Origin of the sequence: Methyloceanibacter sp., from assembly GCF_041573655.1 — a bacterium.
GTDB lineage: Bacteria > Pseudomonadota > Alphaproteobacteria > Rhizobiales > Methyloligellaceae > Methyloceanibacter.
In genome coordinates, this window is sequence record NZ_JBFFQD010000004.1 from 1 (window position 1) to 54,785 (window position 54,785).

Annotated in this window: 53 protein-coding genes, 1 tRNA gene, 3 pseudogenes and 1 riboswitch (1 of these 58 running past the window's edge); of the genes and pseudogenes, 23 read left to right on the forward strand and 34 right to left on the reverse strand. The window is 63.4% G+C overall.

The window, feature by feature from the left end; translation table 11 throughout:
- A pseudogene (locus tag ABY454_RS01675) lies at positions 1-196 on the reverse strand (hypothetical protein); the annotation flags it as partial.
- A 217-nt stretch (positions 197-413) separates the two neighbouring features.
- Here ABY454_RS01675 and ABY454_RS01680 point away from each other — a divergent pair.
- Together ABY454_RS01680 and ABY454_RS01685 are read left to right on the forward strand one after the other, a co-directional pair.
- Complete coding sequence (locus ABY454_RS01680; RefSeq protein ID WP_372928437.1) at positions 414-695, forward strand: hypothetical protein; 282 nt, start codon at positions 414-416, stop codon at positions 693-695.
- A 535-nt stretch (positions 696-1,230) separates the two neighbouring features.
- A complete protein-coding gene (locus tag ABY454_RS01685; protein WP_372928438.1) occupies positions 1,231-1,446 on the forward strand; it encodes a hypothetical protein in 216 nt (71 codons plus the stop codon).
- A gap of 22 nt (positions 1,447-1,468) precedes the next feature.
- On the opposite strand, the gene ABY454_RS01690 is transcribed toward ABY454_RS01685, so the two are convergent.
- The 8 genes from ABY454_RS01690 to ABY454_RS01725 are packed head-to-tail and all read right to left on the reverse strand — an operon-like array spanning position 1,469 to position 9,529.
- On the reverse strand, positions 1,469-2,257 hold the full coding sequence (locus ABY454_RS01690) for a sulfite exporter TauE/SafE family protein (RefSeq protein ID WP_372928439.1): 789 nt from the start codon (positions 2,255-2,257) through the stop codon (positions 1,469-1,471).
- Positions 2,258-2,317: 60 nt separating this feature from the next.
- Entirely contained in the window at positions 2,318-3,808 is a 1,491-nt protein-coding gene (locus tag ABY454_RS01695; RefSeq protein WP_372928440.1) for a GTP-binding protein, read from the reverse strand.
- Positions 3,808-4,713, reverse strand: a complete 906-nt coding sequence (gene cysD / locus ABY454_RS01700) for a sulfate adenylyltransferase subunit CysD (RefSeq protein WP_372928441.1) — start codon at positions 4,711-4,713, stop codon at positions 3,808-3,810. Before cysD ends, ABY454_RS01695 begins: the two co-directional genes overlap by 1 nt.
- Positions 4,710-5,825 (reverse strand): phosphoadenylyl-sulfate reductase, encoded by a 1,116-nt coding sequence (locus tag ABY454_RS01705; protein ID WP_372928442.1) that lies wholly within the window; start codon positions 5,823-5,825, stop codon positions 4,710-4,712. The genes cysD and ABY454_RS01705 overlap by 4 nt, the downstream gene beginning before the upstream one ends.
- Positions 5,812-7,467, reverse strand: a complete 1,656-nt coding sequence (locus tag ABY454_RS01710) for a nitrite/sulfite reductase (protein ID WP_372928443.1) — start codon at positions 7,465-7,467, stop codon at positions 5,812-5,814. Before ABY454_RS01710 ends, ABY454_RS01705 begins: the two co-directional genes overlap by 14 nt.
- The gene (locus ABY454_RS01715; RefSeq protein WP_372928444.1) at positions 7,454-7,750 is read right to left on the reverse strand and encodes a DUF2849 domain-containing protein; all 297 of its coding nucleotides are present in this window, start codon (positions 7,748-7,750) and stop codon (positions 7,454-7,456) included. The genes ABY454_RS01710 and ABY454_RS01715 overlap by 14 nt, the downstream gene beginning before the upstream one ends.
- On the reverse strand, positions 7,743-9,173 hold the full coding sequence (gene cysG, locus ABY454_RS01720; protein WP_372928445.1) for a siroheme synthase CysG: 1,431 nt from the start codon (positions 9,171-9,173) through the stop codon (positions 7,743-7,745). Before cysG ends, ABY454_RS01715 begins: the two co-directional genes overlap by 8 nt.
- Positions 9,173-9,529 carry a 2Fe-2S iron-sulfur cluster-binding protein gene (locus tag ABY454_RS01725; RefSeq protein WP_372928446.1) on the reverse strand — a complete coding sequence of 119 codons (357 nt, stop codon included), beginning with the start codon at positions 9,527-9,529 and terminating at the stop codon, positions 9,173-9,175. Before ABY454_RS01725 ends, cysG begins: the two co-directional genes overlap by 1 nt.
- Positions 9,530-9,994: 465 nt before the next feature.
- Between ABY454_RS01725 and ABY454_RS01730 the strand changes: the two genes are divergently transcribed.
- The gene (locus tag ABY454_RS01730) at positions 9,995-10,480 is read left to right on the forward strand and encodes a hypothetical protein (RefSeq protein WP_372928447.1); all 486 of its coding nucleotides are present in this window, start codon (positions 9,995-9,997) and stop codon (positions 10,478-10,480) included.
- Positions 10,481-10,546: 66 nt separating this feature from the next.
- Here ABY454_RS01730 and mscL read toward each other — a convergent pair whose 3' ends face one another.
- Positions 10,547-10,966: a large conductance mechanosensitive channel protein MscL gene (gene mscL / locus ABY454_RS01735; protein WP_372928448.1), complete on the reverse strand. Its 420-nt coding sequence runs from the start codon at positions 10,964-10,966 to the stop codon at positions 10,547-10,549.
- A gap of 126 nt (positions 10,967-11,092) precedes the next feature.
- Here mscL and ABY454_RS01740 point away from each other — a divergent pair, with 126 nt between their 5' ends.
- Both ABY454_RS01740 and ABY454_RS01745 read left to right on the forward strand, forming a co-directional pair.
- A complete protein-coding gene (locus tag ABY454_RS01740; protein ID WP_372928449.1) occupies positions 11,093-11,374 on the forward strand; it encodes a DUF4212 domain-containing protein in 282 nt (93 codons plus the stop codon).
- Between the two features lie 3 nt (positions 11,375-11,377).
- Entirely contained in the window at positions 11,378-13,231 is a 1,854-nt protein-coding gene (locus ABY454_RS01745; protein WP_372928450.1) for a cation acetate symporter, read from the forward strand.
- Here the strand turns inward: ABY454_RS01745 and ABY454_RS01750 are convergent, their stop codons facing one another.
- Positions 13,232-13,669 (reverse strand): secondary thiamine-phosphate synthase enzyme YjbQ, encoded by a 438-nt coding sequence (locus ABY454_RS01750; RefSeq protein WP_372928451.1) that lies wholly within the window; start codon positions 13,667-13,669, stop codon positions 13,232-13,234. It abuts the gene before it with no gap.
- 174 nt (positions 13,670-13,843) lie between these two features.
- Between ABY454_RS01750 and ABY454_RS01755 the strand changes: the two genes are divergently transcribed.
- From ABY454_RS01755 to ABY454_RS01770, 4 genes are all read left to right on the forward strand, one after another.
- Positions 13,844-15,883, forward strand: coding sequence for a hypothetical protein (locus tag ABY454_RS01755; protein WP_372928452.1), 2,040 nt, complete (start codon positions 13,844-13,846; stop codon positions 15,881-15,883).
- Positions 15,798-16,691 carry a peptidoglycan-binding protein gene (locus tag ABY454_RS01760; protein ID WP_372928453.1) on the forward strand — a complete coding sequence of 298 codons (894 nt, stop codon included), beginning with the start codon at positions 15,798-15,800 and terminating at the stop codon, positions 16,689-16,691. The genes ABY454_RS01755 and ABY454_RS01760 overlap by 86 nt, the downstream gene beginning before the upstream one ends.
- A 137-nt stretch (positions 16,692-16,828) precedes the next feature.
- On the forward strand, positions 16,829-17,755 hold the full coding sequence (locus tag ABY454_RS01765; protein WP_372928454.1) for a sulfite exporter TauE/SafE family protein: 927 nt from the start codon (positions 16,829-16,831) through the stop codon (positions 17,753-17,755).
- A 2-nt stretch (positions 17,756-17,757) separates the two neighbouring features.
- Positions 17,758-18,564: a TIGR02186 family protein gene (locus ABY454_RS01770; protein ID WP_372928455.1), complete on the forward strand. Its 807-nt coding sequence runs from the start codon at positions 17,758-17,760 to the stop codon at positions 18,562-18,564.
- Positions 18,565-18,567: 3 nt separating this feature from the next.
- On the opposite strand, the gene pdeM is transcribed toward ABY454_RS01770, so the two are convergent.
- Complete coding sequence (gene pdeM, locus ABY454_RS01775) at positions 18,568-19,293, reverse strand: ligase-associated DNA damage response endonuclease PdeM (protein ID WP_372928456.1); 726 nt, start codon at positions 19,291-19,293, stop codon at positions 18,568-18,570.
- Positions 19,280-21,838, reverse strand: a pseudogene (locus ABY454_RS01780) (ligase-associated DNA damage response DEXH box helicase). The gene pdeM and the pseudogene ABY454_RS01780 overlap by 14 nt, the downstream one beginning before the upstream one ends.
- A 101-nt stretch (positions 21,839-21,939) precedes the next feature.
- Between ABY454_RS01780 and ABY454_RS01785 the strand changes: the two are divergent.
- A complete protein-coding gene (locus ABY454_RS01785) occupies positions 21,940-22,260 on the forward strand; it encodes a DUF6460 domain-containing protein (RefSeq protein WP_372928457.1) in 321 nt (106 codons plus the stop codon).
- Here the strand turns inward: ABY454_RS01785 and arsC are convergent.
- Complete coding sequence (gene arsC, locus ABY454_RS01790; protein ID WP_372928458.1) at positions 22,257-22,610, reverse strand: arsenate reductase (glutaredoxin); 354 nt, start codon at positions 22,608-22,610, stop codon at positions 22,257-22,259. The two genes, ABY454_RS01785 and arsC, sit on opposite strands and share 4 nt — an antisense overlap.
- An 88-nt stretch (positions 22,611-22,698) precedes the next feature.
- On the opposite strand from arsC, the gene ABY454_RS01795 reads away from it, so the two are divergent.
- Positions 22,699-23,217: a pentapeptide repeat-containing protein gene (locus tag ABY454_RS01795; RefSeq protein WP_372928459.1), complete on the forward strand. Its 519-nt coding sequence runs from the start codon at positions 22,699-22,701 to the stop codon at positions 23,215-23,217.
- A gap of 15 nt (positions 23,218-23,232) precedes the next feature.
- On the opposite strand, the gene ABY454_RS01800 is transcribed toward ABY454_RS01795, so the two are convergent.
- Complete coding sequence (locus tag ABY454_RS01800) at positions 23,233-24,321, reverse strand: quinone-dependent dihydroorotate dehydrogenase (protein WP_372928460.1); 1,089 nt, start codon at positions 24,319-24,321, stop codon at positions 23,233-23,235.
- Positions 24,318-24,683, reverse strand: a complete 366-nt coding sequence (locus ABY454_RS01805; RefSeq protein ID WP_372928461.1) for a DUF952 domain-containing protein — start codon at positions 24,681-24,683, stop codon at positions 24,318-24,320. The genes ABY454_RS01800 and ABY454_RS01805 overlap by 4 nt, the downstream gene beginning before the upstream one ends.
- A gap of 145 nt (positions 24,684-24,828) precedes the next feature.
- Here ABY454_RS01805 and ABY454_RS01810 point away from each other — a divergent pair, with 145 nt between their 5' ends.
- A complete protein-coding gene (locus ABY454_RS01810) occupies positions 24,829-25,464 on the forward strand; it encodes a helix-turn-helix transcriptional regulator (RefSeq protein ID WP_372928462.1) in 636 nt (211 codons plus the stop codon).
- Positions 25,465-25,517: 53 nt separating this feature from the next.
- Entirely contained in the window at positions 25,518-26,258 is a 741-nt protein-coding gene (locus ABY454_RS01815) for a thermonuclease family protein (protein ID WP_372928463.1), read from the forward strand.
- On the opposite strand, the gene ABY454_RS01820 is transcribed toward ABY454_RS01815, so the two are convergent.
- A complete protein-coding gene (locus ABY454_RS01820; protein ID WP_372928464.1) occupies positions 26,255-27,895 on the reverse strand; it encodes a lysine--tRNA ligase in 1,641 nt (546 codons plus the stop codon). The genes ABY454_RS01815 and ABY454_RS01820 overlap by 4 nt on opposite strands.
- 184 nt (positions 27,896-28,079) lie before the next feature.
- On the opposite strand from ABY454_RS01820, the gene ABY454_RS01825 reads away from it, so the two are divergent.
- Positions 28,080-28,493 carry a tellurite resistance TerB family protein gene (locus tag ABY454_RS01825; protein WP_372928465.1) on the forward strand — a complete coding sequence of 138 codons (414 nt, stop codon included), beginning with the start codon at positions 28,080-28,082 and terminating at the stop codon, positions 28,491-28,493.
- A 115-nt stretch (positions 28,494-28,608) separates the two neighbouring features.
- Entirely contained in the window at positions 28,609-28,884 is a 276-nt protein-coding gene (locus tag ABY454_RS01830; RefSeq protein ID WP_372928466.1) for a hypothetical protein, read from the forward strand.
- Between the two features lie 3 nt (positions 28,885-28,887).
- On the opposite strand, the gene ABY454_RS01835 is transcribed toward ABY454_RS01830, so the two are convergent.
- Positions 28,888-30,162: a hypothetical protein gene (locus tag ABY454_RS01835; protein ID WP_372928467.1), complete on the reverse strand. Its 1,275-nt coding sequence runs from the start codon at positions 30,160-30,162 to the stop codon at positions 28,888-28,890.
- Between the two features lie 402 nt (positions 30,163-30,564).
- Between ABY454_RS01835 and ABY454_RS01840 the strand changes: the two genes are divergently transcribed.
- The 3 genes from ABY454_RS01840 to ABY454_RS01850 all read left to right on the forward strand — a co-directional run bounded on the left by ABY454_RS01840 (position 30,565) and on the right by ABY454_RS01850 (position 33,414).
- Complete coding sequence (locus tag ABY454_RS01840; RefSeq protein WP_372928468.1) at positions 30,565-31,494, forward strand: LysR family transcriptional regulator; 930 nt, start codon at positions 30,565-30,567, stop codon at positions 31,492-31,494.
- Between the two features lie 139 nt (positions 31,495-31,633).
- Positions 31,634-32,407, forward strand: a complete 774-nt coding sequence (locus ABY454_RS01845; RefSeq protein ID WP_372928469.1) for an HdeD family acid-resistance protein — start codon at positions 31,634-31,636, stop codon at positions 32,405-32,407.
- A gap of 116 nt (positions 32,408-32,523) precedes the next feature.
- Complete coding sequence (locus ABY454_RS01850) at positions 32,524-33,414, forward strand: sterol desaturase family protein (RefSeq protein WP_372928470.1); 891 nt, start codon at positions 32,524-32,526, stop codon at positions 33,412-33,414.
- A gap of 26 nt (positions 33,415-33,440) precedes the next feature.
- On the opposite strand, the gene ABY454_RS01855 is transcribed toward ABY454_RS01850, so the two are convergent.
- From ABY454_RS01855 to ABY454_RS01865, 3 genes and pseudogenes are all read right to left on the reverse strand, one after another.
- On the reverse strand, positions 33,441-34,286 hold the full coding sequence (locus ABY454_RS01855) for a transporter substrate-binding domain-containing protein (RefSeq protein ID WP_372928471.1): 846 nt from the start codon (positions 34,284-34,286) through the stop codon (positions 33,441-33,443).
- A 164-nt stretch (positions 34,287-34,450) separates the two neighbouring features.
- Positions 34,451-34,799, reverse strand: a pseudogene (locus ABY454_RS01860) (transposase); the annotation flags it as partial.
- A 90-nt stretch (positions 34,800-34,889) separates the two neighbouring features.
- A tRNA-Gly gene (locus ABY454_RS01865) sits at positions 34,890-34,964 on the reverse strand.
- A gap of 127 nt (positions 34,965-35,091) precedes the next feature.
- Between ABY454_RS01865 and ABY454_RS01870 the strand changes: the two genes are divergently transcribed.
- Together ABY454_RS01870 and ABY454_RS01875 are read left to right on the forward strand one after the other, a co-directional pair.
- Positions 35,092-36,069 (forward strand): radical SAM protein, encoded by a 978-nt coding sequence (locus ABY454_RS01870; RefSeq protein ID WP_372928472.1) that lies wholly within the window; start codon positions 35,092-35,094, stop codon positions 36,067-36,069.
- 13 nt (positions 36,070-36,082) lie between these two features.
- Positions 36,083-36,844: a haloacid dehalogenase type II gene (locus ABY454_RS01875; protein WP_372928473.1), complete on the forward strand. Its 762-nt coding sequence runs from the start codon at positions 36,083-36,085 to the stop codon at positions 36,842-36,844.
- Here the strand turns inward: ABY454_RS01875 and ABY454_RS01880 are convergent.
- The 3 genes from ABY454_RS01880 to ABY454_RS01890 all read right to left on the reverse strand — a co-directional run bounded on the left by ABY454_RS01880 (position 36,827) and on the right by ABY454_RS01890 (position 40,156).
- Entirely contained in the window at positions 36,827-37,432 is a 606-nt protein-coding gene (locus ABY454_RS01880; protein ID WP_372928474.1) for a hypothetical protein, read from the reverse strand. The genes ABY454_RS01875 and ABY454_RS01880 overlap by 18 nt on opposite strands.
- Positions 37,433-37,538: 106 nt before the next feature.
- The gene (locus tag ABY454_RS01885) at positions 37,539-38,900 is read right to left on the reverse strand and encodes an alanine/glycine:cation symporter family protein (RefSeq protein ID WP_372928475.1); all 1,362 of its coding nucleotides are present in this window, start codon (positions 38,898-38,900) and stop codon (positions 37,539-37,541) included.
- 65 nt (positions 38,901-38,965) lie between these two features.
- Positions 38,966-40,156, reverse strand: coding sequence for a 2'-deoxycytidine 5'-triphosphate deaminase (locus tag ABY454_RS01890; RefSeq protein ID WP_372928476.1), 1,191 nt, complete (start codon positions 40,154-40,156; stop codon positions 38,966-38,968).
- A 119-nt stretch (positions 40,157-40,275) separates the two neighbouring features.
- A riboswitch (SAM riboswitch) is annotated at positions 40,276-40,353 on the forward strand.
- Positions 40,354-40,425: 72 nt separating this feature from the next.
- On the opposite strand from ABY454_RS01890, the gene metZ reads away from it, so the two are divergent.
- Positions 40,426-41,631 (forward strand): O-succinylhomoserine sulfhydrylase, encoded by a 1,206-nt coding sequence (gene metZ, locus ABY454_RS01895; RefSeq protein WP_372928477.1) that lies wholly within the window; start codon positions 40,426-40,428, stop codon positions 41,629-41,631.
- Between the two features lie 43 nt (positions 41,632-41,674).
- On the forward strand, positions 41,675-42,832 hold the full coding sequence (argE, locus tag ABY454_RS01900) for an acetylornithine deacetylase (RefSeq protein ID WP_372928478.1): 1,158 nt from the start codon (positions 41,675-41,677) through the stop codon (positions 42,830-42,832).
- Between the two features lie 2 nt (positions 42,833-42,834).
- Here argE and ABY454_RS01905 read toward each other — a convergent pair whose 3' ends face one another.
- From ABY454_RS01905 to ABY454_RS01915, 3 genes are read right to left on the reverse strand one after another with little or no spacing between them, the layout of a single operon-like run.
- Positions 42,835-43,779, reverse strand: coding sequence for an Hsp33 family molecular chaperone (locus ABY454_RS01905; RefSeq protein WP_372928479.1), 945 nt, complete (start codon positions 43,777-43,779; stop codon positions 42,835-42,837).
- On the reverse strand, positions 43,776-44,837 hold the full coding sequence (gene argF, locus ABY454_RS01910; RefSeq protein ID WP_372928480.1) for an ornithine carbamoyltransferase: 1,062 nt from the start codon (positions 44,835-44,837) through the stop codon (positions 43,776-43,778). Before argF ends, ABY454_RS01905 begins: the two co-directional genes overlap by 4 nt.
- Before the next feature lie 34 nt (positions 44,838-44,871).
- The gene (locus tag ABY454_RS01915) at positions 44,872-46,050 is read right to left on the reverse strand and encodes an aspartate aminotransferase family protein (protein ID WP_372928481.1); all 1,179 of its coding nucleotides are present in this window, start codon (positions 46,048-46,050) and stop codon (positions 44,872-44,874) included.
- A 385-nt stretch (positions 46,051-46,435) separates the two neighbouring features.
- Here ABY454_RS01915 and ABY454_RS01920 point away from each other — a divergent pair, with 385 nt between their 5' ends.
- A complete protein-coding gene (locus tag ABY454_RS01920; RefSeq protein WP_372928482.1) occupies positions 46,436-46,936 on the forward strand; it encodes a GcrA family cell cycle regulator in 501 nt (166 codons plus the stop codon).
- Between the two features lie 76 nt (positions 46,937-47,012).
- Here ABY454_RS01920 and phoB read toward each other — a convergent pair whose 3' ends face one another.
- The 7 genes from phoB to ABY454_RS01955 all read right to left on the reverse strand — a co-directional run.
- Positions 47,013-47,723, reverse strand: coding sequence for a phosphate regulon transcriptional regulator PhoB (gene phoB, locus ABY454_RS01925; RefSeq protein ID WP_372928483.1), 711 nt, complete (start codon positions 47,721-47,723; stop codon positions 47,013-47,015).
- A gap of 36 nt (positions 47,724-47,759) precedes the next feature.
- A complete protein-coding gene (gene phoU / locus ABY454_RS01930) occupies positions 47,760-48,491 on the reverse strand; it encodes a phosphate signaling complex protein PhoU (RefSeq protein ID WP_372928484.1) in 732 nt (243 codons plus the stop codon).
- A 25-nt stretch (positions 48,492-48,516) separates the two neighbouring features.
- Positions 48,517-49,263: a phosphate ABC transporter ATP-binding protein PstB gene (gene pstB, locus ABY454_RS01935; protein WP_372928520.1), complete on the reverse strand. Its 747-nt coding sequence runs from the start codon at positions 49,261-49,263 to the stop codon at positions 48,517-48,519.
- Between the two features lie 116 nt (positions 49,264-49,379).
- Positions 49,380-51,008, reverse strand: coding sequence for a phosphate ABC transporter permease PstA (gene pstA / locus ABY454_RS01940; RefSeq protein ID WP_372928485.1), 1,629 nt, complete (start codon positions 51,006-51,008; stop codon positions 49,380-49,382).
- Positions 51,001-52,380, reverse strand: a complete 1,380-nt coding sequence (gene pstC, locus ABY454_RS01945) for a phosphate ABC transporter permease subunit PstC (protein WP_372928486.1) — start codon at positions 52,378-52,380, stop codon at positions 51,001-51,003. The genes pstA and pstC overlap by 8 nt, the downstream gene beginning before the upstream one ends.
- Positions 52,381-52,534: 154 nt before the next feature.
- Positions 52,535-53,593, reverse strand: a complete 1,059-nt coding sequence (locus ABY454_RS01950) for a substrate-binding domain-containing protein (protein WP_372928487.1) — start codon at positions 53,591-53,593, stop codon at positions 52,535-52,537.
- 189 nt (positions 53,594-53,782) lie between these two features.
- Positions 53,783-54,785: the 3' portion of an ATP-binding protein gene (locus ABY454_RS01955; RefSeq protein ID WP_372928488.1), read on the reverse strand. The gene runs 356 nt beyond the window's last position; the window shows 1,003 of its 1,359 coding nt (coding positions 357-1,359); its start codon lies beyond the right edge, outside the window — the gene reads right to left on this strand; the stop codon is at positions 53,783-53,785.

Sequence of the window (54,785 nt, forward strand, 5' to 3'; positions counted from 1 at the left end):
GGTTACGGACCTCGACACCGCAGGCGTTCGGCGGGATATGGCCGCGGATGGCCGACGACGCGTTGGGCCGCTCGCGGATATTGAGCACATCATTCGCAGCCACACCGCGCACGCAGCGTTGGTCGCTCGCATCTCCGCCTTCATCTTCGCTGCGTAGATAGCGGCTGTGGACATAGCCGCCACGGCCATAGTCCACCCAGATCCAACTCCCGGAGCGGCGGCCCGTGACGACGCCGCATTCGCCGGGGCGGATGGAGCCGATGATATTAAAGCTGCCGCCCGGCCCACCGGCGCGGGGCGGGCCTTGTCAATTCTATGAGCAAAATGAGCTGACGCCAATTTTTGACGCAGCTCAGTGCCTTTGGCGCCCGCCGTGTGTTAGCCTCAGCTTCAGCCTGGAAAGGAGATGCGTGATGAACAATTCACTGCGTTTCATTGCAGGAGCTGCCACTCTTGTTCTGGTTGCGGCGGCGCCCTCGGCGGCGTCAGCGGGTGGCGGCGTCTACGTCGAGCCTGGATACGACTACGACAACTATTACTACGGCGATGATTACGGCTACGAATACGACGACTACTATCCCCAATACGGCTACCGCTACGCCTATCCACCGAGCTATTACGTCTACCGCGTGCCGCGACCGTACGCCCGGCGGCGTGCTCGGCGTGCTGCACGCCGTTACTGGCGCGGGTACTGAGCAATAGCTGGCGAATTGGGAGCCTCATCGGGACGCGTAGCGCACCCATGACCCCGCGCACGAAAAAGCCCGGCTGCCGAAGCAGGCCGGGCCACAGCACCGAAGTCGCCTAACGTTTGGGGGCTCTGCGGGGCCCCGATACTGCATGTCCATGAACGCGAGCCCACGCGAATCGGTTCCAGCGAACTGAGCGTGGCCCCCCGATCTTGGGAACGGAATGGCGGCAGGCGCGTTTGCCCTCCATGACACTCGTTCTCCTAGCTCTGGGATCCTTGGTCGCGGCCGCTCTGCTGTCCGGACTCTTCGACAGCATCAGCAACTAGCGCTTCCACAGGACCTCATGCGCGAAATGGGCCCCTCGCCTGACGAGGGCTCGCCCTATCGGCCATAATTGGCCAAAAATCGCCGTAAAAGCCGCCTCAACCATAGGCCGCGATTTTCACGAGCCCTCGCGATTCTGGCCACAATGCCATTGAAAGTTCTGTGGCAGAACCAATCTTCTAGGGACGGGGGACTACTCGTGGAGGACGGTGTGATGCCGAGCGATAAGTCCCAATACCGCGGCTATGAGATCCGCCTGCGGCAAGAATGGTCGAACTGGTGCGCGCATATCCATCCCACCCGTGACGACCTCCCCATGCTGGCTTTGTCTCCGTTGCGCACGCTCTCCCAGAGCCGCAAAGAGGCGCTTGCCGCCGCCAAGCACAATATCGATGAAGCCTTGGGCGATGTGAAACAGGACGTTGCCTAGCAGCCGATCGGACGGAAGCGCCCTATTTGGACAGAAGCGCGTAGGCCGCGTAGCACAAGGTCAGCGCCAGCAACGGCCTGAGCAACCACTCGGGCGCGACGCCGGCCAGGCGCGTGCCGAATAGAATTCCCGGTATCGAGCCGCAGAGCAGCGCAAGCAGGATCCAAGGATCGACATGGCCGAGGCCCAGATGGCCGGCACCCGCGACGAGCGTGAGTGGCACGGCGTGGGCAATGTCCGTCCCCACGATACGTTTGGCCGGTAGCCAGGGAAACAGCAGGGCCAGGACCACGACGCCGATGGCGCCGGCGCCGACGGAGGTCAGCGTAACGAGCGCGCCCAACGCCCCGCCGAACAGCACCGTGGCGAGCATGCGCGGCTTCTTGTCTCCGGACGTGGCGTCATGCCCCCGCATCATGATGGGATAGAGCACGATGGCGAGGCCGCTGACCGGCAGCGCGAAGGCGAGGCCGTAGCGAATCCATTGCGCCACGGCATCGGTGTCCATCTGCACATTGGCCATGATCGCGAGCACGATGATCGCCGCCGGGATACTGCCCAAGGCGAGCCGCATGACGATCGGCCAATCGACATTCTCGGCGACGTGATGGCGCCAGCCGCCGACTGTCTTCGTCACAGAAGCGTAGAGAAGGTCCGTGCCCACGGCGACCGCAGGCGGCACGCCAAAGGTGGAGATGAGAAGCGGCGTCATCAACGCGCCACCGCCCACTCCCGTCAGACCGACCAAAAAACCGACACCAAAGCCAGCGCCAGCCAAGGGCAGCAGGGCCGCCGCCCAGCTGAGGTCCATTATCAACGAAGGCCTCCCCCTACGCTAACAGCGCGTCCGTACCCATTCGGGCTACCATTCTTAGCGGTCCGTCTCGATTAGAACCGGAACCCCGGCCGAGCGTAGCAGAATTGCCACCTCCTGGGCACGCCGCTCGAACTCGGCCCTGTCCACTTCGGACTGGCCAAGATCAGCGCACAAACCGGCCAATCTTGCCCGGTCCAGAACGAGAACGTTCTCGCCGACGGCGGATGCCCCAGTCTGCACCCAGGTAATCACCCCACCCGCCACGGTGGCGCCGTCGATGGCGTTGATCAGCACGAAATTACCGGTCAACGGCAAGTCGCGGAAGAGATCGAGGGCGGTTGCGCGGCCCAGCAGAATCCGGCAATCGGCGATGTCGTTGACACCGCAATCATGCGCTTGGGCGGATGCCAGCGTCTCGAAGTCGATCAGCGCCGAAACGCTCATCGACGTCACGGGCGTCAGGTCCGTTGCCGTGCGCAACAGATAGCCCGCCTCCGGATCGAACGATTTTTCCGACAACCAGACCAGCCGCGCTTCGATGACGTCGGCATTCACCGGGCGGCGTTGGACCTCGGACAGCACGGCGCCGCGTGAGATGTCGATATCGGTGTCGAGGACCAGCGTGACAGCGTCGCCCTTCTTGGCGCTCTCCAGGTCTCCGTCCATGGTGGAGATGCGGGTCAAGTTCGCGCTGAGTCCACTGCGCGCATCGACGACGCGGTCGCCGACCTTGATCTCGCCAGAGGTTACCGTGCCGGCATAACCACGGAAATCGTCCGATGCCCGCAGCACGAGCTGCACCGGCATGCGGAACGGCGCATCGACGCTTTCCGTCTTCGGGTCGACGCCCTCCAGATATTCCAGAAGCGTGGGACCGCTGTGCCAGGGCATTTCGGCCGCGCTGGCCACCACATTGGCACCCGTGAGCGCAGCGACAGGGATCGTGGTGATCTCGGTGAAGGAGAAATTCGCCGCCAGGCTCATGAAGTCGTTCTCGATGGCCCGGTAGCGCTCCTCGGACCAATCGATCTGATCCATCTTGTTGACGGCGACAATCACCTTCTTGATGCCGACAAGATTGCAGATGGCGGCGTGGCGGCGCGTTTGACGCTTCACGCCATGACGCGCATCGACCAACAGGATCGCCACATCGGCGTGACTGGCACCGGTCGCCATGTTGCGCGTGTATTGCTCGTGGCCGGGCGAGTCGATGATGACGAAGCGGCGGCGTTCGGTCTCGAAGTAACGCCAGGCGATGTCGATGGTGATGCCCTGCTCGCGCTCGGCCTGAAGACCGTCAAGCAGAAGCGAGAAATCGATGGACTCGCCGTTCACCGCGCGTTTGTGCGAGGCGTGCATGATCGCGGCGCGTTGGTCATCCGTTACGCCCGCCGCGTCCCACAACAGCCGGCCAATCAGCGTCGACTTGCCGTCGTCAACCGAACCGCAAGTGAGCAGCCGAACCATGGCCTCCGACTTGGCATCGGGGCTGCCCACCGGCGCAGGCGACTTGATCTCCGTCTCCTCGATGGCTGCCACAGTCATTAGAAGTACCCCTCACGCTTCTTCATCTCCATGGCGCCGTCCTGATCGTGATCGATCAGGCGCCCCGCCCGCTCCGACACGCGCGCTTCCAAAGTTTCCGTCACGATCGCGTCGAGGTCCGAAGCTTCGGACTCGATCGCGGCCGTCAGCGGATAGCAGCCAAGTGTGCGGAAGCGCACCTTGCGCGTTTGCGGTGTTTCTCCAGGCTTCAGCCGCATGCGCTCGTCGTCGACCATGATAAACTGGCCGTCACGCTCCACCACCGGACGCTCGGCGGCAAAATAGAGCGGCACCACGTCGAGCTTCTCAAGCATAATGTAGCGCCACACATCCGCTTCGGTCCAATTGGAGAGCGGAAACACGCGCACGGTCTCGCCCATGGCGAGGCGGCCGTTCAACAACTGCCACATCTCGGGACGCTGCAGGCGTGGATCCCAGCGATGGCCCGCAGCGCGGAAGGAGAACACACGCTCCTTGGCGCGTGAGGCTTCCTCGTCGCGGCGTGCGCCACCGAAGGCGGCATCAAAGCCGCCGGTGTCGAGCGCCTGACGCAAGGCCTGCGTTTTCATGATGTCGGTGTAGACGGACGGCGGATGATCGAAGGGATTCATGTCGCGCGCCAACCCGTCGTGGTTGGTGTGCACGATGAGATCGAGGCCGAAGTCCTTCACCGCGCGATCGCGGAAGGCGATCATCTCGCGAAACTTCCAAGTGGTATCCACGTGAAGCAGCGGGAACGGCAGCTTCGCCGGCGCGAAGGCCTTCCGCGCCAGATGCAGAAGCACGGTCGAATCCTTGCCGATGGAATAGAGCAACACCGGCTTGCGGAACTGTGACGCCGCCTCGCGGAAGATGTGAATGCTCTCCGCCTCAAGCAGCTTCAGATGTGAGGTGAGCGCTGTCATGCGGCCTTCCCTTCTTGGTCCGCACCGACGTGCAGTCCACATTCTTTCTTGTCTTCTGTCTCCCACCACCAACGGCCGGCGCGCGGGTCCTCGCCCGGCTTGACGGCGCGGGTGCACGGCGCGCAGCCGATGGAGACGAACCCTTTTTCGTGAAGCGGATTGACCGGCACGTTGTTGGCCTTGAGGTAGTCCATCAAGGTCTCGGTCGTCCAATCGGCGACGGGATTGATCTTGATGAGACCATGCTCGACATCCCATGCCGCCAAGGGCACGCCGGCGCGCACATCGGAATGCTCGCGGCGTAGCCCCGTGATCCAGCCTTGTGCGCCTTCCAGCGCCCGGTTCAGCGGGCGGACTTTGCGAATTTCGCAGCAGGTCTTGCGATTCTCGATCGACTGGCGGAAGCCGTACACGCCATCACGCGCAACCAGCTCCTCGACCTCGTCGGCGTCCGGCACCACGAGGCGGATGCGGGTGCGGAAGCGCAGTTCCGAAAGCTCGATGGTCTCCAGCACTTCGGGGAAGAGCCGGCCCGTGTCCAAGGTGAACACGTCGATGTCAGCACCGGATTTGGCGACGGCATGGAGGATCGCCTGATCTTCGAGTCCCAAGCTGGAGGAGAAGGCGATGCGGCCTTCGATCGCCCCGGCGATCTCCTTGATGCGCGGGACGAGATCGTCGGTCTCCGACAGAATCTTGTTCAACTCGAGCGCCGTCTTCTCGCTCGCACCCCAGCGCAAGGGGAGCGTGTTGCGCGCGGCCGGCTGATAGTTGCGGCCAATACGCTCGATCGACGCCTTCCAGACGGACGCGGCGTCGGGATCGGCAATCTCGGCGGTGTCGAAGCCGGAGCGCAGCAGGAACTGGCCGTGATCGGGAATGAGCGAGCCGACGGCGCGAATTTCGCCCTTGAAGCCGTGGCGCTCGCGCAAGAGCCGCGCCAGGCTGAAGCCGCGCCCGTCAACAAAGCTCGGGAAGGAAATGGCGATGGGTCCGGCATTGCCGCCCACGGCCGCGGCCAGCGCCGCCTCGTCCGCACTCGGCTCCAAGACCCTCGCAACCTCTTCAGGGTCGGTGACGACCTTGCCTGTGGCCAGATCAACGAGCACCATAAAGAGCCTCCTTGAATGGCGCAGGGCCGACCCGGCGCCAAGTCTCGAGGAAGCTCTCTCCCTCATTGCGGTTGTCGACATAGGTGTCGACGATGGTGTCGATAACCTCGGGCACCTTCTCGGCGCGGAAGCCCGGCCCGATAATGGTGCCGATGGCCGCATCGTCCTTCGGGTTGCCGCCGAGCGTGATCTGGTAGAGCTCGGTGCCTTTCTTGTCGACGCCGAGAATGCCGATATTGCCCGAGTGGTGATGACCGCAGGCGTTGATGCAGCCGGACATGTTGAGCCTGAGCTGACCGATCAGCTCCTGACGCGCCGGGTCCTCAAACCGCTTGGCGATCTCCTTAGCGATGGGGATCGAGCGGGCGTTGGCGAGGTTGCAGTAGTCGAGCCCCGGGCAGCAGATCATGTCTCCGAGGAGCTCGTTGTTACCCGTGGCAAGTCCAGCGCCAAGAAGCGCGTCGTAGAGCACCGGGATGTCGGCGCGGGCCACGTGCGGCAGCACTAGGTTCTGCGTGTAGTTGGCGCGAATCTCGTCGTGTCCGAAGCGCTCGGCGAGGTCGGCAACGAAGTCCATCGCGTCAGACGAGGCATCGCCCGGCGTGCGGCCCGGCTCCTTCAGCGAGATCACCGCCGAGGCATAGCCCGGCAGGCGATGCGGCAGCACGTTTTGCTTGTACCAGTTGGCGAAGGTGGGATCGCTGTCGCGCCGCGCGGCCACGGCCTCGTCGCGCGCGGGCTGCTTGGGTAGCTCCGGCGGCGCGAAATAGGACATGATGCGGCGACGCTCGTCGTCGGGCAAATCGATGGCGTCTTTGTGGGTCGCCTCCCAATCGGCCTCGACGGCTTCGCGGAATTTCTCGATGCCAAGCGCATTGACGAGGATCTTGATGCGCGCCTTGTAGATGTTGTCGCGGCGGCCGAGGAGATTGTACACGCGCAAGATCGACTCGACGTAGGATAGCAAATGTTCCTTGGGCAGGAACTCGCGGATCACCTGGCCCACATAAGGCGTGCGGCCCATGCCGCCGCCGACGAGGACACGGAACCCGTTCTCGCCGTTGGGCCCGCGCACGATGCGCAGGCCAATGTCATGGAAGGCTGTGGCGGCGCGATCCTCAGCGGCACCGGACACCGCGATCTTGAACTTGCGCGGCAGCCAGTTGAACTCCGGATGCAGCGTCGACCATTGGCGCAATACCTCGCACCAGGGGCGCGGATCCTCCAGCTCATCGAGAGCGGCACCTGCGTAAGGGTCGGCGGTGACGTTGCGCACACAATTGCCGCTGGTCTGGATGCAGTGCATCTCGACCTCGGCGAGTGCGGCAAGCACATCGGGAATGTCGACGAGCTTCACCCAGTTGAACTGCAGGTTCTGCCGCGTGGTGAAGTGGCCATAGCCGCGATCCCATTTGCGGCCGATCATCGCGAGCTGGCGCAGCTGGCGCGGGGACAGGACGCCATAGGGAACGGCGATGCGCAGCATATACGCATGAAGCTGGAGGTAGAGCCCGTTGCGCAAGCGCAAAGGCCGGAACTCCTCCTCCGTCAGCTCGCCGGTAAGGCGGCGCTCGACTTGGTCTTTGAACTCCGCCACACGCTCGCGCACGAACGAATGGTCGAACTCATCATAGCGGTACATCGTACCAATCCTTCGTCAACGTGGTTCGGTGTGCGGCGCGAATACGTTCGCGCACGGAAATCGGATCGATTGTACCGTCATCCTTCACCTCGACCGGCATGGGATAGACGCTGATGACAATGCGGTCGCGCTCGGCTTTTTGGGCAATCGCTTCGAGCGCCTCGACCTCATCGTCGGTCTCGGCCCGCTCGGCCTTCTCGATGTCCTCGGTCCACTCGGCCTTCGGCGCGAGATAGACGACGATCCCGTCATCGAGGCGGTTGGCTGTCACGACGCTAGGCATAGGCGCGGGCAACCTCCTCGGATGCGAGAATGTCCTCTACGATGCCGGACGCCGGCAGCCCTGCGACTTCGCCGAAGATCAGCACGGCCGGGCTCTTCAGGCCGAGGCTTTTGGGCTGGGCGGCGAGCGTGGCGATGGTGGTAGCGACGCGGCGCTCATCGTCGCGGCTTGCGTTCTCCACCGCGATCACGGGCAGCCCAGGCCGGAAGCCGGCTTCCAGCAGACGCTGCGCGATCACGGCGCCCGTGGTGACGCCCATATAGACAATGAGCGTGTTGTTGCCGCTCGCAAGCGCCGTCAGATCCAGATGCGCGAACGACGGCTCCTTGCCGCCCGCCTCGTGGCCGGAAACAAACGTCACGGTGTGCGAGACGTCGCGATGGGTGAGCGGAATCTGCAGGCTTGCGGCCGCGGCGACCCCTGCGGTCACGCCAGGCACGATCTCGATGGCAATGTTCTCGGCACGCAACGCATCGAGCTCCTCGCCGCCACGGCCGAAGACGAAGGGATCGCCGCCTTTCAGCCGTACCACGATCTGTCCCGCCTTCGCGCGCTCGATCAGCGCCGCGTTGATCTCGCTTTGCGGCACACTGTGGGCACCCTTGGCCTTGCCGACCGGGATCAGCTCGGCCTCACGGCGGGCGCAGTCGAGCACGCCGTCGCCCACCAGCCGATCGTAGAACACGACGTCGGCGGCTTTCAACGCACGCACCGCCTTCAGGGTGAGGAGCTCGGGATCGCCCGGCCCGGCGCCGACCAGCAGCACGCGGCCTTGCGGGCCCCCGCTGGCGCTTGCCTGTTCGATGGCCTCGCCGATCAGTGCGCGGGCCTTTGGCTCATCGCCTTTCAGCATGGCGTCGGCGGCTGCACCATCAAACACGGTCTCCCAAAAATGGCGGCGCGAGGGCCCTGCGGGCAATTTCTCGGCGACATGCTCCCGGAATTCGCCGGCGAGCTTGGCGAGCGCGTCGAGCCGCGGGTGCAGCTCCTGCTCAAGCCAGGCGCGCAGACGCTGGGCCAGCACGGGAGCCGCCGCGGAGGTACCGATGGCCACGGTGACCTCGCCACGATCGACGATCGCGGGAAGCGCAAATGTGCACAGCTCCAGACGGTCCGGCACATTGACCGGCACGCCGAGCGCGCGGGCGATGGCCGAAACGCGTGAATCTTCCTCATCGTCCTCGGTGGCGGCGATGACAAGAGGGCGGCCGCGCAGCTGATCGATACCGGGCGCAGGCGGCACGCAATTGACCTGCCCTTGCTCAGCCAATTTGGCGAGCTCCGCGCCAAGCGCGTTCGCAGCGACGTCGACGATCTCGGCGCGCTTCAACAAGAGCCGCGTCTTGACGGCCGCAAGCTCACCGCCGCCTACCACGAGCGGGGGCTTGCCATCGAAGCTTATAAAGACGGGGAAGGTGCGCATCAGCCGGAACTCCCCACCGCGACGGGTATGTCGGCATCATCGGCGAGGCTCTCGGGCGCGAGCTCGACCTCGAGCCCATCAAGCTCGGGCGTCATGATGATCTGGCAGCACAGCCGTGAGCGCTCATCGACTTGGAAAGCGCCGTCCAGCATCTCCGACTCCTCGTCCGTGGGTTGGACGAGCTTCCCGGCCCACTCTTTGCCCACCCAGACATGGCACGTGGCGCAGGCGCAGGCGCCGCCGCACTCCGCCTTGATCGGAAGACCCCAGTCGCGGATGACCTCCATCACGCGCCAGCCCTCGAGGGCTTCAAGGCGATGCACGGACCCGTCGGGTAAGCGCACATTGATGAACATGACTAGGTTGCCTCCGCAAAGAGCTGCGGCTCGAAAGAACGGCCCGTGTACGGGGCGAACGCCGGTCCCGCAAGCCCGCATAGAAACGCGGACGCCCAGGCGCCGGCAGCCGTGCCGCCGAGACGTTCACCACTTCTCATGTCGTTTTCCAAATCCAGCCATCGCGCTTCGCGCTAGGTCCAAAAGGTGAGCCATAATATAGAAAAATTATTCTATCAGAAAGCGCTTAGCGCGTGAAAACCGAAAATTTGTTCCAATAAAGGGCTGGGGCAGGTCCATCGTTCCTCTTTCCCCAAGTCCCGCGCACTAATTTGCCGCGTCGCCCGCCGACATGGGGACATGTTTCCAAAGTCCAAATTCGAGGGTGCACCGCGGAGCACTTACACGTGGGGCAGCTTGCCTGGGCCAGATTCTTGGTTTTTTGGAAGACGAGACGTTTTTGGGTGCGAGCCAAAAAATCGGAGAATGTTGAGCAAAGTTTGCGCGGGCGGCCTTCGAGCGTCACCTCTCTCGGCGCAAGAGGTAAAAGGAGAGGCTGATGCTCAGGCGAGTCCAAAACTAAGGATCCCAACAGACAATCAGCTCGCAACACTCATCGTCTCGACGCTGATCGCGCTCAACCAGGCGAACTTCACCGGAAACTACAGTGTCATCAGAGAGCTTGGATCCCCAAACTTTCAGGGGGCCAATAGCAGCGGGCGGCTGTCCGAGATCTTTGCAGACCTGAGAAACCGGGGATTCGATTTTTCACCCATCATACTGCTTCAGCCTAAGCTGCTTCGTAAACCGGCCATCGACAATCGTGGAATGCTTCGATTGACGGGTTTCTTCCCCACAGCACCAGAACGGCTAAACTTCGACCTACTCTACGAGTTTGTCGGCGGGCGCTGGCTACTGTTCGGTATCGCAGCCAATACGACCCTCGTACAAACCGGTGCCCCGGCAAACTAGCTTGACCTAGAACCCCCCCATAGCATTGCCCACGATGTCGCGGTCGCTAAAACGGCAACCGCCTGGCTAGCTGCGCTTGACCAGGGCGTCGCGAATCTCTTCCAGGAGCTGCACCTCGCGCGACGGCGCCGGCTCGGTCTCGGGCGCCTCATCTTCTTTCCGGCGAAGCTGGTTCATCGCCTTGATCGCCAGGAACAGGGCAAAGGCGACGATGATGAAGCTGATGACGGCGTTGATGAACAGGCCGATATTGATCGTCGCGGCGCCGGCCTCCCTGGCCTGCGCCAGGGACTGATAGCCGCCACCGCTCAAATTTATATAGAGATTGGAAAAATCCACGCCGCCGGTCAGGAGCCCAATCGGCGGCATGATGACGTCGTCGACCAGCGACTTCACGATGGTGGAGAATGCGGCGCCTATAATGATGCCGACGGCCATGTCCACCACATTGCCGCGTAGCGCAAATTCCTTGAATTCCTGCAGCATCGTCCACGCCCCCTAAAGCAGCCAAGACCCCTTTCTCCTGCCACGTTTCGGGGGCGATTGCACCTGCGCGTCCGGTTTGCAAGGGTCGCACGACCTGCTAACTCCTTGGCAGGGTCAGGAGGAGGCGTGGCCGAACCAGTCACCGAGATCGAGAACGCTGCACGCGACCGGCACCAGCTCCGGACGCTCGCCGTCGCCATCACGACGACCTCGGCCGTGCTGTGCGCCGTGACCGTTGCCGTCATCTACGCGATGCCACTGAACCGGCTCTGGTTTCTCCACTTTCCTCTGGGCTTCTATCTCCTCGCCCAAGGGCTGCTCATTTTCGCGATCGTGGTCGCATTCTGGTACGTCCGCGTCCAGGAACGCATCGACCACACGCGCAGCATCAACGAAGAGATCGCGTAGGCGATGGTTGGGCCGTCGCGCCAGCGCACGCCGAATCCGCATCTCGGCGCGTATTACGGCATCGTCGCCAGCGCGTTCGTCTCGCTGGCGATCTTGCTGGCGCTTGCCGAGCAGCTCGGCTGGAGCGACGGCAGCATCGCGCGCCTGATGATGCTGCTGCCGCTTGCCTTCTATCTCGTCATTGCCGGTGCGTCGCGGACCCTCGACATTGAAGACTTCTTCGCCTCGGGCCGCCGCGTGCCGCCGGTCTACAACGCGCTTGTGCTTGCGGCCATCACCGTGGGCGGAACCGGTTTCTTTGCCTATACCGGTGCAATCTTCTTCCTCGGCTTCGATGCGCTCGCCATCGGCCTCGGCTGGACGTGCGGCCTTCTGTTGGCGAGCGTACTATTCGTGCCGTATCTGCGGCGCGCCGGCGCCTATACGCTGCCCGCGTTTCTCGGTCAGCGATTCCAATCGCGCGAAGCACGCATCGCCGCCGGCGCGATGCTGATTGCGCCGACGGCCCTGCTGCTGGCTGCTGAGATGAAGATCGCGGCGGCCGTGTTCGCGATCTTCATGCCGCTGCCGTTCTGGCTTGCCGTGCTTCTCATCGCCCTGTTCGTGGCCGCCGCCGGCATTTTGGGCGGCATGCGCTCGCTGACATGGTCGGGAAGCGCCGAGTTCATCGCCGGCGCAATCGGGCTCGCAGTACCGTTGATCGTCGTGTCTGTGCTGCTCACCCATCTGCCCGCGCCGCAATTCACCTATGGCGAGATGTTCGGCTCATTGCAGGGCGCGGAGACCGCGGCCGGGATGTCGCCGGTCGGACCGGGTGAGATTTTCCCCGTGCTGCCGGAAACCACGCCGTTGCAGGCCGGGAAGCCGTTCCTGCAATCGTTCGGCACCATCACCCGGGCCGGCTTCTTCGCGATCTTCTTGTGCATCGCGCTTGGCACCGCGGCATTGCCCACCCTGCTTTCGCGCAGCGGGGTCACCTGCTCGGTCGCCGACCAGCGCCGCTCCACGGCTTGGGCGCTTGCGCTGGTGGCGCTGTTCGCCATCACCGCCCCGTCGCTGGCGGCCTTCGCCAAAATTCTCATGTTCCGCGACATGGCGCTGGTGCCGACGGAAGGGCTGCCTGCGTGGCTCTCCGTGTTGAGCCAATTGCAGTTGGCGCAGGCCCGCGACGTCAATGGAGATGGCGTGATTGCCGCCGGCGAACTGTTCGTCATGCGGGACGGCGTTGCGCTCGCTTTGCCGATCTTGGCGGAGCTGCCTTACGTACTGACCGCGCTCATGGCGGCGGCGGGTCTCGCCATCGCGCTTGCCGCGACGGGATCGCACCTCTTTACGCTCGGGACTGGTCTTGCGGAGGACATTTACGGGGTTATCGACGTCCGCCCGATCGAACTGCCGCGCCTCATGGTGGTCTGGGCGGCAATCGCCGCTTGCGCGCTTGTTGCCGCCGTCTTCCTTTTGGTCGCAGAGGTCGATGCACTGCGGTCCGCGCTGACGGCCTTCGCATTCGCCGGCGCCACGTTCTTTCCCATTCTCTTACTCGCCATTTGGTGGCCGCGCTGCACGGCGTGGGGGGCGCTGGCATCTCTGGGAACCGGATTTGGCATCTTGTTTCTCTGCCTGACCGTCGGCGGCTTCTTTGGCATCGCCGAGACGGCCACCGGCATCTGCGCGGCCAGCTTGATCGCGGGCGTTCTCGCGCTCGGGGCCGGCGTGGCGGCAAGTCTATACGGGCCCGCGGCCACACCGTCGGATGCAGCTTACTTCGACGCGATGCGCCGCCCGGACGGCGAGACGCTGTTCGATCAGGCGCAAGCGCGCGCCACGGCCGCCGAGCAGCGAGCCAACGAAGAGTGATCAGGCCCCGGCCGCGTGGCCGATGAAGCTCAGCGCGACGTTCCTGCGCTGGGCCGCCACGCGATGCTCGATGAGATAGACGCCCTGCCAGGTGCCGAGTGTCATGCGGCCGCCCTTTACCGGGATCGACAGGCTGACCGAGGTGAGCATCGACTTGATGTGGCTCGGCATGTCGTCGGGACCCTCCTCGTGATGGGCGTAGGCGCGGTTCTCCGGTGCCAGGATTTCCAGCGCGTCCAGAAGGTCCAGCCGCACATTGGGGTCCGCGTTCTCTTGAATCGTGAGCGAGGCGGAGGTGTGCGAGACGAACACGGTCAGAAGGCCGTCTTCGACAGCGCAGGACCCCAGCCAATCGGCCAGCGCGCGTGTAATGTCCGTGAAGCCCTTGCCGTCAGTCGGCACCACCAGTGTGTGACCGGCCTGCACCATGCCGCCCATGGCGTGATCTCCCCCTCAAGCAAAGGCGCGCGTTCGTCCCGCTGCAAGGCGATGGTTAACAGAAAATTTACTCAGGCTTGCCACCGTCCTTAGAACCGCTTCGCCGCATCGGGGGGTCAGGCGCCAAGCGGCTGAACCGCGGAAATCTGCGGTGTCAGCTCTATGGGGAACGGTATGGCTTCTGAGGCAAGTTGGCAAACTGGCGACACCGGGGACTTGAGCGAAACGCTCCCCGCCGATGAGCCCATGGATCAACGCACGGTCGAGAGCCTGCTGCGCCGTTTGGTGGACCGGGTCGAGGAGAGCGAACGCCGCTACGGCGAAGAGCTCGACGAGCTTCATGCCAGGCTGGATCAGCTGTCTCAGACCACGGAAGCCGCGCGAGACACCGGCGCGCCCGGGGACGACACAACCTTCGACCGCCTGCAAACCGAAGTCAGCAATCTTACGCGCCAGCTCGAGGACGAAAGCGCGACCTCGCTCGACGATTTCGAGCGTTTGGGTCGGGCGCTGTCCGGGGACCATAAGGGCGATACACAAGATCTTTCGCCGGACCCCTTCGAGGCGGAGCCGAGCCCGTTCGCACAGGCGGCGGCCATCGCTGCAAATGCGCAGTCTGCCCTGGCCCTGGACACCGACCCTTACGCCAGCGATGTAACGCCGGCCGTCGATCACACCGGCCTCGACAAGCGCCTCGTGGACATGGCCGAGCGGCTCGAGCGGTCGATCGGCGACGCCATGCCGGCGAGCGCCATTCAGAGCTTGAACGCCAGGCTCGACGAGATCGGAGACCAGCTCTCCCGGTCCTTGGATACGGCCCCCAGCCGCCAGGCTCTGGAGCATGTCGAACGCCAAATTTCCGATATGGGCCAACAGCTTAACCGCGCCGAGGAACAGCTCGGCAAGTTCGGCGGGGTGGAGGAGCATCTTCTCAAGCTGATCGAGCGTCTGGATCAAAAGGACGCTGAAGGCTCAAAGCCGATCGATCCGCTACAGCTTCAGGAGGTCGCCGCCAAGGCTGCGACGGATGCTGCACGCATCGTCGCCGACGACAGCAAGAAGACCACCGAGCGGCTCGACGCGCTGCAACGCGACCTCTCGGACATGAGCGACCAGAGCCGCCAATCGGGCGACAAGCTGGTCAGCACGCTCGAGGCGGTCCACGAATCCCTCAAACAGCTCGTTCAGCAGGTCGAGCGTGGCAATTCCTTCGTGCCGGGGCAGCGCTCACCGTTCACGGAGCGCGCACCGCAAGCCGACGCCCCGCCTGCCGCTCCGTTTGCATCGCAAGCTGCGCCGCAAGCCCCCGCACCGCAGGCAGCTACCCCAAGCCCGCAAGGTTCTGAAGCGCCGCAGCCTAGCCCCGCGCCGCGCATGCCGGAAATGAAGCCGCGCATGCCGGCTGCGCCGGCCCCGAACGAGACGCCCGATGTGGCAGTCAAGGATCAGCAGCTCCGCGACAGGTTGGACGCGGCGATGCCGGGCCTCAACGAGACCGAAACGCCGCCCCCGTTCGGGCGCTCCAAGCCGTCGCCTTTGGATCAAAACGCTTTCGACCTGGATGCCAAGCCGGCGCAGCCCCGCCAGTCGCCGGACGACCTCGTTGCCGCAGCGCGCCGTGCGGCGCAGGCAGCGGCGGCTCGGGCCGAGGAGCGCGACGGACGCCGGTCCAAGATGCCGCTTCCCGGCAGCGGAACTGCAGAACCGGGGCGCCGCAAGCGTTCCTGGTTGATGATCGCCGCCGCCACACTTCTCGCGGTGAGCGCCATCCTTCTTTATGGCCGTCTCGGTTCCAAGCCGGAGCCGGAGCCGACCCCGGCCGCCACCGGACAGACCGCACCGGCCAGCCCGGATGCAGGCACCGAGGCCGGCGACACCGCTCCGGCAAGCAAAGCCAAACCGGCCGACGAGCTTACGCCTGCGGAGCCCGATCAGTCCGGCTTCTGGGCGCCACCTCCCGGCACCACGATCGAACCGATCGACCTCGGGCAGGCGGCAACGGGCACGACGGACATAGCCAAAGGACGCATGCCCGCCATGCCGGCGAGCGAGCTCTCCGCATCGCCGCAGCTCGCCTCGCTGAAACCCACGAATGGGCCGGCTCTTCCGCCGGACGTCGTCTTCTCTGTTGAGGAGCCGGACGCCTCGGCAGCGAAGGCGCCGATGCCGCCGGCTGCACTCGGCCCGCTCCCACTGCGCAAGGCCCGCCTCTGAGGGCGATGCCGCCGCGCAATACGAAATCGCCGTGCGTTACGCCGAAGGCAAAGGCACCAAGCGCGATGCCAAGATGGCCGCCCAGTGGTTCGAGCGCGCAGGCCGCGACGGCCTCGCCCCGGCCCAATACCGGCTCGCGGCCATGTATGAGCGCGGCCTGGGCGTTGATCCTGACCCCGTAAAGGCGCGCGCCTGGTACAAAGCGGCTGCCCAGAACGGCAATGTCAAAGCCATGCACAATCTCGCGGTGAGCGTCAGCGGCCACGACGGCGGCGCGCCGGACTATACCTTTGCCGCCAAATGGTACGGCCAAGCTGCCGCGCATGGCCTTCCGGACAGCCAGTTCAATCTCGGCATCCTCGCCGAGCACGGGCTCGGCAGGACCAAGAGCCTCGGCGAGGCCTATAAGTGGTACGCACTGGCCGCCGCCACAGGCGATACCGAATCCACCAAGCGGCGCGACGTCGTTGCCGTGCAGCTGACCCCGGAGACGCGCGCCAAGGCCGAGGCGGAAGTGAAGGCCTGGAAGGCCACGCCTGCCCTGCCTCCCGCCAACCAGGTCGCGGAGAACCCGGCCTGGACGGCAAAGAAGACGGCATCGACGGCGAAGGCTTCCAACGCCTCCACGCTGGTGACCCGGGCCCAGACCCTGCTCAACAAGCTCGGCTATGACGTCGGCGTGCCGGACGGCGTCGCCGGCAGCCGCACCCGGTCCGAGATCAAACGGTTCCAGGGCCGCAACGGCCTGGAAGAGACGGGCGAGGTTTCCGTGCCGCCCGTCAGCCAGCTCGAGAGCCTGGCCAGCTAGCCGGCAGCCAGAAGCGGGCATTTCCCCGCCTGGCGACGAATTTCGGTGACATTTCGGTAAGTTCGCGGCTTATGCATTGACAGGCCCGCGCGCGGCGAACAGTTTGCCTGAGCGCCCGCTTTTCCAACGCCTGGCCGATGTTTCAGATTTATCTGCCCATTGCTGAGATCTCGGTGAACCTTTTGGTCATGCTGGGGCTTGGCGCGACGGTGGGCTTCCTGGCGGGCATGTTCGGGGTCGGCGGCGGCTTCCTGCTCACGCCATTTCTGATGCTTTCCGGCATTCCCCCGGCGATCGCCGTGGCCACCGGCGCCAACCAGATTGTCGGAGCCTCGGTGTCCGGCACCCTCGCCCAATGGCGGCGCGGCAATGTCGACGTCCAGATGGGCGGCATCCTGATTGCCGGCGGTATTGCGGGCGCGGTGGTCGGCGTGCTGCTGCTGAAATATCTGCGCGAAGCGGGCCAAGCCGGCCTGATCATCTCGCTGACCTATGTGTGCTTCCTCGGAAGCATTGGCGCGCTGATGCTGTGGGAGAGCATCAACGCCATCAGGCGGGCGCGCGCCGGCAAGCCGGTCTCGGCACGCAAATCCGGACAGCACATCTGGATTCACGGCCTGCCGCTGAAGATGCGCTTTCCGCGTTCGCGTCTCTATATCAGCATCATCCCCCCGCTCGTCATCGGCGTCCTGGTCGGACTGCTCGCCTCGTTCCTCGGCGTCGGCGGCGGCTTCATCATGGTCCCGGCCATGATCTATCTCTTGCGCATGCCGACGAATATCGTGATCGGCACATCGATCTTTCAGATCATCTTCGTGACCGCCATCGTCACGCTCCTGCACGCGACGCTCAATCACACGCTCGACATCGTGCTGGCCTTCTTGCTCATCGTTGGCGGCGTCGTCGGCGGACAGTTCGGCGTGCGGGCCGGACAGAAACTGCGCGGCGAGCAATTGCGCGCGCTGCTCGCGCTGATGGTCCTCGCCGTCGCCTTGCGCCTCTTGTTTGACCTGGTGGCGCGCCCGTCGAACCTCTACAGCATCGTTCCGTTGGCGGGAGCATGATGATGAGAGCAGCAACCCTCTTCCTTGCCCTTCTTTTGACCGCACTGATCGGTGCGCCAGGGTTTGCGCAGCAGACGCCGCCACTGCCGGCCGAAAAGCCGGAGAGCAAGGAAACCGTCCAGTCCGACATCTCGACGCGCGAGATCGCGATCCAGTCGAACTTCACCGGCATCGAAATACTTATTTTCGGCAGCGTCGACTTTAGTGACTCTCGAACACCGGGAAGCGGCACGTATGACGTTATCGCCGTGGTGCGCGGGCCCGACGAGCCGATCGTCGTTCGGAAGAAGCAGCGTGTCGCAGGCATCTGGGTCAACGGTCCCGGCAAGACCTACGACAACGTACCGGGCTTCTACGCCGTGCTGTCCTCGCGCCCGTTCCGCGCCATCGCCTCCGACGAGACGTTGAAGGAGCTGGGCATCGGTCTGTCTGAACTCGACTTCGGCCGGCACATCCCCAGCGAGTCCCAGGAGCAAGCCTTCCGCACGGCCATGATCCGGCTGATGGAGGAGAAGGAACTCTTCAAAGAGGACGACGACGGTGTGACTTTTATTGGCCGGAGCCTGTTCCGCGCCACGGTGGCGTTGCCGGTCAGCGTGCCGACGGGACGCTATCTGGTCGACGTCTATCTGTTCCGCGACGGAGAATTGGCGAGCGAGAGCCAAGGCACGCTGGAAGTGACAAAGGCGGGGATCGAAGCGTTTCTCTACACGCTCGCCTTCCAGCATCCCTTCGTCTACGGCCTGCTCGGCGTGCTTATCGCCGTATTGATGGGTCTGATCGGCTGGTATGCCTTCCGCCGCGAGTAGCGGCTAATCAGGCAGAAGCAGGCTGCCCAGCACGGGATAGACCGCGCGGCGGCCCATCATCCACGCCTCAACTTGATGCCAGCGGAATAGCGGCTGGAAGGCGTCGTGCAGCACGTTGAGACCGCCCGCATAAGCACCGAAGGCCGGCATCACCAGGCGGTTGCCGTCGGTGGCGAAACAGCGCCGCCGGACCACCATGCCCCGGCGGGCAATGCGCGCCACGGGATGCAGATGTCCGACAATCTCCGGACCCGAATTGGTTTCGGACGGTTCGTGGCGCAGCGTCACGCCGCTAATGGTGAGCGTCTCGCAGACCGTGCCGCCGACGCATTCCGGCAAATGCGGATCGTGATTACCGCAGATCCAGTACCACTCGCGACCCTTTTGAAGCTTGGTGAGAAGCGCCAGATCGTCGGCGACCATATGGTCGGCGCATTCGCTGCGGTGGAAGCTGTCGCCGAGCGATACCACGCGGCCCGGATCGATCCGCTTGATGATCTTGCGCAGGCGCGCCAGCGTGGAGCGTGTGTCGTATGGCGGGAGCAGCATGCCGAGCGCGGCGAACGCGGCCCCCTTCTCCATGTGCAGGTCGGCGACGAGAAGCGTGTCTTCCGCTTCCCAATAGAGCGCGCCCGCAACGAGCGGCTGGAAGTCGTGGCCCGACACCGACAGGTGCGAGCGCAAGGTCGGCGCCGTTTCCGGCATGAGATCGAGCCTAGCGCGCAGCATGTTCCCCCAATGCTTCTGCGATCAGTTCTTCGGCGGTCTCACGCAACAAGGTGTCGCCAATGTCGCCCGGGACGCTTTCGCGGCCGATCTCAAGCATGACGGGCACGGCGAGCGGCGAAACGTGACTCACCTCACTATGCCTGATTCGACCGCCGATCCGCTTCAGGAATTGTCCCAAGCGGCCAAGATCGATCAGCCCCGCCGCGGCGTCGGCGAATGCCGCTTTCAGCAAAACGTGGTCCGGCTCGTGCTGGCGCAGCACATCGTAGATGAGATCGGAGGAGACGGTCATCTGCCGCCCGGTCTTTTCCTGTCCGGGATGACGCCGCTCGATAAGGCCGGAGATGATGGCGCAGACGCGGAAGGACCGCTTCATCAGGGTGGACTCCGCCAGCCACGCATCGAGGTCGTCGCCCAACATGTCCTCGTCGAAGAGTGCCGCGAGGTCGAGATGCTTTGCCGCGATCATCTCGCTCATATCGTTGAGCCCCCAGACCGCCAGCGCATACTCGTTGGCGACGAAGCCGAGCGGGGCCGCGCCTGCGCGCTCCAGGCGCCTTGTCAGCAGCATGCCGAGACTCTGATGAGCGAGACGCCCTTCAAACGGGTAGCAAACGAGATAGTGACGCTGCCCTCTTGGAAACGTCTCGATCAGCACCTCGTCGGCGGAAGGTACGACTGAGAACTCTGCCTGAAGTCTCAGCCAATCGGAAACTTGGCCCGGTAGTTTGGACCAGTCTCCGCGTTCGGCCAGCATGTGCCGGACGCGATCGGCAAGATAGGTGGACAGCGGGAACTTGCCACCTTCGTAAGCCGGCACTTTCGGGTCGGAATCATGCGCGCGGGTGACGATGGCATCCATCTCGCGCAAGCCTTCGAAGCGTAGCACCTCGCCGGCAAAGGCGAAGGTGTCGCCGGGTGAGAGCTGCTCGATGAAATATTCCTCGACTTCACCGAGGACGCGCCCGCCGACTACTGCACCCGATTTCTTGAGCGCGCCGCGGGCGAGCCGCACGCGCAACATGGGCGCTTCGACAATGGTGCCGACATTGAGCCGGTATTGTTGCGCGATGCGCGGATGGGCCACGCGGTACGTGCCTTCCTTGGTGCGTTTCAGCTTGGCGTAGCGATCGTAATTGGCGAGCGCGTAACCACCCGTGGCGACGAAGGCGAGAACCTGGTCGAAGCCCTCGCGGGTGAGGACTTGATAAGGGGATGCGCTGGTCACTTCACGATAAAGCCCGTCGGCGTCGAAAGGTTCCGCGCAAGCCATGCCGAGAATGTGCTGCGCCAGCACGTCGAGCGCGCCGGGCCGCGTGGGCGAGGTATCCTGCGCGCCTTCTTCGGCGGCCTCGAGCGCCGCCTGACATTCCATCACCTCGAAGCGATTGGCCGGTACGAGCAGCGCCTTGCTCGGCTCGTCGAGCCTATGATTGGCGCGGCCAATACGCTGCGCGAGCCGGCTTGCGCCTTTCGGCGCGCCCACATTAACGACGAGATCGACATCGCCCCAGTCGATACCGAGATCAAGCGTCGAGGTGCAGACCACGGCGCGGAGCTTGCCGGCCACCATGGCCGCCTCCACTTTGCGCCGCTGACCCACATCGAGCGAGCCGTGGTGGAGCGCGATTGCGAGATTGTCGTCATTGCAGCGCCACAGCTCGTGGAACAGCATCTCGGCTTGCGAACGCGTGTTCACGAACATCAGCGACATGTTGTGCGCCTTGATGCTTTCGTAGATCTCCGGCAATGCGTAACGCGCCGAATGTCACGCCCAAGGCAGATCCGCGTTCGACTTGAGAATGGTGATGTCCGCGTGGGCGCCGCCCTCGGCGGTGACGATCTCGGCAAGGCGCGTCGCGGCCTGGTCCCTGTGCGGCACGAGGAATGCGGCGAGCTCGGAGGGGCGCGCGACGGTCGCCGACAGACCGATTGCCATAAGCTCAGGCGACAGGTTGCGTAGCCGCGCAAGGTCGAGCGCCAGAAGGTCGCCGCGCTTACTGGTGGCAAGCGCATGCAATTCATCGAGGATCACGCATTTGAGCGAGCCGAACAGTTCGGCGGCGCTTCTGTGCGCAAGCATCAGCGCGATCTGCTCCGGCGTCGTCAGGAGAATGTCGGGCGGCAGGACGCGCTGGCGTGCCCGCCGGGCTTGCGGCGTGTCGCCGGTGCGGGTCTCCAGCCCGATGGAGAGCCCCATCTCTTCGACCGGCGCCGTCAGATTCCGCGCGATGTCGGTGGCAAGTGCTTTCAGTGGCGAGACATAAAGCGTGTGCACGCTGGTCGCCGGCGCGCGGGTGAGCGGACGCTTCGCAAGATCAATGAGGCTCGGCAAGAAGCCGGCAAGCGTCTTGCCGCCGCCGGTCGGCGCGATCAGCAGCGTATCGCGCCCCGCGGATACGGTATCGAGCAGCGCCAATTGGTGCGCGCGCGGGACCCAGCCGCGGGCGGCAAACCAGCCGGCGAAGGGCTCAGGCAGCCGCGCGTCGCTTGCCGCCGGATCGGCGGCAGCGGTCTTCAGCTCCTTCCGCGCGGACACTCCCATCAGCCCTTTCCGGTTGCCGCCTCGCCTTGACCTTCGCCGTTTGGAGCCCCAATTGTGGGGCTCACCCAATGCAAACGTCTCACGATTCAAGGGAAGCGAAAATGGAACGGTTTTTTGGCGGCAATCCGGGGCTGGTTCTGCTCCGGCTGGTCATCTTATCCCTGATCGTGGGCGTCGTCCTCGCGGCGCTGGGCTTCAGCCCCTACGACATCCTCCAGAACCTGCAGGACCTGGCGGCCCGCATCTACGATATGGGCTTTGCCGCGGTGGAGAAGGCCTTCCGCTACTTCTTGCTGGGTGCCGTGATCGTCTTCCCCGTCTGGATCGTGATGCGCATGTTCAAGGTTCTGGGGCGGGACACCGACACGCAAGTTCCCGATACGCAGGTCGCTGAGACGCCTGCGCCGAACCGCGAGACCTAGACGATTTTCAAGACGGCTTCCGGCGGGCGGCCAATGGCCGCCTTACCGCCCGAGACGACGATGGGCCGCTCGATCAGGATCGGGTTAACGACCATGAGCTTGATCAGCTCTTCATCGGAGACGTCTTTGTCCTTCAGGCCAAGCTCGGCATAGACGGCCTCGCCTTTGCGCACGATGTCGTGGGGGCTCAACCCGAGTCTCTTCAACACGCGCTTGAGTTCGGCAGCGGAGGGCGGCGTCTTCAGATATTCGACAATTTTCGGCTCAACGCCGTTTTCCTCCAACAGCGCGAGCGTCTGGCGCGACTTGGAGCAGCGCGGATTGTGGTAGATGGTGGCTGTTCTAGGCATTTTACGAAGGTAAGCCAGAAATAGCCGGCTTGAGAATGAACATTGCCGTGAACGTTGCTAGGCTGCCGGACTCACGGAGAGGGCAAAAATGAAACCCAAGACCTATTTTCTTTGCACAGTCGTCTTTCTAGCTTCAGTTGCAGCGGACGCAAGTCTCAGCCTCGCCTTCGACAAGGCGAAGCTCGATACGTTTCTGACCACCAATGCTTGCAAATATTGCGACCTCAGCGAAGCCGACCTGAGCGGGCGGGAGTTGCGCGGCGCGGATCTGGAAAACGCCAAGCTGGGCAGCGTTAAGTTGAGCGGCGCGGACCTCTCTGCATTGCCAATGGAAAAGCGCACCAAGCGGACGAACCTCGAAAGCGCCAACTTACGCGGCGCAGACCTCACCAATGCCAACCTTGCGAACGCCGCAGCTTCAGGTGCTTATCTGCGCGAAGCCGATCTCACTGGCGCCGATCTTTCGGGGGCCGATCTGTCGAGCGCCAATCTGAAGGACGCCAATTTGACCGACGCCAAGTTGGATGGCGCAAAACTCGATGGTGCGAAGTTCTGCGGAACTGTTATGCCCGACGGCTCAAAGAACGACGAAGGGTGTGCGCCGTAACAGCGGCGGGCAAGGTCAGACAACGACGTCCGGCAGTTCCTTCTCCGACCACTCGCCAGCGCGGCGCCCGATCAAGGGCTTGAGGTTGTCGGCATTCTCGCGCGCCATGGCCCGCACAAGCGTGTCCTTGATGCGCCCAATCAGGCCGGGCCCTTCGAAGACGAGCGCGGTGTAAAGCTGGATCAGCGAGGCACCGGCTTCGATCTTGGCCAGCGCCGCCTCGCCGGAATCGAGCCCGCCGACGCCAATCAGCGGCAGCCGTCCTTCGGTGGCTTGATGGACGCGCGCCAGCATGCGGGTCGTACGTAGGAACGCGGGACGCCCGGACATGCCGCCCGCCTCGCGGAGAAGCGTTTCATCGCGCAAATTATCCCGCGCCAGCGTGGTGTTGGAAACGATAATCCCGTCGGCCTCATTCTGTTCGATCACGGCGGCCACTTCCGGCAAATCGGCATCGGCGAGATCCGGCGCGAGCTTCACCAGGAGCGGCGGGGCTTTCGGCCCAAGCGCTTTGCGTGCCTCCTGCACTTTACCGAGCAGCGCATCGAGCTTGCGCGGTGCTTGCAGGTCGCGCAGGCCCGGCGTGTTGGGCGAGGAGATATTGATCGTGAAATAGTCCGCCACGGGTGCCATGCGCGTGATGCCGTCGGCGTAATCGGCGATGCGGTCGGTGCTGTCGCGGTTGGCGCCGAGATTGACGCCGACGATTCCGCGCGGGCGCCTCGCCAGACGTGTCAGCGCCGCGTCCTGGCCTTCATTGTTGAAGCCGAGGCGATTGACGATGGCGCGGTCCCGATGGGAGCGGAACAAGCGCGGGGCCGGATTGCCGGATTGCGCACGCGGCGTGAGCGTACCCACCTCGACGAAACCGAACCCCATCTCCAAGAGCTGGTGCGGTACGCGCGCATCCTTGTCGAAGCCGGGCGCCATGCCGATGGGATTGGGAAAGTCGAGGCCGAATACGGCCTGCTTCAGGCGTGGATCGTCGGAGCCGGAACTGCGTGGATAAACCCCGAGTTCGAGCGTCTTGAGCGTGAGATCGTGAGCGCGCTCCGGATCGAGCGCCAGCAGCAGCGTCTGGCCCAGCCCGAACAGCCCGCTCAACCCGCCACTCCTTCCGGCAGAAAGCCCTCAGGCAGGATGTGCTGCTCGTCATCGTCGAGCGGCAGCGGATTGGCGGAAAGGATCGCATCCAGCGGCATCGCGCCATAAAGATGCGGGAACAGGTCGCCGCCGCGCGACGGCTCCCATTTGAGCCCAGCGCCCAGACGGTCGGGGTCGAGCGCGACGAGCAGCAAGTCCTCCTGGCCGGCAAAATGCTTGGCCAAGGTGTCCTCCACCTGGTGGCCCGCGGACAGATGGATGAACCCGTCACGCAAATCATCCCCTGTCCCAAGGAATCGCCCCTCGCCCTTCGCTGCCTCCAGGGCAGCCTCGACAAGCACTTTGTAGACGGGCGCGGGCATGGCGGGAGACTAGCGGGAGCGGCATGCCCCAACAAGGAAGGCCGTCCACGGCGGCCGAAAGGGAGTGGACAACGGGAGCGTTTGAGCGATAATTTTAAGAATAGGTATTTTTCCCTATGAGTCCCGCTTTTCCGAGGAGCCTGCCGTGACAAGGCTCACCCATGCCCGGGTTTGGTCGGCCATCGACGCGCTGGCGAAGCGCTATGGCCTGTCGCCGTCCGGACTCGCCAAGCAGGCGGGGCTAGATCCCACCGCCTTCAACAAATCCAAGCGGGTCACGGGCGAGGGTCGGCCCCGCTGGCCCACCACCGAGAGCATCGCCAAGGTGCTGCGGGCGACGGGGGCCGATTTTGACGACTTTACCGCCCTCATCGGCGCCGAGCGCCGCGAGCCGGCCCTGCCGATCCCGCTGATCGGCATGACGCAAGCGGGCGGCGGCGGGTTCTTCGACGACGGCGGCTTTCCCGTGGGCGGCGGCTGGGACCATATCCGCTTCCCGCGCGTGGACGACGACAACGCCTATGCGCTCGAAGTCGCCGGCGACAGTATGGCGCCGCTCTACCGGGCCGGGGATATCCTCATCGTTTCGCCGAACGCCGCGCCGCGCAAAGGCGACCGCGTGATGCTGCGCACCACGGACGGCGAGGTGATGGCCAAGATGCTGGTCCGGCGCACAGCCAAGACGATCGAGCTGGCTTCGCTCAACCCGGCGCACCCCGACCTCGTGTTTCCCGTGGAACGGATCGCCTGGATTGCGCGCATTATCTGGGCCAGCCAATAAGGCGTAAGGGCGCTCTTAAAGCCACCGCGCAAGGCGGCTATGATCTGAACGTCATGTCGATCGCGTCTCGTCTTGTCACCGCCCTCGTCGGCGTATTGCTCATCTGGTTCTTCTGGCCGTTCGGCGAGAGCGAGGAAGTGGTGCAGACCGTGACGCCGCCGCCGACCGGGCATGAGCGCCTCTTCACCACAAAACTGCCGGAGGAGACCCCGCCAAAGCCGGCGCCCAGAGCCGCCTCACCCGAGGCAGCCCCACCCAAGGCCGCCCCGAAGACAGAAGCAGAGACGGACGGCGAAGCTCCTGAGGCCAAAACGCTTGAAGACAAGACACCTGACGACAAGACGCCTGACGACACGGCATCTGAGGACAAGGCATCAAAGAACACGAAGACCGCTGCCGTGGCCGTGTCGCCTAAGCTCAAACCGAAACGCTTCTACCGCGTGCGGGTGCTCGACAGCGGCACGCTCGAGGCAAGCGGCCGCGTCATCAAGCTTGACGGTATCAACCCGATCCCAAGCGACGAAACCTGCAATGACAAGAGCGGCACGAAATGGCTCTGCGGCACGCGAGCGCGGCTGGCACTGACGCGGTTCATCCGCGGCCGCGCCGTGGTCTGCAAGGTGCCGGAGAAGGATAAGGCGAAGGCGCTGACGGCACGGTGCAGCCTGGCGAGCAAGGACCTCTCCGTGTGGGTGGCCGCGCAAGGGTGGGCCAAGCCGGCCGCGCCTCCAAAACCGAAAATCGCCAAAGCCGCGGACCAGGCGCGCAAGAAGAAGATCGGTATCTGGCGCTAAGCCGCGAGCTCGCCTGACAGCGCCTTTGCGATCAGCGCGCGGGTCTCGGGGATGCCGTACAGCTCCACGAACGAACCGAAGCGCGGGCCTTGCGTCTGGCCGAGCAGCACCTGGTAGAGCGCCTGGAACCAATCGCGCAACGGCTCGAAGCCGTGCTCCTTGCCGACCGCATAGACCTCGTTCTGGATTTCCTCGGCCAAAATCTTCTCCGGCAACGCGGCGAGGCGCGCATCGAGATCGGTTAGCGCCGCCCTCTCCTTTTCGGAGGGCGCGCGATAGGCCTTCGACGGCTTCACGAAATCATGGAAGTAGCGGATGGCGTAGCCCACGAGTTCGTCGAGCAGAGGATGACCTTCCGGCGTCGCGTCGGGCGTGTAGCGGCGGATGAAGCCCCACAGCACGTCGCGATCCTCCGAGTTGGAGGCCGAGGCGAGATTGAGCAGAAGCGCGAAACTAATGGGCAGCTCGGCTTCCGGCGGGTTGCCGCCATGGATGTGCCACACCGGGTTCATCAGCTTCGGCGCCTGCTCTTCTTTCTGGTAGGCGGCGAGATGGCCGACATATTCGTCGACGGCGCGGGGGATCACATCGAAATAGAGCCGCTTTGCCTTTCGCGGGCTCTGATACATGTAGAGCGCGAGACTCTCCGGCGAGGCGTAGCTGAGCCATTCCTCGATGGTGATGCCGTTGCCGCGCGACTTGGAGATCTTCTCGCCGTTCTCGTCGAGAAACAGTTCGTAGTTGAAGCCCTCGGGCTGCTGACGTCCGAGAATGCGGCAGATGCGGCCCGACAGGCGCACCGAGTCGATCAGGTCCTTGCCCGCCATTTCGTAATCGACGCCAAGCGCCGCCCAGCGCATGGCCCAGTCCGCCTTCCATTGCAGCTTGCAATGGCCGCGCATCACGGGTGTATGCGTGAGCTTGTCCGTGTCGGGGTCCTTGTAGACGATGGAGCCGGAGGCCAGATCGCGATCGATGACCGGCACCTGCAACACCTTGCCGGTCGCCGGCGAGATCGGCAGGAAGGGGCTGTAGGTGGCGCGGCGCTCCGGCCCTAAGGTCGGCAGGATGACATCGCGAATAGCGTCGTAGTTCTCCAGCACCTTTAGCAAGGTCGCATCGAACCGTCCCGACGTGTAGCACTCCGTTGCTGACAGAAACTCGTAGTCGAAACCGAACGTATCGAGGAACGCTTTCAGACGCGCATTGTTGTTCTGGCCGAAGCTCGGATACTCGCCGAAGGGATCGGGCACCTGTGTCAGCGGCTTGCCGAGATGCTCGGCAATGATATCCTTGTTGGGGATGTTGTCCGGCACTTTGCGCAAGCCGTCCAAGTCGTCGGAAAAACAGATCAGCCGGGTCGGGACCTTGTCCTCGGTGAGCACGCGGAAGGCGTGACGTACCATGGTCGTCCGCGCCACCTCACCGAACGTGCCGATATGCGGGAGCCCTGAAGGCCCGTAGCCGGTCTCGAAGATGATCGGCCCGGTCGGCTCCGGGATCCGTTTCAGCCGGCTGAGAACTTTCCGCGCCTCTTCGAAGGGCCAGGCCTTGCTCACATGGGCGTGGGCGAGGAGCTCGGAGTTGATCTCAATGGGTGCAGGGGCCGTCTGTTTGGCCGTATCGGACTTGGACATCGGAGAAGTCAGTATCCAACGCTGTGGCGGGAGGGTACGCCCGACAAATTTCACAGTTTCCGGCCCGATGCCAGTCTTTCCGGCCACTTTCCTCTTGGGCTGGCGCTTGCCGGACCGTAAGCAATTGCCTACCGTCGCGCCGGCCTAGCCCACCAGAGGGAATCTAAAGAGAGGTGATACGCCGATGACCCAGCCTTTGGACCATCACGACGCCCTGATCTACACGATGGTCACGATTTCGGCCGTGGATCGCGCCATGACCGACGCCGAGCTGGCCCGTATCGGCGAGATCGTATCGAATCTGCCGGTTTTCGACCTGTACGACGCCGACAAGCTGGTCCCGGCCTCGCGGGCTTGCGGTGAGATCCTGAGCGGCGACAGCGGGCTTCAGCTGGTTCTGGAGTTGATTCGCGACACCCTGCCGACGAAGCTCCGCGAGACGGCCTACGCCGTCGCGCTCGAGGTCGCGGCGGCCGACCTTTTTGTGCGGCCCGAGGAAACACGCTTCCTCGAAATGCTGGCCGATACGCTCGATCTCGACAAGCTGACCACGGCGGCCATCGAGCGCGGTATCCGCTCGCGCAATACGGTCATCTAAGCCCTCTTCCGCACTTTACCAATTTCCAACGCTGACGCGCGCGACCGGCGCGCGCAGCTTCACTTGTTGGTATAGTCGCGCTTCCGTCGCGTGTTCCGATTGAAGGAGGTCTGTTATGTGGGGTTTGGAGCGAAAGCCGTCCCGGTTCGCACGGGATCTCGACCTAGGCGATGTTCACGACCAGCTCGATGCGCTGCGCGGCTTCGTGCAGGAATTGTCGCGGGACGTCGGACAGGACGCCAGGAGCTCGTACGGACGCGCCCGCGACATGGCAGCCGAGGCGGCGCGCGATGCCGAAGAGACCATGAAGGACAACCTTGCGGCCTCGCTTCTGTTGGCGCTCGGACTTGGCGTGGCGGTCGGCTACTTCATCAGCCGTGGGCGAAAATAGCGATCAGCGGGACAGCTTGGCCGCGCCCGAGTAGAGCGCGCCGCCGATTACGCACGGTACGGCAATCTGGGCTTGGCCCAAGGCCGTAGCCGCCATGCAGCCCGTGGCGATGGCGATCGAACCCGCGGTCATGCCTTTCGACATGCCGGCCTCGGCGGTGAGCTGCTGCCTCTCGGCATCCTCGATCGCACCGTATTGCTCTTTGCGTATCTTCTCGGCCTCGAACAGTTCGGCCGCCTTGATCACATCGTTCAGAGGCTTGGCGATTTCCTCCGGCTGGTTCGGAACCTCCGAGCGGTAAAGGTTGATCAGGTCGCGGTCGCGTTCCGCATAGGACGCCAGCGTCCATTTGGCGGTGCCGCCCGTCGTGACCATGTCGAGATTTTTCGCCGTCGAACCCCACCCGGACGTGAGCTTGCCGAAGAAGCCTTCCTCGCTGGCGCCCTTGGACCATTGCAACGCCGGCAGAATGCGTATGACCGGCTCGTGCTGCCCGGTGGCGGCGTAGTAGCCCCAATGGGCATAGACGGCTTGCGCCCCGCCAAGCTCCAAGCCGAGCTTCTGCAAGGTCGGGCGGCGCCCATTGATAAAGTCCTCAATGAGCGGCTGGCGAAGCGGCATCTTGTCGGCATTCTTCGTCAGCAGGTCCTGCCAATCAGGGCGCCCCGAATAGGCGATCGCCCGGATGATGACCTCCTGCTCCTTTGGCGGCATGGGAAACATCCGGGGGATGAGCCCCGGGCCATCGTTCGGATTGGTACCGAGCACGCCCGCGATGAAGCCGGCGCAGAACCAGCGCTGCTCTTCGTCTTTGAACAGCCCATGGTCGCGCATGGCGTGGACGGCGTCGGGCACTTTCCAATATTCCGGGCGATCCCGGTAGTTCGACACCCAATCCAGCAGCCGCTCGGCGGACGAGAACTCCGATGGCGACGACGCGGCCGGTGCCGTGCCTGCCGGAGGCGTGCTCAAGGTCGGCCGCGCGTAGATGTGCTGAGGTGCCACCTGCTGCGGTGAGACGGGCCTGATCTGTTGGGTCCGCACGACGGCACGCTGCTGGGGCGGCGGCGGGGCCACCTCCTCGCGTGCGGTCGTGTCCTCGCTGGAAGGCTGCACGGCTGGCGATTCCGGTGGGCTCAAGCGCCGGGGCGAGACCGTGCTCTTGGAGACGGAGCTGCTGTTCTGCGCAAGGAACACCGCACCGGACTGAGCGGCGCAAGGCGTTGCCGCACTGAGAACGCCGATGGCGGCGAGCGCTAAAGTCGTGGCGATACGCATGTCATCAGCTTCCTCCCCCAGACCCTGAAGTGCTGACGAATTACACGAATATAGTTAATGCCCGCGGGCCCCCGGCCAACGGGCAACATCATGATTTTCAATCGTTTCGTGGCGATATGAAGGCCGGCCGGTTAACCATAACAAAAGGTTACCGCCATTTAGGCTGTTTCCAGGCCTGGTTGACCGACCGCCCTCCCGAACTTTGCGTCACAGAAGGGCGGCCGGGGCCTCGCACTTACGCCGCTAGGGAGCGATCCTTTACGCGCGAGGGAGACCCTCGTGTCCGTTGCGCATCTCCTGGGTCACGTTGGCAGCTCTTGTTTGTCTCAAAACGCGGGTTCGTTTCCTGTTGCAAGCAATGTGGGCGCTTCGGTAGCATTATTCCAATCGATAGGATCGATGATGAGTATCGATCACGCTAATTTAGGACGGCTCGACCTCAATCTCCTGGTCGCCTTCGATGCGCTTTTGACCGAGCGCAGCGTGACACGCGCCGCCGCCCGCGTCGGTCTCGGCCAATCGGCCATGAGCCACAACCTCGCCCGCCTGAGAACGCTCTTCGGGGATGAACTGTTCACCCGTGGCGGCGACGGAATGCGCCCCACGCCCCGGGCCATGGCCCTGGCGGACCCGATCCGGCTGACTTTGGCGCAAGTTCAATCGGCCGTGCTTCAGCGGGAGGACTTCGATCCGGCCACGGCCCACCGTGTCTTTCGGATTGGGCTTGCAGACTCCATCGAGGTCGCTGTCATCCCGGCCCTCATCGAACGCCTGCAAGCCATCGCGCCCGGGGTTGAGCTCCGCCTGAGCTCGACCAATCACATGAGCATTCTGGAGGAACTCGACAGCGGCAACCTGGATCTCGGTATTGGCGTGTTCGACCAGGGTCAAACGCATCACAAGCGCCGCCATCTTTATACGGACAGCTTTCTCTGCCTGTTCAGCCCCGAGCAGCTCGAGTTTGCGCCACCTATTTCCTTGCAAGACTACCTTCGGTGGCCGCACGTGCTCACCAGCCTTGGCGAAGCGCGCGGCGCGGTGGATGAAGCCCTGGCAAAGCACAAGCTTCGCCGCAATATCGTTGTGACTACACCAGGCTTCATGGCCGTACCGTTCATCGTTCGCCGCTCACGCGTCATCACGACGATGCCGTCACGCTTAGCGCGGTACTTCTCAGAGGCCTTCGGGCTGGCCACGAGCCCCGTCCCGATCGAACTGCCGAACTTCACCATCTCTCTGCTCTGGCATACAAGTTTCGATCACGATCCGGGACATTTGTGGCTGCGCCAGACCGTGGCAGGCGTTGCCCCCGACAGCAGTTTGGCGCTTTGATGCGCCCTCCGGATGTGGACAAATGCCGTTTTTTCCGGGCGGCGGTTGCATATTAGCTTCATCATCGACGCGGAATTGAAGCACGTGGAGCTCGCCACCGTGGCGAGGCTGCCGGTGCAACCCCGAAGGAGGGACTTTCATGGCTGAGACAGCAGCTGCAAAGGATCGATCGTCAACTGCGCTGAGCGAAGTCTTGGCCGATAGCTGGTGGGCCGTAGGCTTGCGGGGCCTTTTGGGCATCGCTTTCGGCCTGATCTGCCTCCTTGTCCCCGCGGCCGCGATCCTCGCCCTGATCCTCCTGTTCTCCGCCTACATGCTGGTGGACGGCGTGCTTGCGATTGTTTCGGGCATCAAGGCCGCCCGTAACGGCGAGCGGTGGGGTCTGTTGATCCTCGAAGGCATTGTCGATCTTGCCGCCGGCATCATTGCCTTTCTGTGGCCGGCGATCACCACAGTCGCCTTTGTCATCCTTATCGCCGTGTGGGCCATCATCTCCGGCGTCCTAATGATCACCGCCGCCCTCGCCTTGAAGATCGACCATGGGCGGTGGTGGCTTGCGCTTGCCGGCATCGCGTCTGTGATTTTCGGCATCGTGCTGCTCGTGGCGCCCGTCGTCGGTGCCGTGGTGCTGACATGGTGGCTTGGCGCCTACGCGATCGTGTTCGGCATCTTCCTCCTCGTCCTTGCCTTCCAGCTTCATGGCAAGAAGGAGGACCAGGCCACGCCGAAGAAGACGCCGGCGAAAAGCGCGGCGCGCAAAGCACCCGCTACAAAGACAGCCGCCAAGAAGGCCCCGGCGAAAAAGGCCGCGGCTAAGAGGGCTCCAGCCAAGAAGAAGACCCGCGCCAAGAAGGCCTCGGCTAGGAGAGCTCCAGCCAAGAAGAAGAGCCGCGCCAGGAAGGCTCGCGCCTAGTAGCTACGAAGGGGCGGCTCGCTTGCGCCGCCCTTTCCTCTCGTGCCTCTGAACTCGCGCCGTTTTGATCGCGCCCATGGTTGTCGCAGCCAGGGCGGCGCGGCACACTGGCCGCCATGCAGAACGTCTTCGACCAGAGCGACGGCCTGATCCGTCTCGGCGTCTTTGCCGGCGTTTTCCTCGTGATGGCGCTCGTCGAGTTCGCCTGGCCGAAGCGGACACTTGTCGCCTCGAAGGGGCGCCGCTGGCTCACTAATCTCGGTATCAGCGTGACCGCGAATGTGGTGCTGCGGGCGATGGCGGCGTTAGCCGTGCCCATCGCGGCCATCGCCGCCGCGTTCTACGCACAGGCAAACGGGATAGGACTTCTCAACGCGGTCAATTGGCCGGGTTGGATCAAGATCGTCATTGCGCTTGTGGTGTTCGATCTCGCCATTTGGGCGCAGCATCTCGTCTCCCACAAGGTCCCGATCCTCTGGCGCTTGCACAAGGTGCATCACGCCGATCGCGATATCGACGTCACGACGGCGGTGCGTTTTCATCCGTTTGAGATCGCCTTGTCGATGCTCTGGAAGATCGTCGTGGTGGTGCCGCTCGGCGCCTCGCCGTTTGCGGTGTTCCTGTTCGAGGTCATCCTCAATGGCTGCGCCATGTTCAATCATGCCAATGTCGCGCTTCCCGCTTGGCTCGACCGCACTTTGCGTCTGTTCATCGTGACCCCCGACATGCATCGCGTGCATCACTCTGTGCTGCGCCGGGAGCATGACTCAAACTACGGCTTCAATCTCTCGCTTTGGGATCGGCTGTTCCGCACCTACACGGCGCAACCCGAGGGCGGGCATCAGCGCATGAAGATCGGACTGACGCCCTACCAAAGCGAGGACCCGTCCCGTTTCGGTTGGAGTCTGTTGCTGCCGTTTTGGCCCGGGGGTGGAAACACGGCCACGACAGAGGTGTCTAAGGAACAACTGCAAGGCGGCGCACATCGCGACGGCGACGCCGCCTAGAAAAAGCTCATCTAGAAGAAGCTCATCTAGAAGAAGCTCATGGGGAAGTAGCGCAGGAACAGTTCCTCGTAGCGGCCGCTCGCGTGCACCTGCTCCAGCCCATAGGTCAGGATCTCCGCCATCTTGCGGTTGCCCTTCTTCACGGCAATGCCGACACCTTCTCCGAAATACTTGGCATCAAGGTACGGCCCACCGCGAAACTCGCAGCACGCTTGGCTTTCCGCGCCGTTTAGCCAGAACGTCAAACTCACGCCGTCGCCAAAGATGAGATCGATCGCGCCGTCGCCAAGCGCCTTCTGTGCGTCCTCGGCGCTGTCGAAGGCGGCTATCGCGCTCTTGCGGAAGAACTTCTTCAGATACGCCTCATGGCCCGTCCCTTTTTGGACGCCAATCTTCAGGCCCTCCACGGTTTCAGGCCGGATATCTTGGTTGTCACTGCCCTTTCGGCCAGCGAAGCGCGCCGGGGTGGCGTAGTATCGGGAGGAAAAGTCCGCCGCCTTAAGCGCCTCTTCGGTGATGCGGATCGAGGCGATCGCCGCATCGGCCTCGCCGCGGTCAAGTGACGGGATCAGGTCATTCCAATTCGTGGGGTCGATCTCACACTGAACTTCGAGGACCTCGCAGATGGCTCTGGCGAGATCGACGTTGAAGCCGGTCAACGCGCCCACCTCGTCGTAGTAGTGGAACGGCGGATAGTCCGAATCGGTGATGAAGCGAATCCGCTGCACCGTCTTCAAGTCGGGCTTCGGGCGAAGCGCGTCCCCCTGCCAGCTGTCGGGGACGATCATGGTGCTCTTCGCCTGCGCGTGCGCATCGGCCGCCCACAGGCTCAAGCCAACAATGACCACCGCCGCCAGCGGGGCAAGAATCACGTTTCGCATCGTCAATTGAGAACTCGTTCCGCCGCGTGCCTTCTACATGTTCCTCTTAGCGCGGCTTCGCCGACGCCGCCAGAGCGATGCATCCTGTTAAACGTGTATTGTTCTACATCTCTACTATTACGTGTTTTTTGGGTTGTCTTCGCTTTGGCTTTGCAAGCGTCTTGGGCTTCTCCAGTCCGCCGATATGTAAGGCGCTTACCTTCGATGCCTTCCATGATCGCATCGACGCGCATCTTGTCGTTGATGCCTAGAGCGGAGCGGCGGTTGCAGCGAAAATCGAACGGCAATGTAGCGATGCAGATAGGCCTAGCCGCAATGTTGATAAGCGCCTTTGATGCCGCGCTTGAAGATCGAAAAATAGCCTTCGACGGTGTTGGTGTGAACATCGCCGCGAGCGCACTCCTTAGTAGAGTGCTTCACGGTCTAGTGGCTGGCGAACTCACCGCCCACGTCCTTGTATCGACGGCCTTCATCGGTAAACAGCTTGGTCTCGCGGTCCAAGTTCCCGCGCAAACCAAGGGCCAACCTCGAAGAGGCAGAAGGTTCAATGAACCACCCAACCAAAAAACCATCTCAGCCTAGTCATTGAAAAATTGGAGCGGGTGAGGCGAATCGAACGCCCGACACGTAGCTTGGGAAGCTACTGCTCTACCACTGAGCTACACCCGCAGCCATTTGCCCTATTACAACGAAAAGAGAACAACAAAAAGGAAATGCCCCTTCACAGAGTGGTGAAGCCATCGGGTCTTGCGGTTCAGGGCCAGGCACTTGTTAATGCGCGGAGTTGGAGGGCTCGATGATCGACGCCGCGCTCGTTGAGAGCCAAGAAAAATTCGACAATCCCGACCGGACCGCCATGGGCGAGCGCCGCGCGCGCGTGCAGCTGGCTGCGTTGCGGACCCTGTGGATCAATACCGGCAGCCTGTGCAACATCGCTTGCCGCAATTGCTACATCGAGTCGAGCCCAGAGAACGATAGGCTGGCTTACATCTCACGTGCCGAAACGCACGGCTATCTCGACGAGATCGCGGCGGACGGCTGGCCCGTGACCGAGATCGGCTTCACCGGCGGCGAACCTTTTATGAATCCGGACATGCTCGGCATGCTCGAAGACGTGCTGACCGGCGGCTTCTCGGCGTTGGTGCTCACCAATGCCATGCAACCCATGTTGCGTCCGCGCATACGCGACGGCCTTCTTCGCCTGCGAGAGGCATACGGTCCGCGTCTTGCCATGCGGGTGAGCCTCGACCACTACTCCAAAGCGCTGCACGAGGAAGAACGCGGAGCCCACACCTACGACAAGACGGTCGAGGGAATTGACTGGCTCGCCGCGAACGGGTTTTCGCTGACGCTCGCAGGGCGCACCTGCTGGGGCGAAAGTGAAGGGCGCGCACGGGCCGGCTACGCCGCGCTAATCGCCGAACGCGCCTGGCCGGTCGACGCGGAGGACCCCGCCGCCCTCGTGCTGTTTCCCGAGATGGACGAACACGCTGACGTGCCCGAGATCACAGAAAACTGCTGGGGCATCCTCGGCAAATCCCCGGCCGAAGTGATGTGCGCCACGAGCCGCATGGTGATAAAGCGGCGCGGCGCGGAGACGCCCATGGTGCTGCCTTGTACGCTGCTCCCTTACGATCCGACCTTCGAGATGGGCGCGACCCTGGCCGGGGCATCGCATGCCGATGGCGGCATGTTCGACCACGGCGCAGTAAAGCTCTGCCACCCACATTGCGCCAAGTTCTGCGTCCTTGGCGGCGGCGCATGCTCCGCGTAACGTAAGGACCGACATGCCGCTGACACGACGCGAGACACTTGGACTGGCCGGCGCCGCGTTTGCGGGCGCCGTTCTACCGTCCGGCTCGAAGGCAGAACAGAAGAAGATCAATACGGTGATCTTCGATGCGTTCACGATCTTCGATCCGCGCCCGGTCTTCGACAGTCTCGAAGAGATCGCGCCGGGCCGCGCCAAGGAGCTCGGCAATCTGTGGCGCACGCGGCAGTTCGAGTACACGTGGCTGAGGACGGTCGCGAGCGAGTACGAGGATTTCTGGAAAGTGACGCGCGACGGGCTCGTCTATGCGGCCGAAGCGCTTCATATTCCGCTCTCCCCCCGCAAGGCGCAGCAAATCATGAACGGCTATCTTCAGCTCCAGGCTTGGCCGGACTCCAAGGTCGCGCTGGAGACGCTGAAGGAGCAAGGGCTCAAGCTTGCGTTTCTGTCGAACTTGACGCCACGCATGTTGAACGCGGCGATCGGAAGTTCAGGTCTTAGCGGCATGTTCGCCAAGGCCATCAGCACCGACGCGGTGCGCACGTTCAAACCCGACCCGCGCGCCTATCGCTTGGCCGTTGAAGTGCTGCGCACGCCGCGGGACCGCATTCTCTTCGCACCGTTCGCCGGCTGGGATGCGGCCGGCGGAAAGTGGTTCGGTTACGAGACGTTCTGGGTGAACCGCCTGGGCACGCCACCCGAAGTTCTCGGCGTGAAGGCCGACGGCATGAGCCGTAACCTGGACGGCCTCGTCGAGTATTTACGGCTGCGCGGCTGACGCTTCTTCACCGGCCTTGATCTCGAAGGGAAGGCTGAACGTCGCCGACTTGTCACTGTTCTCGTCGGCAAATTTCAGCTCGGCCTCGTATTTCCCCGCGGGCGCCTCGGTGAAATCGATGGTCACCGCCGCCATGATCTCTAGGTTTTCTTCGTGGCTATCGAAGGTGAAGGTGGCAAAGCCGTCCTGCTGCCCGATAACCGTGCCTTCCTCATCCTTCAGGACAAGGTCTACCGTGAGCGCGGCGTGGTTCAGGGCGTCTTTCGGCTTCCAAGTAAACCCAACTGGCTCGACATAGAGGATCAGCTTCTCGCCCGGCTTGAAGACGCTGTCCGGCCGCGGATTGTAGATGCCGAAGCCCGTGGGCGGCTTGGTGACGAAAAGCGCCTTGCGGAACAGCAGCGGACCGTCGTTCCACACCTGTAGCGCCGCTTTGCGCATCGTGTCGTAGGCTTCGAGGTTCTTGCCATCCTTGGCATCGCTCTGCGCCTGCTTGGCCAAGCCGGTCAGGTTTTCTGCAACGGCAGTGCTCCCGAAGCTCGCGCCGGCAAATACCCCAAGCGCCAAGATAAATGCCGCATGCTTCATGTTCGCCTCCAAAAACCGCCGTTTGATTGTATAGCTGGACCATCGCATACCGCTTGGATACGCGCTACCGGTGCGATGGTTCCTGTGGAGCCGCCAGTGAGGCCGCTCAGAACGGGTTGTTCTCCGATTTTCCCCGCGTGGCAAAGAATTCGCGCGCGATGGCGAAAACCACGGGGCTCAGCAACGCGAGCGCGATCAGGTTGGGGATGGCCATGAGCGCATTCAGCGTGTCGGCCAGGAGCCAGACGAAGCTGAGCTTCACCGTGGCGCCGGCGATGGGCGCAAGCGACCACACAATTCGGAATGGGATGATGGCCTTGACGCCGAGAAGATATTGCCACGACCGCTCGCAGTAGTAACTCCAGCCAATCAGCGTGGTAAACGCGAAGACCGCGAGCGCGATGGCAATTATCTCGCTGCCCACACCCGGCAGCGCCGTCTCGAATGCGAGGGATGTCAGTTCGGCGCCCGTCTTGCCGCTAGTCCACGCTCCCGTCGTCAGGATCACCAGCGCGGTGAAGGTGCAGACGATGATGGTGTCGATGAAGGTTCCGAGCATGGCAACGAGGCCTTGACTCACCGGCCCCTTGCACTCGGCGGCGGCATGGGCGATGGGGGCGGAGCCGAGCCCTGCCTCGTTGGAGAAGATGCCGCGCGCAACGCCGAAGCGGATTGCGGCCCACACGGCCGCGCCGGCGAAGCCGCCTGTCGCCGCGATGGGCGAGAAGGCATGGGCGAAGATCAGGCGAAAGGCGTCCGGCACAGCGTGGATGTTCAGCAAAATAACTACAAGGCCGGCGCCGACATAGGTGATCGCCATGACCGGCACGAGCGTGCCGGCGAACGCGGCGATGCGATGAACGCCGCCGAAGAGCACCGATCCGACCAGGATCGCCAGCATGACGCCCGTCGTCCAAAATGGGACCCCAAAGGCGGCCTCCAGCGCGTCGGCCACGGAGTTAGCCTGTACCGTGTTGCCGATGCCGAAGCCGGCAAATCCGGCGAACAGCGCGAAACAGGCGCCGAGCCAAGCCCAGCGGGGGCCGAGGCCGTTCTTGATGTAGTACATGGGGCCGCCGACATACACGCCGCGCTCGTCGACTTCGCGATAACGCACCGCGAGCACGGCCTCGGCGAACTTGGTGGCCATGCCGACCAGCGCCGTCATCCACATCCAGAACACCGCGCCCGGTCCGCCGATAAAGATGGCGGTGGCGACGCCGGCAATATTGCCGGTGCCGATGGTCGCGGCGAGCGCCGTCATCAGCGCGTTGAACGGGGTGATCTCGCCTTTGCCTTCGGCGGCGCGACCGCGCCACAGCATCCACAGGGCCAAGGGCAGATTGCGCAAGGTGCGGAAGCGCAGACCGATGGTAAGAAAGATGCCGACGCCGAGCAGGAGAACCAGCATGGGCACGCCCCATACGATACCGCTCAGCCATTTCACGGCCGATGTAAGCGCTTCCATTCCGAACCCCCGTCGTCGTTTGGATTGATTGCCCCCGCCGGTTGCGGCGGGTTAGCCGCGAACCGTCATTCCTGACGGAAGTGCTTGGACAGTTTCAGACCTTGGGCCTGATAATGCGAGCCAATGCCCTGACCGTAAAGGGTCTCCGGCACCTCGGTGAGCCTGTCATAGACCAGCCGGCCGACGATCTGGCCGTCCTCGACGATGAAGGGAATATCGAGGCTGCGCACCTCGAGCACCGCTTTGGCGCCGGGCGCCTTGCCTTCCGCGTAGCCAAAGCCGGGATCGAAGAAGCCGGCATAGTGGACGCGGTACTCGCCGATCATGGGATCGAACGGCGCCATCTCAGCCACGTATTCGGGCGGCACGGAGACGCTTTCCTTCGACGCAAGGATGTAGAACTCGTTCGGATCGAGCACGAGGCGTTTGTCGCCGCCAAGATGCACGGCCTCCCAATATTGGTCGACCGCGTAGCCCCCGACATTATCCACGTCGACAACACCGGCAAAGCGGCGGGCCCGGTAGCCGATCAGACCTTCGGGCTCGATGGGCGCGAGACTGATACGCAAATTCAGGCCGTCGCGGATCGCGGCCTCGCCCTCCACGAGCCCCACGTCGGAATGAATGGCGCGCAAATGCTTGTCGCCCACGCGGCCTGGTGCTTCGTCGGACTGCTGGCTAACGCGGCGCCGGAAGCGAATCTGGTTCAGCCGCGAACCGGAGCGCACCTTGATGGAGAACGTGCGCGGGCAAATCTCGGTATAGAGCGGGCCTTTGTAGCCCTCCGCCACGCTGTCGAAACTCTCCTGATAGTCGGCGATCAGTCGCGTGAACACGTCAAGCCGGCCCGTGGAGCTCTTCGGGTTGGCGAAGGCGGCGACGGTGCTACGCAGGCTCAGATGTTCCATGAGCGGCACGAGATAGACGCAGCCGGCTTCGAGCACGGCGCCCTTGGTGAGGTCGATCTCGTGAAACGTGAGGCCGGCCAGCTTGTCGCGCACGGTCGCCTTGGTGCCGGGGAGGAAGCTCGCGCGGATCCGGTAGGCCAACTTGCCGAGACGCAAGTCCAAGCTGGCGGGCTGGATCTGGCTGTCCTCCAGTTCCGGCGCCCCGGCGATCTCCCCGGCGGCAATCAGCGCGCGGATGGCCTGGCTCGGCAGGACGCCTGTCCGCCCGAGCGCACGATTGCGCCCCTCCCCCGGTGTCACCGGGGGATCCTCGGGCAGCGCCTCGAATAGCGGGTCGGATTGGCTCATGATCGATCTTCTTGGCATTTGCCGGGGCTTCGGTCACCCTAAGCTCGGCCTTCTCCCCCAGATTCACAAGGGGCGAGGCACCTGCGGGGGCTTGACGGGGCGGGCTCAGGAGGCGATGACTTGGCCCTCGTGGTGATTTGGCCGGCCGGCTTGCAGCCACGTAAAACAAGTCGCTAAAAGGCCGTGGACGCGTATATCCCGGCTTTTGGCGACCGCCAAATCCGGGTTTTTTTGTGCCGCCGGCCGAGACGCATTTGAGGAGCTTGACCATGGCCGGAAACGACAAGAAAGGCCGCCGTAAGGCGTGGAGCCCCGCCACCCAGCTGATCCAAGAGGGGACGCTGCGGAGCCAGTTCGGCGAGACGTCGGAGGCTGTCTTCCTCAATTCCGGCTATGTCTATGACAGCGCCGAGGACGCCGAGGCGCGCTTCAAGGGCGAGGCGGAGGGCTATGTCTATAGCCGCTACGCCAACCCGACCGTTTCCATGTTTGAAGACCGTATGTGTGCGCTCGAAGGGGCGGAAGCCGCGCGCGGAACGGCGAGCGGTATGGCGGCCGTCGCGGCCTCGCTGCTGTGTCACCTGAACGCCGGCGACCACGTGGTTTCGGGCCGCGCGCTGTTCGGGAGCTGCCGCTACATCGTGGAGGAGCTGCTGCCGCGCTACGGCATCACCTCGACCTTGGTCGACGGGCGGGACCTTTCCGCCTGGGAGGCGGCGGTGCAAACCAACACCCGCGCCTTCTTCTTCGAGACGCCGACCAATCCCGTGCTCGAACTCGTCGATATCGAAGGCGTCGCGAAAATCGCCAAGAAGGCGAATGCGCTGACGATCGTCGACAACGTGTTCGCAACGCCTATTGGTCAAAGACCGATACAGCTCGGCGCGGACATCGTCGTCTATTCGGCGACCAAGCATATCGACGGCCAGGGACGCTGCCTTGGCGGTGTTGTGCTGGGGCCGCAAGAGTTCATCGAAGAGACCTTGCACACTTATCTGAAGCATACGGGCCCGTCGCTCAGCCCGTTCAATGCTTGGGTGCTGCTGAAAGGCCTGGAGACGCTGCCCTTGCGTGTGGCGCGGCATTGCGAGAGTGCGGCGCGCATCGCCGACTTTTTGGCCGAACGGCCGAACGTGACGCGCGTCTACTATCCTGGCCGCACCGATCACCCCCAACATGCGCTTGCAAAGAAACAGATGAGCACCGGCGGGCCGATCGTCGCCTTCGAAGTCAAAGGCGGCAAGACCAATGCCTTTACAATGTTGAACGCGCTCGAGCTGTTCCGGATCAGCAACAATCTTGGCGACGCCAAGAGCCTTGCCACGCACCCGGCGACGACCACGCATCAGCGTCTGACCCCGGAAGCCCGTGAAGAAGCCGGCATCTTCGACAACACGATCCGCCTGTCCGTCGGGCTGGAAGACGCAGGCGATCTGGAGGCCGATCTCGACCAGGCGCTTAAGGCTGCGCGCTAGGGCCGCAAAAACACGTAACCAACCCTCTTGCTGAGGTGCTGCATTGTCTTCTGAACTGTCCACCGCAAAAGACCTGCTCGCCAAGCTCGTCGGCTTCGACACGACGAGCGCGAAGTCGAACCTTGCGCTGATCGATTTTGCCGAGGACTATCTGGCAGGCCACCGGGTGAGCGCCACCCGCGTCGCGACCGAGGACGGGAAGAAGGCGAGCCTATGCGCGACCATCGGCGATGGAGACGGCGGCATTGGTCTTTCCGGCCATAGCGACTGCGTTCCCGTCGACGGCCAAAACTGGACGAGCGATCCGTTCACGCTGACGGCACGCGATGGCAAACTCTTCGGGCGCGGCACCTGCGACATGAAGGGTTTCATCGCTTGCGTGCTCGCATGTGTGCCGCGGTTTAAGGCGAAGCCCCTGAAGGAGCCGGTCCACATTTTCATCTCCTATGACGAGGAGGTGGGGTGCGTTGGTGTGCGCCCGATGATCGCGCGCTTCGGCGCCGACCTTCCCAAGCCGCGCTTGGTGATTGTCGGCGAGCCGACAGGCATGCAGGTCATCGATGGCCACAAATGTATCGATGTCTTCAACACCACCGTGACCGGCAAGGAAGCGCATTCGAGCCTGCCCGCGCTCGGCGTCAACGCGATCTCGGCCGCGGCAAAGCTCATCGGCGAGATCGACCGCATGGCCGCCGAGGCCGCGGCCTGCGAGAACGACCCGCATTTCGAGCCGCCCTACTCGACGCTCGGAGCGGCCATGATCGACGGCGGCACGGCGCCGAACATCGTGCCGAACTCTTGCGACATTCTCTGGCAGATGCGCGGGCTGCCCAACACCAAGATGAAGGACGCACCGGCGCGGTTGGCCGCCTTCGCGGAAGAGACGTTGCTACCGGAGATGCGAAAAGTGGCGCCCGACGCCAATGTCGAGACCGAAACGAAAACTTCCGTCCCCGCGTTCTCCGCAACGGCGAAATCGGAGGCCGTCGCGCTTGCCATGTCGCTCACCGGCGCGAACCGTGCCAGCGCCGTGTCCTACGCGACCGAAGCCGGCCTTTTCGAGCAGGCAGGCTGCCCGGCCGTGGTCTGCGGGCCCGGCGACATCGCCCAGGCCCACGCGGCCGACGAATTCGTGGCGATTTCCCAGCTCGAAATGTGCCTGAAGTTTCTCGACGACCTGACGGCGCGCTTGCGGGCTTGAGCCTACTCGGTGTTGAACGTCTCAGGATCGAAGTCGTAGAGCGCGTTGCAGAACTCGCAGGTCACGCCCACTTTGCCGTCCACGATCATATCGGCGAGGTCTTCCGCCGAGAAACTGGTCAGCAATTCCTCCACGCGCTCCCGTGAGCAACTGCAATAGGTCTCCAACGGAATGTGCCGATAGGCGCGCACCGTCTCCTCATGAAAGAGGCGGTAGACCAGCCGGTCGGGCGGCAGCAGCGGATCCAGCAATTCGTGGTCTTCGACAGTCTCTGCCAGCATCTTAGCGCGGGACCAATCTTCCTCGAATTCCTTCGGGGTCTCGACGCCGCCCTCGCGGGTCAGCTTCTGCACGAGGAGCCCGCCGGCCCGCCAGGTCCAGGCGCCTTCGTCGCCGCCCTCGCCTGCACGATAGTGGCGCGCCACGGCGAGGCGAATGAAGGTCGGGAGCTGCTCCGACTGGCGGAAATAGGTGTCGGCGGCTTCCGTGAGGCTCTCGCCTTCCAGCGGCACGACACCTTGATAGCGCTCGGTATCGAGCCCCCGGTCGATGGTCATGGCCAAATGGCCCTGGCCGAGCAGCGCGGCATCGTCGTCCGTGTCGAGCGCCGCCAGCCGCTCCGCATCGAAACGCGCATAGCCTCGCAAAGCGCCGGGCACGAGATAATCCGCCACGAGCAGATCGACCGGCCCGTCGGTGGTGGTTTGTAGGATCAGCTTGCCGTCGGATTTGAGCGAGGCGCCGAGTAGGGCCGTCAGCGCCACGGCCTCACCGAGAAGACGCGACACGGGTTCGGGGTAAGCGTGGCGCGACAGGATGGTGTCCACGGTCGGCCCGAGCTTGACCAAACGGCCGAGCACGTCGGCTTGCTCCGCTTGGAACGGCAGGACTAGGTCGTCGTCAGGAAACGCAAGTTCGATGGGCGCGTCCGAGGAGGGATCGCTCACCGCCTGGCACCGCGTGTTTTGGTGCGCGAGGTCTTGGTGGTGCGCGTCTTCTTGGCGGCGGTCTTCTCGGCGCTCCGCGTCTTCTTCTTCGTGGCGCTGCGTGTCTTCGCATTGCGCGTCTTGCTCTTGGTGCCAAGCCGGCCACTGCCCAAGCACCAGGCCAGAATGGCCTTCTGCACATGCAGCCGGTTCTCCGCCTCCTCCCACACGGCGGACTGCGGGCCGTCGATCACCGCGGCCGTCACTTCATCGCCGCGATGGGCGGGAAGGCAGTGCATGAAGATCGCATTTCGTTTGCCTGCGGCCATGATCGCTTCGTCTACTTGGAAGGGACGGAGCGTGGCCTTGCGCTTGTTCTCATCGTTGTCGCCCATGGACACCCAAGTGTCGGTGACAACGCAGTCCGCGCCGTGTGCCGCCTCCCGCGCACTCTCCATGACTTCGACCTTGGCCCCTTCGGCATTCGCCCAGGCCAGCAGATCCGGCGCCGGCGCGAAGTTGGCCGGCGCAGCGATGCGCAAGGTGAAACCGAACCGCGCTGCAGCATGGACCCATGACGCGGCGACATTGTTGGCATCGCCAATCCAGGCGATCACGCGGCCCTTGATCGGCCCTTTGCGCTCCTCGAAGGTCAAGACGTCGGCCATGACCTGGCAGGGATGGGAGCGCGCGGTGAGACCGTTGATCACCGGGATCGTCGCGTTGTGCGCAAATTCCAGCAGCGTCGCATGCGGCCCCGTGCGCAGCACGATGGCGTCGACATAGCGCGACAGGACCCGCGCGGTGTCGGCGACCGTCTCGCCCCGCCCTAGCTGCATGTCTTGCGGATTGAGCGCGATGGACGTGCCGCCGAGCTGATGGATGGCGACGCCGAAGGAAACTCGCGTACGCGTGGACGGCTTCTCGAAAATCATGGCAAGAACCGCCCCGGCCGGAACGCCGAGCGCTTTCGGCACCCGGCCGGACTTTTTCATCGCGGCGGCGGTATCGACGATGGCGCGCAAGGTGGATGCGTCCAATGCGTCGAGATCGAGGAAATGCTTAGGGGTCGGTGACATGGGTGAACCGTCTCGAAAGGAAAGCTAGGGCCGCTTAGGAAGCGCCGGACTTCAGCGCGGCGCAGGCGGCGTCTATCGTGGTGCAAGCAAAGTCAATCTCGTCCTCGCCGACGATCAGGGGCGGCAAGAGGCGCACGACATTGTCGCCGGCCGGGACAGTGAGCATTCCCCGCTCGCGCAAGCCGGCGATGAGTGTCTTGTTTTCGACTTGGCATCTCAAGCCGACCATCAGTCCCTGGCCCCGCACCTCGGCGATGATGTCGCTATGCTCATCGGCTAGGCTGGCAAGCCGTTGTTTCAACCTTAGGCCCATCTGCGCGACATGTTCGAGAAAGCCGGGGGCCAAAACGACATCGAGCACAGCATTGCCCACAGCCATGGCGAGCGGATTGCCGCCGAAGGTCGAGCCGTGCGTGCCGGGCGTCATGGCATCGCCCACCGCTTCGGTGGTGAGGCACGCGCCGACGGGAAAGCCGCCGCCGAGCCCTTTCGCCGAGGCCATGATGTCGGGCGTGATGCCGGCCCATTCATGCGCGTAGAAGCGCCCCGTGCGGCCAACGCCCGATTGGACCTCGTCCAGCACGAGAAGAATCCCCGTCGCGTCGCAGAGCGCCCTTAAGTCCTGCAAGAAGCGCCAGGGCACTTCCCGCATGCCACCCTCGCCCATGATCGGTTCAAGCAGCACGCCGGCAGTCTCATCGCCGATGGCGGCCGCGACGGCATCGATATCGAAGCCCGGGACCTGATCGAAGCCCTGAACGGGCGGGCCGAAGCCTTCCAGATGCTTCTCCTGACCGCCCGCGGCAATGGTCGCCAGGGTACGGCCGTGAAAGGCGCCCTCGAAGGTGACGAGGCGATAGCGTTCGGGCGCGCCGTTGACAAAATGGTAGCGCCGCGCGGCCTTGATCGAGGCCTCGACGGCCTCGGCGCCGGAATTGGCGAAGAATACCTTGTCGGCGAAGCTGGCCTCAACGAGACGCTCCCCCAGCCGCTCCTGTCCGGCGATGTGATGCAGATTGGAGACGTGCCAGAGCTTCTGCGACTGCTCCGTCAGCGCCTCGATAAGCTGCGGGTGCGCGTGGCCGAGCGCAGTCACCGCGATCCCGCTGGAGAAGTCGAGATAACGCTCACCCGTCTCGGTAAAGAGAAAGGCACCTTCGCCCCGCGCGAAGGACAATCCGCTGCGGGCATAGGTCGGAAGGAGGGCCGACATGAAAGTTGCGTATCCCTGAAACAAAATTGCCGCCCAAGGGCGGCAGCAAGCGAAGTCAAAGTGTTAGGTGTCGCGAACTTGCCTGTCAATCGACACTAACAACCGCTTTTCCAAGGTTTCTCCACGTCTCAAACGCCCCGCAGGTTTGTGTTCTCAAGGCGGAAGTGGCAAAATCCGCTTGTTCCGGTGGAAAACGGGGCACCCAAGCGTGGCGGACGCTTGTCGGAGTCCACCGGGTTTAGTAGGGTAATAATCGCTCGGCTACTAGATGTCGTGGGTGCTGCGGTGCCCGAGCGGTCATTCTCGCCAGTATTTCCGAGTAATTCGAAAACAAAAGCCGTCTCACGGGACGGGTGGAATCTGAGTCCAGACGAGGAGGCCAATCATGGCTTGGACTGACGATAGGGTGGAACTGCTGAAGAAACTCTGGGCGGACGGACTGAGCGCGAGCCAAATCGCGGGTCGCTTAGGCGGCGTGACCCGCAATGCGGTCATCGGCAAGGTTCATCGGCTTGGGCTTTCGGGACGCGCAACGAGTTCGCGATCGAGCGCGCCACGGCCACGGCGCAGCCACGCACCGCGACCAAATCGCGGACCGGGACTGACGTTCGGAACGCGGGGCAATGTCGCGCTGAAGCCGACCTTCGAGGCGGAGTACGAACCAGTGCCGGCCCCGGTAGCGGAGCTTGTGATCCCGCTGCATGAGCGGGCCAGTATCCTTACGCTCAAGGAGTCGATGTGCCACTGGCCGATCGGCGATCCGACCGAGGAAGACTTCCACTTCTGCGGACGCAAGAAGGACGGCCCCACGCCATATTGCGATCACCATGCGCGCATGGCGTATCAACCGGCGCAAGCACGGCGGCGGCGGCAAGCAGGCGGCTAAGGATCGGCTGACAGGAACACGAATAAAGGCGCCGGAGGATCCGGCGCCTTTTTCATTTCAGCGGGCGGAAACTTTTCTAAGCAGTCTCTTCGAGCTTATCGGAGAAGGCGTAGCCCGCGCCCCGAACGGTACGAACCGGATCGGGCTCGCTCCCGCGCATCATGGCCTTGCGTAAACGGCCGATATGCACATCGACCGTCCGCTCGTCCACGTAGACATTCCGCCCCCACACGCCGTCCAAGAGCTGCGCGCGGCTGAACACGCGGCCGGGGCTCTGCATGAGAAACTCCAGAAGGCGGAACTCCGTCGGTCCGAGATGCACCTGGCGTCCGTTGCGGGTCACGCGGTGGGAGTCCCGATCGAGCTCGATATCGCCAACGGACAGCACCGAGGCAATGCGCTCCGGATTGGTCCGCCGCAGGATGGCCCGGACGCGCGCCATGAGTTCAGGCAGCGAGAACGGCTTGACCACATAGTCATCGGCCCCGGTGGTCAGGCCGCGAATGCGATCGGTTTCCTCGCTGCGGGCGGTCAGCAGGATGATGGGGATGGTCCGGGATTCCTTGCCCGTGCGCAAACGGCGGCAAAGCTCCAGCCCGGAGATGCCCGGCAGCATCCAATCCAAAACAACGAGATCGGGCGAGCTCTCGGCAATGGCAATCTCTGCCTCGTCGCCACGATGGACGACATCGACTGCATAGCCTTCCGCTTCCAGGTTGTAGCGCAGGAGAAGGGCCAGTGGCTCCTCGTCCTCGACAACCAGGACCTTCGCTCCTCCGCCGCTCACTTCATTCGTTTGTAGCATCGGCTCGACCGGTATCAGTTAGACGACGTTCCGCGTGAGCTTCACTGGCGTTGAGCTCGTGGTGTCGCCTTTGGGGCGCTGATCGGTGATGGCCCGGCCGTGCACCAGGTAATAGACCGTCTCAGCGATGTTGGTGGCATGATCGCCCACGCGCTCGATGTTCTTGGCACCGAACAACAGATGGGTGCAGAGCCCGATATTGCGCGGGTCCTCCATCATGTAGGTCAGCAACTCGCGGAACAGCGAGTTGTACATGGCGTCGATCTCTTCGTCCTTGTACCAAACATTCAATGCACGCTCAGCGTCGCGCTCGATGAACGCATCGAGCACTTCCTTGAGCTGGCTCAGGGAAAGCTCGCCCATATGCTTCAGGCCCAGCATGAGTTGCTTGGGCTGCTGCTCGGTCACCACGGCAACCGCACGCTTGGCGATGTTCTTGCCGAGATCGCCGATGCGCTCCAGATCGGTGGAGATGCGCAACGCCGCCATGATCTGACGAAGGTCGTAGGCCATGGGCTGGCGGCGGGCGATCATCACCACCGCCTGCTCTTCGATCTCGCGTTGAAGATCATCGATGGCCTCGTCCTCGTTGATCGTCGCGGCCGCAAGATCTGGGTCGCGGCGCTCCAGCGCCTCGAAGGACTGCCCGAGCACTTGCTCGGCAAGCCCACCCATCTTGGCGATCTTGTTGTTGAGAAGCGCAAGCTCCTCCTCGTAAGACCTGACGATGTGTTCGTGCTGCTGTTCCATTGAGGAAACTCCTGAAGAGCCGGTATCAGCCGAAACGGCCCGTGACGTAATCTTGCGTCCGCTGGTCAGCCGGATTGGTGAATATCTTGGACGTCTGATCGACCTCGACGAGCTTGCCGAGATGGAAGAAAGCCGTGCGCTGGGAGACGCGCGCCGCTTGCTGCATCGAGTGGGTCACGATGACGATGCAAAGGTTCTCTTTGAGTTCGTCCATCAATGTCTCGATCTTGGCCGTGGCGATCGGGTCAAGGGCCGAGCACGGCTCGTCCATGAGCAGAACCTCGGGGTTCACCGAGATGGCGCGGGCGATACACAGCCGCTGCTGCTGGCCGCCGGAAAGGCCGGTGCCGGGCTCGTCTAGACGATCCTTCACCTCTTCCCAGAGCCCAGCCCTCGTCAGGCTGCCCTCCACGACCTCTTCGAACTCGGCCTTCGTCCTGCACGTCCCGTGAATCCGGGGACCGTATGCAACGTTCTCGAAAATGGATTTGGGGAAGGGGTTCGGCTTTTGGAAGACCATGCCGACGCGGGCCCGGAGCTGCACCGGATCGACGCGGGGGGCGTAGATGTCCTCACCGTCGAGCCGGATGTCGCCTTGGACGCGGCAAATATCGATCACGTCGTTCATGCGATCGAGACAGCGCAGGAACGTGGACTTGCCGCAGCCGGACGGGCCGATCAGCGCCGTGACCGACTTGTCGAACATTTCGAGGTTCACGTCGAACAAGGCCTGCTTCTCGCCATACCAAAGGTTGACGTCGGCCGCCTTCATCTTCGGGTCGCCCTGCTCAGCAGGCGCTTCGCCTCCTGTCTTTTCCGGCACTGCAGGCGCCTCGACCTGGATGGATGGTCGCTCTTCCACCTTCGCCTCCAAAACTATGTCCTCTTCTACCACTTTCTTTGGAACATCTGTCTCAGCGTGATCGCAACAAGATTCATGATCACCAGGAAGCCGAGCAGCACCAGGATCGCCGCCGAAGTGCGCGAGACAAAGCCACGCTCGGGACTGTCGGCCCAGCTGAAGATCTGGGTCGGCAGCGAGGTCGCTGGCTCGAGAAGTCCCATATTCTCGACACTCGGAATGAACGCATTCATGCCGATCAAGAGCAGCGGCGCCGTCTCGCCCAGTGCTTGGGCCATGCCGATGATGGTGCCGGTCAGAATGCCTGGCAACGCCAAGGGCAACACGTGATGCAGCATGACCTGATGCTTGGAGGCGCCGACACCCAGCGCCGCCTCGCGGATGGACGGCGGCACCGCCTTCAGCGCGGCGCGCGTGGTGATGATGATGGTCGGCAAGGTCATGAGGCTGAGCACCATACCGCCGACGAGCGGGGCCGAACGCGGCAGGCCGAAGAAGCCCAGGAACACTGCAAGACCGAGAAGACCAAACACCACCGACGGCACGGCCGCCAAATTGTTGATGTTGACCTCGATGAGGTCGGTGAGGCGGTTCTTCGGCGCGAACTCTTCCAAGTAGACCGCCGCGGCGATGCCGATGGGGAAGCTCAGCATGAAACAGACGAGGAGCGCGTAAAACGAACCGGTGATCGCCCCGGCGAGACCCGCGCGCTCCGGGAAGCGGCTGTCCGCGTTGAAGAAGAGCTCCCAGTTGAATGGCGTGCGCAACATCCCTTTGTCGACAAAAACGTAGTACGCGGCGAGCTGAGCTTCGTTGAAACGCGGATTGAGAATCGTCGGCTCTTCGCCTGCAGCCAGCGTGGCGTAGTGCTCAGACACGGGGAAGTAGATCTGGACGGTCTTACCGACAATGGCCGGGTCCTCGGCGACGGTTTTCTCGATGGCCGCAGGCGCGTCCGGCGCCAACATTTCGAACAGCGAAGAATCCCGCACGCGCGGGAAGTAGGCCTGCAGGCTGTTTCGCGCCAAGTCGACGTAGTCTCCGTCCTCGACCGCGGCCGGATCGACGTAGACGTCGAGCTTGAGGCTGGTCCGCCCGTCGTGCTCGACGACCACGTTCCGGTTCTGAAGTCGCTCAAACCACTCTTCTTGGACCCAGTTCAGAGCGTCCATATGCTTCGGGATGACGCCTTTGTAGAGCTGATCGAAGGGATCGGAGAGCGCGATGGGCAAGGTGATGGTCTTGCCGATCGAGTCGGGGTGATCGACGACATAGTCCCGCAAGATATAGGCCGCGTGCGAGGTCAGGATCTTGCGGACACTGCGCTGCTGATCCTTGGGAACGTCGGGAATGGCCTTGTTGAGCGCCGCTTTGATCAACCCGCGGTAATTGCCGCTGGCCGGATCCTCTGCATCGACCTTGCTTGCATCAACATAGATCGGCAGGTCGACCTTCGTTTGCAGGAAGGCCGGAAAACCCGTCCTGACCAGCGAGGCAACGAGTACGCTGAGAAGGCCAACGGCCAGGGCGATGGCAATGATGCCGTATGCCTGGAGGCGCCTGTCGGCCGCGTAGCGCCTGCGAACGCGCCGCCGGGCCTTGTCCGAGTTCCAGTCGATCGTCCCAGCGGGAGTTAGAACCTGTGCGTCACTCATATTGTTCTCGATATTTGCGGACGATGTGCAGGGCCAGGACGTTGAGCGCCAACGTGACCAGGAACAGCACGAGGCCAAGGGCAAAGGCTGCAAGAGTCTTCGGATTGTCGAACTCGGTATCGCCGATCAGAAGCGTCACGATCTGCACCGTCACGGTGGTGACCGGCTTGAGCGGGTTGGCCGTGAGGGTCGCAATGATGCCAGCGGCCATCACCACGATCATCGTCTCGCCGATGGCGCGGCTGACGGCCAAAAGAACGCCGCCCATGATGCCGGGCAACGCCGCAGGCAAGAGCACCTTGGTGATGGTCTCACCTTTGGTCGCCCCCATGGCGTAGGAGCCGTCGCGCATGGCCCGCGGCACCGCGGCGATCGCATCGTCGGACAGCGACGAAATGAAGGGAATAATCATGATGCCCATCACCGCCCCGGCAGCGAGGGCACTGTTGGGAGCGATCGGCATCCCAATCATCTCGCCGAACTGGCGCATGGCCGGCGCGACGGTCAGAACGGCGAAGAAGCCGTAGACCACGGTCGGAATGCCGGCCAGTAGTTCAAGGATCGGCTTGATCACGGCACGGATCCTGGGATGGGCGTACTCGGTCAGGTAGGTGGCCGAGTAGAGCCCGATCGGCGTCGCCACCAGCATGGCGATCAGCGCGATGAGCAGCGTGCCGGCGAAGACCGGGATGGCGCCGAATGCGCCGCCCGCCGTGACCTGGCCTTCGCGGATCGGAATTTGCGGTTCCCAGTTGAGGCCGAAGAAGAACTCGATCGGGCTGACCCGATCGAAGAAGCGCAAGGCCTCGATCAAAAGCGACAGCACAATGCCGAGCGTTGTCAGCATCGCGATGAGCGAGCACGCGATCATAAGGCCGCTCATGATGCGCTCGGCGCCATGGCGGGCCCGGAAGTCACGGCTGATGCGCCCGCCCGCGAGCGCCAGCCCCATCAGGGCAATGCTGACGGCAGCGGCGAACATGCTCCAGCGGGCGATGGTCTGCCAGCGATTGTAACGCTCTGCCGCCTCTAAGACGGTCGCCGATGGCTCGCCGAAAATATTGCCGGCGGCAACCGACTTGATCTCGCTTAACAGCAGGCTGGTCTGCCCCGCTGTCAGGCCATCGGTCGTCCCCGCTGGCAGGCTCGCCAACAGCAGGTTGTCGATAACGCTCCCCTGGAACAGGAGCCAAACAAGAACAAAAAGAATGGATGGGAGGCCTACCCAAGCGGCGACGAAGGCGCCGTGATAGCTCGGCCGGGAATGGAGGTCCTGTTCGCGGCCCTCGACCGCGGAAACGGCCCGGCGCCGGCCAAGGAAATAGCTGACGACCGCCAGCACGAGGAGCACGAGAAGAACATACCCAATCATTGTCGCCTGCCGCTCCCCAACGGACGCACCTCCCTTAGTGGAGGCCTATCCGAGAAAAATACGTTGTTGCCCAAGATCGGTAGGCGTGGCCGTTCAGTCGCCAACGGCCACGCTCTTCGATTGCGTCATGCGAAGAGATGAACCACCCGGCCCCTTACGAGGTCGGTGCAGCCATCTTCGTTCCGTCCTTCGCGGCGTCCTGCATCTGCTTCAGCTTATCGTCCGGAAGCACGACCAAGCCGCGCTCGTTGAGATAGCCGTCAGGACCCATGGCCTCGTCGCTGACATACTCGGTAACGAACTCGTTCATGCCCGAGATGACCTTACGATGCGGGTTCTTGATGTAGATGAAGAGCGGACGGGACAGGCCATAGCTGCCGTCGGCGATGGTATCGAAGCCGGGCTTGGCGCCACCAACCTTCACGCCGTTGAGCTTGTCCTGGTTCTCGTAGAGGAACGAGTAGCCGAAGATGCCAACGGCATTCGGATCGGCTTCAAGCCGCTGCACGATCAGGTTGTCGTTCTCGCCGGCCTCGATGAAGGGGCCGTCCTGACGCATGGGGGTGCACTTCTCTTTGACCAAAGACTTGAAAGCCTTCTTGTCGAGCTCGCCCTTCTGCTTCTTGAAGTAGTCAAGACCCTTGCAGCCCTCATGCATGCCAAGCTCGACGAATGCATCGCGCGTACCTGAGGTCGGCGGCGGGCCGTAGGCGGTGATCGCCACGTCCGGGAGGGACTTGTCGATGTCGCTCCACTTTTTGTTGGGGTTGGGGACGAGCTTGTCGCCGTCCGGAACCTCCGAGGACAGAGCGAGGAAGATCTGCTCCTTGCTGAGATCCATCGGCCCGCCCTTGTTGGACTGGGCAATGGAAAGACCGTCATAGCCGATGAGCACCTCGGTGATGTCGTCGACACCGTTCTTGGCACACAGCTCATACTCGGACTTCTTCATGGCGCGGGATGCACCCGTGATGTCCGGCTTATCCTCGCCGATGCCTTGGCAGAAAATCTTCATGCCGCCGCCGGTACCGGTTGATTCGACCACCGGCGATTTCTTGCCGGACTTCTTACCGAATTCCTCGGCAACAGCTTGGGTGTAGGGAAAAACCGTCGAGGATCCGACGATCTTGATCTGGTCACGGGCAAGCGCCGGGCCGCCCGTACATAGAGCGGCGACGGCAAGCGTCGACGCTGCAATAGCAATCCTGTTCACTGTGCTCTCCTTGTCATGGATTTGAGCGATTTGAGCCTCCGCTAGCGCGAGCTACGCCGCCAGCTCTGCGGCACGCTAGTCCCCAGTGTTAATTGTTTTATGACAGCGATGATTCGGCTTTATGACAGTCTAAATCACTGATTTTGTTGATTTTTGGAGAGAGTCCGCTGTGGAAAACGCGAACGGCCGTCAGCTCGCGCGCGCTTCGTTAACGCGCGACTCGTTGAGCATAATCGTGAAGGAGGAACCGTTGCCCGGATCGGAGGCGATCGCCAGCTCGCCGTGATGGCGGTTCAAGATGTGCTTGACGATGGCCAGACCCAGGCCCGTGCCACCCTTTTCGCGACTGGACTCCACGTCCACCCGGTAAAAGCGCTCCGTAAGCCGCGGCAAATGCTCGGCCGGGATGCCCGGCCCGTCGTCCACCACGGAGATGACAAAGCGGCCCGCGACCTGACGCCCGAGCGTGGGAATGTGTTTGGCCTCGATCCGGACGTGACCGCCGGGACTGCCGTATTTGAAGGCGTTCTGCACGAGATTTTGCAGCACCTGTAAGAGTTCGTCGCGGTCGCCGCGGACGATGGCCGGCTGGCGGAAGCGCTGGACATCCAGTTCCATGCCGCTGTCGGCGGCAATCGGCTCGAGCGTATCCCTGGCGTGTCCCAGGACGTCGTTGAGATCGATCCGATCGCTCGGCGGAAGGTGGGCATTCATCTCCACGCGGCTGAGAGATAGCAGCGTGTCGATCAGGCGGGTCATGCGCGAGGCCTGCTCAGCCATGATCGGCAGGAAGCGCTCGCGGGCGCCGGGATCTTGTTTAGCCGTGCCCTGCAAGGTCTCGATAAAGCCCCTGAGCGATGCGAGGGGAGTCCGCAGCTCATGGCTCGCATTGGCGATAAAATCTGCCCGCATCTGATTGATGCGCTCCACTTCCGTGAGATCGCGCAGGAGCACGAGGATACTGCCGTCGCTCTCCGAGCCGCGGGCCAGCGGCGCCACGGTTACCGCCATGCGGCGGCCTACCGGAACACGCTGCGCATAGATGACGGTCACCGCTTCGCCCACGCGCGGCGCGGCACTGACAGCGTCGAGAAACTCGGGCGTGCGGATGACGGAGGAGATGTGGATTCCTTCGCGCAAAGAGGTGAACAGTCCCCGCGCGGGCGCATTGCAGGACAGCACCTGGCCCGCG

Excerpts from the sequence above, each read along its gene's own strand:
- ABY454_RS01825 (WP_372928465.1), top strand. The coding sequence starts at position 28,080 with ATGACCCAGCCTTTGGACCATCACGACGCCCTGATCTACACGATGGTC.
- cysG (WP_372928445.1), bottom strand. The coding sequence starts at position 9,173 with ATGCGCACCTTCCCCGTCTTTATAAGCTTCGATGGCAAGCCCCCGCTC.
- ABY454_RS01820 (WP_372928464.1), bottom strand. The coding sequence starts at position 27,895 with ATGTCCAAGTCCGATACGGCCAAACAGACGGCCCCTGCACCCATTGAG.
- ABY454_RS01750 (WP_372928451.1), bottom strand. The coding sequence starts at position 13,669 with ATGGGCGGCATGGTGCAGGCCGGTCACACACTGGTGGTGCCGACTGAC.
- pstC (WP_372928486.1), bottom strand. The coding sequence starts at position 52,380 with ATGATTGGGTATGTTCTTCTCGTGCTCCTCGTGCTGGCGGTCGTCAGC.
- ABY454_RS01850 (WP_372928470.1), top strand. The coding sequence starts at position 32,524 with ATGCAGAACGTCTTCGACCAGAGCGACGGCCTGATCCGTCTCGGCGTC.
- ABY454_RS01785 (WP_372928457.1), top strand. The coding sequence starts at position 21,940 with ATGGAACGGTTTTTTGGCGGCAATCCGGGGCTGGTTCTGCTCCGGCTG.
- arsC (WP_372928458.1), bottom strand. The coding sequence starts at position 22,610 with ATGCCTAGAACAGCCACCATCTACCACAATCCGCGCTGCTCCAAGTCG.
- ABY454_RS01745 (WP_372928450.1), top strand. The coding sequence starts at position 11,378 with ATGGTTGGGCCGTCGCGCCAGCGCACGCCGAATCCGCATCTCGGCGCG.
- cysD (WP_372928441.1), bottom strand. The coding sequence starts at position 4,713 with ATGACAGCGCTCACCTCACATCTGAAGCTGCTTGAGGCGGAGAGCATT.
- ABY454_RS01685 (WP_372928438.1), top strand. The coding sequence starts at position 1,231 with ATGCCGAGCGATAAGTCCCAATACCGCGGCTATGAGATCCGCCTGCGG.
- ABY454_RS01695 (WP_372928440.1), bottom strand. The coding sequence starts at position 3,808 with ATGACTGTGGCAGCCATCGAGGAGACGGAGATCAAGTCGCCTGCGCCG.
- ABY454_RS01880 (WP_372928474.1), bottom strand. The coding sequence starts at position 37,432 with ATGAAGCATGCGGCATTTATCTTGGCGCTTGGGGTATTTGCCGGCGCG.
- ABY454_RS01765 (WP_372928454.1), top strand. The coding sequence starts at position 16,829 with ATGTTTCAGATTTATCTGCCCATTGCTGAGATCTCGGTGAACCTTTTG.
- ABY454_RS01815 (WP_372928463.1), top strand. The coding sequence starts at position 25,518 with ATGTCGATCGCGTCTCGTCTTGTCACCGCCCTCGTCGGCGTATTGCTC.
- ABY454_RS01755 (WP_372928452.1), top strand. The coding sequence starts at position 13,844 with ATGGCTTCTGAGGCAAGTTGGCAAACTGGCGACACCGGGGACTTGAGC.
- ABY454_RS01870 (WP_372928472.1), top strand. The coding sequence starts at position 35,092 with ATGATCGACGCCGCGCTCGTTGAGAGCCAAGAAAAATTCGACAATCCC.
- pstB (WP_372928520.1), bottom strand. The coding sequence starts at position 49,263 with ATGAAGGCGGCCGACGTCAACCTTTGGTATGGCGAGAAGCAGGCCTTG.
- ABY454_RS01715 (WP_372928444.1), bottom strand. The coding sequence starts at position 7,750 with ATGCCTAGCGTCGTGACAGCCAACCGCCTCGATGACGGGATCGTCGTC.
- ABY454_RS01920 (WP_372928482.1), top strand. The coding sequence starts at position 46,436 with ATGGCTTGGACTGACGATAGGGTGGAACTGCTGAAGAAACTCTGGGCG.
- ABY454_RS01680 (WP_372928437.1), top strand. The coding sequence starts at position 414 with ATGAACAATTCACTGCGTTTCATTGCAGGAGCTGCCACTCTTGTTCTG.
- ABY454_RS01875 (WP_372928473.1), top strand. The coding sequence starts at position 36,083 with ATGCCGCTGACACGACGCGAGACACTTGGACTGGCCGGCGCCGCGTTT.
- ABY454_RS01830 (WP_372928466.1), top strand. The coding sequence starts at position 28,609 with ATGTGGGGTTTGGAGCGAAAGCCGTCCCGGTTCGCACGGGATCTCGAC.
- ABY454_RS01795 (WP_372928459.1), top strand. The coding sequence starts at position 22,699 with ATGAAACCCAAGACCTATTTTCTTTGCACAGTCGTCTTTCTAGCTTCA.
- ABY454_RS01705 (WP_372928442.1), bottom strand. The coding sequence starts at position 5,825 with ATGGTGCTCGTTGATCTGGCCACAGGCAAGGTCGTCACCGACCCTGAA.
- mscL (WP_372928448.1), bottom strand. The coding sequence starts at position 10,966 with ATGCTGCAGGAATTCAAGGAATTTGCGCTACGCGGCAATGTGGTGGAC.
- metZ (WP_372928477.1), top strand. The coding sequence starts at position 40,426 with ATGGCCGGAAACGACAAGAAAGGCCGCCGTAAGGCGTGGAGCCCCGCC.
- ABY454_RS01885 (WP_372928475.1), bottom strand. The coding sequence starts at position 38,900 with ATGGAAGCGCTTACATCGGCCGTGAAATGGCTGAGCGGTATCGTATGG.
- ABY454_RS01835 (WP_372928467.1), bottom strand. The coding sequence starts at position 30,162 with ATGCGTATCGCCACGACTTTAGCGCTCGCCGCCATCGGCGTTCTCAGT.
- ABY454_RS01915 (WP_372928481.1), bottom strand. The coding sequence starts at position 46,050 with ATGTCGGCCCTCCTTCCGACCTATGCCCGCAGCGGATTGTCCTTCGCG.
- argF (WP_372928480.1), bottom strand. The coding sequence starts at position 44,837 with ATGTCACCGACCCCTAAGCATTTCCTCGATCTCGACGCATTGGACGCA.
- pdeM (WP_372928456.1), bottom strand. The coding sequence starts at position 19,293 with ATGCTGCGCGCTAGGCTCGATCTCATGCCGGAAACGGCGCCGACCTTG.
- ABY454_RS01805 (WP_372928461.1), bottom strand. The coding sequence starts at position 24,683 with ATGCCCGCGCCCGTCTACAAAGTGCTTGTCGAGGCTGCCCTGGAGGCA.
- ABY454_RS01840 (WP_372928468.1), top strand. The coding sequence starts at position 30,565 with ATGAGTATCGATCACGCTAATTTAGGACGGCTCGACCTCAATCTCCTG.
- phoU (WP_372928484.1), bottom strand. The coding sequence starts at position 48,491 with ATGGAACAGCAGCACGAACACATCGTCAGGTCTTACGAGGAGGAGCTT.
- ABY454_RS01890 (WP_372928476.1), bottom strand. The coding sequence starts at position 40,156 with ATGAGCCAATCCGACCCGCTATTCGAGGCGCTGCCCGAGGATCCCCCG.
- ABY454_RS01710 (WP_372928443.1), bottom strand. The coding sequence starts at position 7,467 with ATGTACCGCTATGATGAGTTCGACCATTCGTTCGTGCGCGAGCGTGTG.
- ABY454_RS01770 (WP_372928455.1), top strand. The coding sequence starts at position 17,758 with ATGAGAGCAGCAACCCTCTTCCTTGCCCTTCTTTTGACCGCACTGATC.
- ABY454_RS01725 (WP_372928446.1), bottom strand. The coding sequence starts at position 9,529 with ATGTTCATCAATGTGCGCTTACCCGACGGGTCCGTGCATCGCCTTGAA.
- pstA (WP_372928485.1), bottom strand. The coding sequence starts at position 51,008 with ATGAGTGACGCACAGGTTCTAACTCCCGCTGGGACGATCGACTGGAAC.
- ABY454_RS01690 (WP_372928439.1), bottom strand. The coding sequence starts at position 2,257 with ATGGACCTCAGCTGGGCGGCGGCCCTGCTGCCCTTGGCTGGCGCTGGC.
- ABY454_RS01730 (WP_372928447.1), top strand. The coding sequence starts at position 9,995 with ATGTTGAGCAAAGTTTGCGCGGGCGGCCTTCGAGCGTCACCTCTCTCG.
- ABY454_RS01845 (WP_372928469.1), top strand. The coding sequence starts at position 31,634 with ATGGCTGAGACAGCAGCTGCAAAGGATCGATCGTCAACTGCGCTGAGC.